This window comes from Psychrobacter sp. W2-37-MNA-CIBAN-0211 (assembly GCF_040309405.1).
Classification (GTDB): Bacteria; Pseudomonadota; Gammaproteobacteria; order Pseudomonadales; family Moraxellaceae; genus Psychrobacter; species Psychrobacter glaciei.
In genome coordinates, this window is the sequence record NZ_JBEOOU010000001.1 from 403,700 (window position 1) to 461,370 (window position 57,671).

Here is a 57,671-nt window from a genome sequence, read left to right on the forward strand (position 1 = left end):
AAAATAATAATCATAAACAGTTGAGGCATACCGCCCCACACTTCCATGAAGCGCTGCCCTGCTAGATCCACCCAGCCACCATAATAGCCTTGTATTGCACCGACGATAATACCAATTAATGCGCCCGCGAGCGTCAGTGCCAGACCGAACAATAACGATACCCGCATACCATAAAGTATCCGCGCCAGCACATCACGCCCCATGTCATCAGTGCCAAGCCAATTCTGAGCGTTTGGTGCTGCTGGATAAGGCAGACCCAACTCAACATTCGGCGTCTGATCGGCAAACGGAATAGGCGGCATCACATAAAACCCTTGCTCATCAATCAGCGTTTGCACCGCAGGATCTTTGTAATTGGTTTCGGTCTCGAACACACCGCCAAACGTCGTTTCAGGATAGGCCTTTAATACAGGAAAGTAATAGTCGCCTTCATATTGCACCAGCAGCGGCTTGTCATTAGCGATGACATTAGCCGCCATACAAATGACAAATATCACCGCAAAAACAAACAGTGATACCACCCCAAGCCTATTTTGGCGAAAGCGGTTTAGGCGTGCTTGCCAGATAGGGTTCAGCCGACGTTTTTTTGGCATAGAGACAGGAGATGCAGACGAAGGCGTTGAAGGTAATGGATGACTTGACATTAGCGCCCCTCAAAATCAATACGAGGATCGATTAAGTGATAACTCAAATCACTGATCAACTGTAATAGCAGTCCCACTAACGTGAAGATAAATAGCGTGCCGAATATCACTGGATAATCGCGCTGTTGAATGGCTTCGAAACCTAACAAGCCCAAGCCATCAAGCTTAAAGATAATCTCAATCAAAAAGTTACCCGCAAAGAAAATCCCAACGATAGCAGCTGGAATACCGGCGATAATAATCAGCATGGCATTACGAAACACATGTCCGTATAGCACTTGACGCTCACCCAAGCCTTTGGCACGTGCAGTAAGTACGTATTGCTTGCCCAACTCTTCCAAAAAACTGAATTTGGTTAGATAGGTCAAGCCAGCAAACCCACCAACCGTACTTGCCAACAGCGGTAAGGCCAAATGCCAAAAATAATCTTTCACTTTACCAAGGGTGCTTAATTGGTCAAAGTTTTCCGACGTTAGCCCCTGTAGCGGAAAAAGATTCCAGTAGCTCCCACCAGCAAAAAACACTAGTAAAATTACTGCAAATACAAACACGGGTATCGCATGTCCGATAGCAAGCAGCATGGCAGTGACTTTATCAATCCCTGAGCCATGATGCATGGCTTTATAGACTCCAAGCGGAATGGCTATCATATAAATCAGCAGCGTGCTCCAAAGCCCAAGCGAGATTGAGACTGGTAGCTTTTCTATGATGAGATCAGTCACCGATTGGCCTTTAAAAAACGACTCACCAAAATCCAGTTGGGCGTAGTTTTTTAGCATAAGCCAAAATCGCTCGGGGGCAGACTTGTCAAAGCCATATTGGGCATTGATCGCAGCAACCATTTCCTCAGAGAGACCACGCGTCCCTTGATAAGTGCTGTCATTACCACCTGCACTGCCCGCGCCAATATTACCACCGAGCGCATTGTCTTTTGCACCTTGCTCGATAAGCGCCAGTTGCTGCTCAACAGGCCCTCCAGGTGCCGCTTGCACAATCACAAAATTCGCCAGCAATATCAAAAATAGCGTCGGTAATATCAACAGTAATCTTTTTAAGATATAACGACCCATAATGGCAGCTTCCTAAAATAAACAAATATCGGAACAGAAAAATGAGCAGCTAACACTTATTTAAAAAGCAATGATCTAAAAAACAGCTATCAAAGATGCATGAGGCTTTAAAAGTTGTTTTTCAGCTCACGTAGCGCTGCAAATACCGTTAAAGACTTGTCATCATCGATCGTCACTTTGGATTTAACCCCTGCTATCACGCTCGGTTCTTGTGTGCGTAAAAATACATTTATTGCACGCTCATGCTCTAGGGTCACAGGTAATGTCGGCACACCTTGTGCAGTTTGCGCCTCTGCTTGCGCCAATGCTTGCTGCATCGTTTCGTTGTCAGGCTCAATAGATAGCCCAAAACGTAGATTGCTGGCTGTGTACTCGTGCGCAGGATATAGCAATGTCTCGGCAGGCAGTTCATTTAAACGTTTAAAGCTGTCATGCAACTGCTCAATCGTACCAGTAAAAACACGCCCACAACCGCCACTGAATAAAGTATCCCCACAGAAGCAATGTTTTTGTCCATCAATATCCAAGATATAAGCCATATGGCTGGCGGTATGCCCTGATATATCCCAAACTTGTGCAGAGCAGCCCCACGCACTGACTGTACTACCGTCTTTTATCGTTTGATCCTCATCAACTGTATGTTCACTATGTGCGACTAAATGCGTCATCGGGTAGGATTCTTGCAACTCTGCGACGCCCCCAGTATGGTCGTGGTGATGATGAGTCGTCCAAATCGAGGTAAGTTCTAGCTGGTTATCTTCTAGATAGCCAACGACAGGTTCAGCTTGACCGGGATCAATGACAATCGCTTGCTTATTGTTTTCATTGATTAATGTCCAAATATAGTTGTCGCTAAATGCTTTAATTGGGTGAATACGGATACTCATATTAAGTCCTTACAGATGATTGTCTTTATTGCAAATACCTTTTATCAATCTTTTTAAAATAAAATTTTAAGATTATGGTCTGTTGAACATTCAAATGTGGTACTGGCAGTGGCTATTTTTTAGACAATACGCAGTGAAATTTTTGACGCCTAGTCATTCTAGGGTAGACAATTTCGCCATGTATTGGCAAAAAATAGCCCTGCCCTGAAAGGCTGATGCTAAAATCACCCCAAACGTTGTTGTAAACCTAGCTAAGGTCTCGACATTATCGTCGGTTTACGCCTAGTTTGATGCGATTTTAGCGATCAGCAGTCCTAATATTTGAATGTTCAACAGACCCTAAGCGTCATATCATTTATTGTTTTAAATACTGATTGACGCGTGCTTCTGCTTCTTTATCAACCCACCAGTAATCAATACCGACGGCATTGGTTGGCAGTTTTTTAGTATGACGATATTGATCCCAATAGGCGACATTGGTGCCAGATTTCCCATATAGCGGCACTAAATAATGCCCTGCGCGTAGCAAGCGATCAAGTACCTGAGTATACAACACAATCTCTTCACGATTTTCAGCGCCGCCCAACGCTGCTACCACTTCGTCGATAGCGGCATTTTTCATACCAACCGTATTATGATTGCCAGGCTCATCGGCAGCAGCGCTGCCCCAAAATGCTGCTTGCTCAGCACCAGGAGACAGACTTTGGGCAAATACATCGACAACCATATCATAATCGAAACGTCGCATACGCTCATAATATTGTGGCCCATCGACTTGGCGCAAAGTCGCATCAAATCCTAAGCGTTTTAGGTTACGAATATAAGGTAACAACACCCGACCCATGGTCTCGCCTGTCATCAAAATCTCAATCTGAGCAAGCGATCCATTAGGCTGATATAACTTCATATCGTTATAATAAAACCCAGCATCTAACAAAAGCTGCCGCGCTTTTAGTAACCCTTCACGGTTAAAGCCGTTACCATCACTGGTGGGCAGCTGCCATTCTGCTAATACGGCTTTACGTTGAATCGGCTCAAGCTTAGACAATAAAGGCGTTAATACCTGCATTTCTTGGCTAGACGGCGTACCCGTTGCCGCCAGCTCTGAGCCATGAAAAAAGCTCTGCAAGCGCTCATACTGCCCATGAAATAAGGTCTTATTCATCCATTCAAAGTCATAAGCGGCGGTCAGTGCTTGACGAACTCTAATGTCCTGAAAGATTGGGCGGCGCATATTCATGACCAAGGCTTGCATCGGTACTGGGTTTTGACTGGTGATCGTTTCTTTATTAATGAGACCCGCTTTTACTGCTGGAAAATTATAACCCGTTGCCCAATTAGAGGCTTTGTTCTCAGGGCGGAAGCGATATTGACCAGACTTGAAACCTTCAAAAGCAATCTCATCGCTTTGATAGTAGACAAACTTAATCATATCAAAGTTATAACGACCACGGTTGACCATCAGATCACGTCCCCAATAATTGGGATCACGTACATAGCTCACCGAACGCCCTGCATCGACCCGACCTAGCTTATAAGGCCCACTACCCATCAATGGCGTTAAGCTTATCTTTTCAAAATCAGCATCGATAGAGGATTTGGCAAAGATAGGAAACTGTCCAACCGTCAGTAAGATTTCCTTGTTCTCAGTAGAAGCAAAGACAAATTTGACTTGCTGATCATCAATGACTTGAATGTCTTTGATATCACTTAGATAACTGCGAATGTACATCGGGCCTTTATTTAATATCGCCTCATAAGTCGCTTTGACATCGCGACTGGTTACCGGTGATCCATCCCAAAAGCGGGCGGCAGGATTGAGGTGATATACAATCCAACTGGTGTCATCAGGATCATACGTTACCTTGCTTGCCAGCTGCGGATACATCGTAAAAGCTTCATTTAGTGAGCCTGTCATCAAAGTATCATATAGGTAATCGGTACCAATCATCGCCACGCCCGTGGTCATCCATTTATTGGCAGCATTAAAGGTGCCACGTGCATCGAGCGAGAGCGTACCCCCTGTCGGCGCGTTTGGATTGGCATAGGGCATATAAGGCGAATTAACATATTCAGCAGTGCTGTTATGTGCAAGCGCAGTAATGGTAATTGGTGTCGCCATACTGGCTGGTATCCAACTCGCCATTGCCACTAACAAGACGGTTTTTAGCATGGTATTTTTTATCATAATAAAGTTATAACAAACCCCTCTGCTAAACCAAATGGATGTATAGAGAATTTACCTAATGACTGAAAACTCATCGCAGCTTAAATGAGAAGCAAACAAAAACATAAGTTATCACAACAGCTGAAAATTTTATCATAACAAACTTAGGTTTTTTAACCTAATAGTTTGCAGTGTTAGGTATAGCGCATCATTTGCCCTAAAACAATAATAATTCTCATAAAAAAAGACGCAGCTCATAAAGTTGCGTCTTTTTCCTCAAACCCATGCTGACTTAAGCGTGTTTTTTTTCAAATGCAATCATAAAGTCGACCAGTTTTTGTACCCACTCAAGCGGTACAGCATTGTAGATACTGGCACGCATACCGCCGACATCACGATGACCTTTTAGATGCAGTAAGCCTGCTTTTTCTGACTCTTCTAAGAATACTTTATCAAGGCTACTGTCTGCTAAAGTAAAAGGCACATTCATGATAGAGCGATACTTAGACGCAACTGGATTGTTATAAAAACTGCTGTCATCAATCGTTTTGTAGAGCAGGTCTGCTTTTTGCTGATTGATTTTGCCGATAGCAGCAACGCCACCCTGCTCTTCTAACCACTCAAATACCAATCCCGCCAAGTACCAAGAATACGTCGCTGGCGTGTTTGACATAGACTCTTTGTCAGCTTGATGCTCATAATTCATTAGCAGCGGACACCACTCACTTGCCTGCCCTAACAAGTCGTCACGGATAATCACAATGACAAGTCCTGCTGGACCGATATTTTTTTGCGCACCCGCGTAAATCATCCCAAATTTTGAGACGTCAATTGGCTGTGACAAAATGCAAGAAGACATATCAACGATAATTGGTGCATCAACGGTTGGTGGCTCAAATATCTGCAAGCCATGAATCGTTTCATTGGCGCAGTAATGGAAGTAAGCTGCATCTTCACTCAGATTCCAATCGCTTTGATCAGGTACATCGGTAAAGTTGCTTTCTTTGCCTGTTGCAACCACATTAGTCTCGCCAAGACCTAGTTTGGCATAGCGCGCTGCTTCTTTGACTGCTTTACCTGACCAAGCACCTGTCGTTAAATAATCTGCGCGCCCACCGTTTAATAGGTTTAGTGGAATCGCTGAAAACTGTAAGCTAGCGCCGCCTTGTAGAAACAGCACCTTATAATTATCTGGAATGTCCATCAACGAACGCAATTTAGACTCAGCTTTTTCAGTAATCGCCAGATACTCTTTACTGCGATGACTTACTTCCATGACCGACAGTCCGCGTCCTTGCCAATCGAGCAACTCTTCTTGAGCGCGTGATAATACGGCAGTTGGTATCGTAGCAGGTCCCGCTGAAAAATTAGGTACACGGTTAGGAGCAGCTTGGGTAGTCATAATCATTATCCTAAATATGATGAAATCATCGTTGTTTGTCGGAGCGTAAAAGTTGCCTATCAAAATTATTTTAAAAGTGATTTTAGTTGTCTTTATTTGCTCATGTTTTTATTTATACAAATAACTTGCCAAAATACCAATGGGTAATTGGGCAGATGGCTTAAGCAGACAATTTCTCCCAAAGCTGCCGCTTTAAGCTGCTATCAGCAAGCATTTCCTCTAACGTGGGCACAGTCGTAAAGTGAGGATGCTCAAGCCCTTCAGGCAATGCGGTTAATGCTGCTACTTTTATCTCCTCGCTACGACCAATCTTAAAGACATATCCAGCAAGACTGGCATTGGCAAGCTCAGCAGTATCCATACCTTCACAGATAGGAAAGGACGTTGTCTCACAAGTGATTGATAGCGATTCAGTGATATTTTTCCATAGCTTTTGACTGTCATTATTAAGTGCTTGAATATCAACCAAAATCACCCAATAGCCATAGCGACCACCTTGCAAATCAAATGGTGTGACTTTTTTAAAGTTATCATCACTATTTATATGAGCAATAGGACTTTGCCCGATAGCGGCTGTGGTTTGGTGAGTTATTTCGTCTACGAGGGATTTGACAGGTACGTCACCTACAGCTTTGACACTAGTATCAAAACTATAGGTGACGGGGCTTTGTGCGTCGGGTTGTGCTAATCCTATATCATTAGTATCATGATAATAGTTACGCGTGGCGTCATCATCGATGGCCGCTGATACAGAATCAGCAAATGCTATATTCGACATATCAACGTTCGCAGCAGCATTACCTTGCTGTTCTATACTTGGTTGTTCGATGTTTATATCAGATGGCACAGCCTGAGTGCTAGTATCATCTGTAGGATCAGGAATAATAGGCGCAGAGATATCTGCCATATTTATAGTGGCTGAGCTTGGCTGTACCCATTGATTGATACCCATCATTGCTAAAATTTGACGCTGCTGCATACGATGTTGCAATACAATTAGCGGGTCTTGGATATCACTCATTCGACTCTACTATCCTACTTATCTTAAATGGGTTTACAGATTTTTAATGCTAAAAATAACGTTGAAAAAGCGTTTCAAACATCTCGCTCTTTGTCAGCCGAATAGGCATAGCACTTCAATCAATTCAATTTATTAGAAAAGCTGCCGAACGCCTAGCCAATGCTCTGCTAGTAGTATCAAGCAATCGTGCTCATCTTGACTGACTATCGTATCGTGTAACATCACCGTATGCAATGTACTCAGCCATTGCCGATATTCATTATAATCTATTTGACTGCTATCCTGTTGCTTCTCTCGATAATTATCCTCAATCTGAGTATCTATGATGGACACCCTAGAGGTGGATTTTTGAAAGCTAGGTACAGCGTCAATGATGGCCAGTAGCTGGACGCTATTCAAACCTTGTGCCGTCAATAATAGCCATTGCAAATTTGCATCACTGACTTCGGTCAAAGTAATGTCAATCAAGCGCGCATGTCGTCTCAAATCCACAATATAGTGGGCAACACTGTTATTATTATAACCAAATAGCGAGCTATCTAGCATCGATATCATTTGACCTTTGACATCTTTCGATAAGCGATAAGCCAACAAAGTAAGCATCGTTGTATCAGAAGCCCTAAGACCATCAAACACCTGACCTGACGGATCAAGCTGAGCAACGATACTGTCCGTGCCAGCCTGCAATGCTTGCTGCCATGTAGTCTGTCTATCTGTACTTTTATCATTTAAAACTTTAGACAATATCGGCAACAGTTTCTGTAAATGCAGCGCCTGCCATAGCGATAAAATCGATGGTACTTGAGACACTGCATTCTCTGAGTGAGTGAATCCTGACTTAGCTGTATCAGCAGAATCATTGATGATATTATCAGAAAAATTTTGGCTTAAATCAGCCGTCAAGCAGCCTTGAAGTAACTCAAATATGCCCTGCTGATAGCGCAACAACATCGTACGGCACTTTTTTTTCTGGACATAATGCTGGTAACTTTGATTGCTATGACTGCTCTCATGCTTCAGACGTAGCTCTGCAATCACGCTTTCTGATAGGTCGTGCTGACTCAAGTTCTTTATGGCAGTCGTGATTAGAACACTGTCCAATCGTCGATCAACACTCGCCACGGTTTCTATTAATTTATGGTCGATGGCATGCGGTAAAATTTGCGATTGGGAATTATTATCGGTTTTGTTAGCAGAAATCTCGTACCAAATGTCAGCCAAGTCATAAGTACTTATCGTTGCTAGAGCTTGACCCTGATGACAAAGCATCACAGCTTCGATCAATGCTTGTGCGCCCAAAGGATGATGACTGTGATCAAGAATGTACTGTGGCAATGAGACTTTTTTAATATCATCAATGCTAATGAGCGCTGCCGATGGCAAATCGCTATCAGGTTTTGCCTGCCAAGGTTTTAATAGTTGATAAGTGCCAGCATCTTGCGACTTTACCTGCAACCGTCCATCAATGATTAGATCTTCTGCTACAACAAAATCTAGCCCTTTTTCTTCTTTTACTACTCCACTATCCAACGCTTGAGTAGAGAGTAGTTCTACGTGGGATGATTGTTTATTAGCATTGTCTTTTTTATTAATGCTTAGGCTATTTGTTTTTACTTTCCTCACATCACCCAAACGACGCTGCTCATATATTTCTTTTATTTTTTGCTGATTTATCCGTTTGTCTTTAGCGACTTGTACCGAAAATTGATGATACGCATCAGCATTAACAGCACCCATACGCTCAGTCAAGCTTGGATGGGTAGCAAACCATGACACATCGCCCAAATCCGCCCCACTACTGGCAAAGAAAAAATGACTGAGTCCATTGATATCAGCGATTCCAGATAGACGCGAGCCAAGTGAGTCTTGATGGATGGCTTTTAAGGTTTCTACAATCGCCGGCGAACGTGTCAATTGCACGCTAGTGGCATCAGCAAGCAGCTCACGCTGGCGGTTGAAGCTGTGCTTAATCAACTGAGCGCTTGCCATACTAGAGAAGCTCAAGCCATGTAATAGCAATGTCCAAACACTACGCGGTGCTTGACGATCTATCACAGGTCTATTTTGCACCCATTTCGACTGACGCTTGGCTGAGAGCTGCTTTTGTTGTGGTTGCTGCTGCCAGTAAACGACCCACTCACTATGAGTGGTAAAACTGGCGGTTTGCGCCTCGGTACTGCGTGCAAAATTATCAACCTGTCTCTGTGATAGAGACTTTTGGGAGGTGCTATCACTATCGAAGTAACGGTGATTGGAAATTGGATCACTCCAGTCATATAGTATTTGCAAACCTGCCAATATCACCATCAGCTGTAGATTAAAGCGGGCATCACCATGCAGTATATGACCATATTCATGACCAATGAGACCATACAACGCCTCATCAGACAATTTATCTAGCGCGCCTTGGGTAACGACCAGCACCATATCTTGGCTATGACGACCAGCGACGAAACCATTAATACCCTGCTCATCAGGTAATACATATAAGATCGGTGTACTCAAGCCCGAGGCAATCGCTAACTGCTGAGCAATCTCACAATAACGACGATAGACTGGTGGAAAGTCACGCTCATCACGCACTGCTATATGGCGTGAGCTATAGCGAACTTTCTCCTTAGTTTCGTGTTGATGCGCGACCCCGTGGCTGTGCTCCCATGCTTCTTGACTGTTATCGATAAACAGCCTAACCGCTCCTATTCGCTGAGCAATAGCGCGGCCACCTGCTCTCAGGCGTCGATACTCTAAGAAACTACCACCAATGAAACTACCTAATATCAAGATAATGACCAGAACCAATATCCAGTGAGATATACCGCCCGTAAATACAGTTAATAGTAGCCCCATGACAACGAGACCTACCGCCATATGAGCAAGTACAATCAGCAAAAAAAGCCCATAAAGGAATAGACTGCGCCGCGTACGTATCCGCTGTTCACCGAAAAAATCCATCAGTTTAAGCTGCCTAGAGTTCGCCAAATTTATCTAAACCTCAGCCCATATTGACAATAGGTGCCTGAGCAATCGCTTCTCTATCTTCGAACACTAAAGGACTGAGTGGACGAAAGCCAAAAGTCGTACTGACGAGGTTATTGGGGAATATTTCGCGGTCGTTATTATAAAACATCACGCTATCATTATAATGCTGACGAGCAAAACCAATACGATTTTCCGTATTGGTTAACTCGTCCATTAATTCCTTGATCATACTATCGGCTTTTAGCTCAGGGTATGCTTCAACGACAGCAGAAAACTGACTCAACGCTTTAGACAACATACCTTCTGCTTTTGCAAATAGCGCCATATGATCAAGCGATTCTGGCTGATGCTTATTAGAGTCTTGTAGCTCTTGAGCATGATTACGCGCACTGATGACGCGAGTAAGTGTTTCTTGTTCATGGCTCAAATAACGCTTGGCTGTTTCGACCAAATTAGGAATCAAATCATGACGACGTTTAAGCTGTACATCTATCTGTGCAAAACCATTCTTTGCTTGGTTACGTGCGCGTACCAGCTTATTAAATATCGTGATGCCAAAGACTACTGCCAACACTACAATAATAATGAATAGCCAAACAAACATCTTCATAATCGAACCCCAGAGTGTCTAGAATGTTAATAAAAGTTAATACATTGTATTTTAACCTATATTAATCAATGAAGCTTTGAAATTAAAGAAATTAAAGAAATTAAAGAAATTAAAGAAATTAAAGAAATTAAAAAGTAAATCGAATGAAATTTTGGACAAAAAAAAGCCCTTTACAATGAAGGGCTTAATACATCATAAAAGCGTCTTTGATACTTCGTCAAAACTAATATCAAATTTTAGGCAAAAAAAAGCGACTCCATCAGCACATCCTCGGCACACATCATAACTATTACCGTTGCTACCTTCCGGTCCTGGCGGGATTCATAGAACAATGTTGCGAGGCTACCAATGGAGCCACCAGATGCAAATTATACAAGGATTTTTTAATTTTACAACCCCTATCTTAAAACTGTTTGTTTTAGACGGGAAAATGACCCTGTAACTTAAGTCAGCAACTTAGCCCAGTAACTTAGGTCACAAAATTCTCACAGCAACTCACAGAAATTTTGCTATTTTAGTGAATGAAGTTGCACACATATCAATATTTAGAAAATAAGAGGTACAGCTTCTCATATAAAGACCATTAAAATAAACTTAGGAGATAATAATGAAAAATACTTTACTTAATAAAGCAGCACTGGCTTCTGGTACGGTTTGTCTCATGACCGCAATGATGGGTAGTGCCCATGCAGAGCCAACAGGCTATGACCAGCTAACGTTTCAAACAGAAGTAAAAGAAGAGATCCAAAACGATGAAGTAAGAGCCAGCTTGTACAAAAAAGCACAGGCAGCAGATTCTAAAACTCTAGCCACAACGCTCAATACATCCATTAATAATGCTATGAAAATTGCCAAGCGCTACCCTAGCGTCACTGTCAGCACCGGACAGCAGCGCACTTATCCACGCTATGACAAAAACGACAAAATCATTGGCTGGACAGGTCAGGCAAATATAGATTTGAAGAGTACAGATTTCTCAGCGACCAGCCAGCTCATTGCTGATTTACAAGAAACATTGGTTATGGACAATCTGAACTTTGGTGTCTCAGATACCAAAAAAGATGCTTTAGAGCAAAAGCTAATGACTGAAGCCTCTCGCGCTTTTCAACAGCAAGCCAAGAGCCTCACCCGTGCTTGGGACGCTCGTGGCTACCGCGTTGTTAATGTTAACCTGAATACAGGTAGCAACTATCCACGTCCAATGTATAGCGCCATGAGCATGAAATCAGGAATGGCAGACGAGGCAGTGCCAAGCCAAAGCTTTGAATCTGGTAATAGTACTGTATCAGTCACTGCTAACGGTACCATTGAGCTGACTAAATAATTGAGCAAAGTTCGTCCAATGTAAGATAATTAAGCAAAAAGAAAGGAGCACTCACTTACCATAGTGGCTGCTCCTTTTTTAAATTCTCAACAACAAAATAGCTTAAATAGTTTTATTAATATAATCAGCACCTATACAGCTTATTTAGTAAAAGCATTATTGGTAATAGATTGATTGCTCTGTACTTTTTGTAAACTACCGTCCTGTTGGCGCAGTTTTAACATCACTTTTTGATGCCAAGGTAAATTCTGATAAGCCAAAAGCTGTTTTGCAATCTTCTTATTATTTTGCAAAGTTGTATTGTTTTGAATCACATAAACCGTGCGCGCGGCTTGTTGCAGCGTTTGACCTTTCACGCTTTGAATGACCGCCGTTATCGTATGAGCGCCTGGCAACGCATCTATCGTAGCAATCGTCGCATTTAGACCTTGAGCGACTTCGTTGCCGTCAAAATAAATACGGACACTATCACCTGCTTGCAGCGCAGGCTTAATTTGTAGTGCTACATTAATACTTTGCGCTGGACGCCGATAAGCACGTTCTTCGCTGGGCTCAGTGATAGCCAGTTGATAGTTGATTGGTGCTTTGACCGTTGCATCGTTGGTAGCAGGTATAGAGGCGGTTTGCGTGGCATTCGTAGCAGTCTGATTATCTCTAGTGCTATTATTTGAGCCACTCGTTCCATTACCTGTCGTCACTGTCGTCTGACTGACTTGTTTACCCACCTGCTGCTCATAGCTTTGCGGGCGATCAGTAAAGGTCACCTGACCTGTTTGCTCGTCGACCACTTTATAAATGGGTGCAGCATTTGCTAAAGGCGCACAGAGACTGGCTATGGCAGTGATCGTCAATAGCCCTACCTTCGCATGGCCTTTCGAAACATTCAGTTTTGATAATGAAATCATAGTCAGTCAACCTAATTAGTGTCTACTATTAATATACTTTTACAGTAACCATTATGCGATACTTTCAATTTAAAATCAGTAGTGATTTTGGAGAAATGTTATTCATTTATCTTGTGCACTTTATCCGCAGACATAAAAAAACCAGCTAAGAGTTACTTAACTGGTTTTTATTCATTAAGACAATATTGAGTCTACGCTATAAATTAGCAGCTGTAATACATGTCAAATTCAACAGGATGTACAGTCACATTCAGACGTTGTACTTCTTCTTCTTTCAAAGCAATAAACGCTTCTAGCATGTCTTCAGTGAATACATCACCTTTTAATAAGAAGTCATGATCGTCACGCAACGCTTGTAACGCTACATCTAAGCTTTCTGCAACCGTTGGGATTTGTGCTTCTTCTTCTGGTGGCAAGTCATATAAGTTTTTGTCAGCGGCTTCACCTGGATGCATCTTGTTCTGGATACCGTCAAGGCCAGCCATCAACAATGCAGCAAACGCTAGATATGGGTTAGCCGTTGGATCAGGGAAACGGGCTTCAACACGTACCGCTTTAGGGCTGCTCACGTGTGGAATACGAATAGACGCTGAACGGTTAGACGCTGAATAAGCAAGTTTAATAGGTGCTTCATAATGCGGCACTAGGCGCTTATAGCTGTTGGTTGATGGGTTGGTAATGGCGTTCAATGCACGAGCATGCTTGATAATACCACCGATGAAATACAATGCTGTTTCAGACAGACCCGCATACTCATCACCTGAGAATGTGTTTACGCCGTCTTTTGAGATAGACATATGTACGTGCATACCTGAACCGTTATCACCAACGATTGGCTTAGGCATAAAGGTAGCTGTTTTGCCAAACTGATGCGCAACGTTATGAACAACATATTTCAATTGCTGAACTTCATCTGCTTTACGAACCATGGTGTTGAATGCCACACCAATCTCAGACTGGCAAGAAGCAACTTCATGATGATGCACTTCAACTGTGCCTTCGCCAACGATTTCTTCGATGCGTTCACACATGACAGCACGCATATCGTGTGAGCTATCGATTGGTGGTACTGGGAAATAGCCGCCTTTAACACGCGGACGATGCGCCATGTTGCCCCACTCGTAAGTCTCGCCAGTCGACCATGCTGCTTCTTCAGCAGTGATTTTATGACTAACGCCAGACATATCGATTGACCATTTAACGTCATCAAATACAAAGAATTCAGGCTCAGGACCGAAGTAGGCAGTATCACCAATACCAGTAGATTTCAAATACTCTTCAGCGCGGCGAGCGATAGAACGTGGGTCACGATCGTAGCCCTGTAGCGTTGATGGCTCGATGATGTCACAAGTGACCACAACAGTGACCGCATCAAAGAACGGGTCTAGAAAAGCCGTTTCTGGATCAGGACGCAAGATCATATCTGACGCTTCAATACCTTTCCAGCCAGCGATAGATGAGCCATCGAACATTTTGCCATCTTCCATCACATCTTCGTCAACGCTATGCGCTGGGAAGCTGATGTGCTGCTCTTTACCGCGTGTATCGGTGAAGCGAAAGTCAACCCATTTAGCATTAGAGGATTGGATAAGATCTAATAGTTTATTCGACATGAATAGTCTCCGTTGTGTTGATCACGTTATTGCGATTTAAAATTATGAGTGCAGTATTCTTGTTCAAGAATGTTAGATGTGCTTTTGAGACTGAAATAATGCATACGATATTCTGCTTATTATCAGCACTATTCAGCGTATTAGTCAAGATACTCATCTAAAGCGTTTTTTCAATCAGACCAACAGTCATCTCAATGGTCTAAAAATACGCCAAGTCAATTCTAACGTTATTCTAGCAATATATAACTCATAATGCTGAACTCTTCAGGCACTTGTTAATAATTATTTTTAGACCTGTCTCTTTGTGGTCACAAATAATCATAACAGCATAACTGCAAGGGCTATGCCAACTCTCTAAGAACCGAATGGTATTAATGGCTAAGGCAACAGCATTACTGATAGCAAATACAATAACTTATCATAAAAAATACACACATATGAAGACTGTTATTCCGATGATTATCTTTTTAACACTCCTTATATAGAGCAATGAACCGCACTACCATTGCACCAAATTAGTGTGATTATTAATGTAATGGTAATAACTCGCTCTATTTTGGTGCGATTTAATATCTAGAGTTATTTAGTAATCTCATCATCATGCGCCATATTTGATAGAGGACGAAATAATGGTAAGATAACGGCATCCCACAGCAGCAGCTGTCACTCTTATAGCGGTATGGCATCATGCATGGACAGTAACCCATAGCAGTGCAGGCAATAGTAGCGCAGACAAATTCAACTATAGAAACACCTAAAAATCAATAAGTTGAACACAATGATTCTAATGATCGATAATTACGACAGCTTTACGTACAATATTGTACAGTACTTCGGTGAGTTGCAGCAGGACATCACTGTGTGGCGTAACGATCAGATCACCATCGATCAAATTAAGGTCTTAGCTCCCGATGCCATTGTCATTGGCCCAGGACCGTGTGACCCATCCCGCGCTGGTATTTCGTTAGCCGTCATTGAGACTTTTAAAGGCATTATCCCTATACTGGGCATTTGCTTGGGACATCAAGCCATTGGGCAGGCATTTGGCGGACAGGTTGTCAAAGCAGGTGAAGTGATGCACGGACGTTTATCCGCCGTTTACCACAATGGCACAGGCGTATTTTCAGGCCTACCTAATCCCTCACAAGTCACGCGTTATCATTCACTCGTCATTGATAAGATCAGTTTACCCGAGTGTCTTGAGCTGACCGCATGGACACAAAATATTGATGGCAGCATTGAGGAAATCATGGGTATCCGTCATAAAAAACTTGCTATAGAAGGTGTACAGTTCCATCCTGAGTCTATTTTGAGCGAGGCTGGTTATCAGCTACTCAACAACTTTTTGCAGACTCACAATCTGGCTGTACTAGCCTCAGACAAGCTACCGCAAGTTGGTTAGTTTTGACTAAAGTACTTGCTTTGATTACTCTATTCCAAATCCCTTATAGATCCATATAAAAAATAAAATTAAGCGAGACCATAATGAGTACGACGAAAATAGAAGAAACGCACACGCCAGATAGTATTGAGAGACTGTCCGATACAGAAACACATCAACTACTGACGACCGCTTTAGGTAGAATTTTTCAGCACATTGATTTGACCTTTGATGAGATGTATCAAGTGATGCTGATTATCATGCAAGGCAGATGTAGCGACGCTATGATGGGCGCTATTTTGACTGGTCTACGCATGAAAGGTGAATCCATCGATGAGATTACGGCATCAGCCAGCGCCATGCGTGCATTGGCGGCGAATATCGAACCAAAAAACTGTGAACATCTAGTCGATATCGTTGGCACTGGCGGTGATGGCGCTAATTTATTCAACGTCTCGACGGCATCGGCCTTTGTTGTGGCGGCTGCGGGAGCACAAGTCGCTAAACACGGCAATCGCGGGGTCTCTACTAGGTCTGGTAGCTCAGACTTACTTGAGCAGGCTGGTATCAGTCTGTCGCTCACCCCAGAGCAAGCAAAAGACTGTATCGAAAACCAAGGCATCGGCTTTTTGTTTGCGCCCAATCACCATAGCGCCATGCGTTATGCCAATCCTATACGCCGTGAGCTAAAATCGCGTACTATCTTTAATATTTTAGGGCCATTAACCAACCCTGCTGGCACACCCAATTTGGTCATTGGTGTCTTTACCGCTCAACTGTGTGAACCTATCGCCAAAGTCATGAAAAACCTAGGCGCACGTCATGTCATGGTGGTTGGCGCAAAAGATGGCTTAGATGAAATCAGCCTTGCCACCTCTACCACTGTCGCTGAGTTAAAAAACGGTGAGATATCCGTTTATGAGATGATGCCAGAAGATGCTGGCATCGAATCACAAACGCTGATTGGGCTCGATGTAGACTCACCAGAGCAAAGCCTTGAGCTGATACGCGCCGCTCTATCAGGCGCAGAAACCAACGACCGCTCAGTACTCAAAGCCCGCGATATGATTGCTCTAAATGCAGGCGCAGCGATATACACCGCAGGGCTTGCCAGCAACTATCCTAATGGGGTTAGCCGTGCTCAGCAGATACTACAAAATGGCGATGCGTTAATCAAGCTTGAGTCTTTAGCCAAATACACACAGCAGCTGGCGGCTCAGGATTAGCTTGCAAGCACTAATGTAGTGCATTCATTACCATTACTGTCTATTTTCATCTAACGATATTCGGATACCAGCATGACCACAACCCATTCAGACATACCTTCAGTGCTACAGCGCATTGTCGCCACTAAAATAGAAGAAGTAAAAAAGGCTCAAGAGGTACTATCTCTTGAAAATTTACAAGCCAAGGTCGCAGCTGATAATAAACCGCGTCGAGGTTTTGCTCAGGCATTGCGAGCTATCAGTACTGAAGAGAGCGGTATCGGTATCATTGCTGAAATTAAAAAAGCCTCTCCCTCTAAAGGCATTATCAACCATAACTTCGCACCCGCGCTATTTGCTCAGCAGTACGAGCAAGCTGGTGCCAGTTGCCTGTCAGTACTAACTGATCGCGATTATTTTCAGGGCGATGATAGCTACCTTATTCAAGCAGCTAATACCTCAAGCCTGCCGATACTGCGCAAAGATTTTATGATTGATGAGTATCAAATATATCAATCCTATCTAATGGGTGCAGATTGCATATTATTAATCATGGCTTGCCTCGACGATGAGCAAGTACAAGAGCTCCATGCCTTGAGTATCAAACTGGGCATGGACGTATTGATTGAAGTACATACCAAGGCCGAGCTTGAGCGCGCCTTACAATTGCCACGCTCTGATCATAATATCTATGGTATTAATAATCGTGATTTGAATACTTTTGACGTTGATCTACAAACCACGCTTGACCTAAAAAATATTTTGCTCGAAGCATTGGCTACCGATGCTGATGGCACAGCACAGAAACCCCTTATCGTTACCGAGAGCGGCATTCATAGCAGCGGTGACATCCGTTTGATGCTGGAGCAAGGCATTCAACACTTCTTGATCGGTGAACAATTTATGAAAACGGATCACCCTGGACAAGCGTTACAATCCTTACTTGCGGGCAGCGCAGCAGACGGGTAAAGTAACTCAATCATTCAAGCTTCAATAGACGCTAGATCGCTTGAACAATGCGTGTGCTATACGGATTGTTCAATCCTTTATTCATCAATCAACGATACGTTAACTTTTATGTCAAATTCTCTATTTTCAAAAGAAATGCAAGACCAACTCAAAGAATTAAAAGGACAGCTGAGCAAAGGCCGTGATACCGATTCACCTGAAGGTGAAGATCAAAAGCCTACAGAACCTGTCTCGTTACTCACCCAAAAGCAAGTCAAAAAGACTGTCAAACAGTTGGACAGTGAGCATATCGACGACGATAAAGTTCTATTTATGCAAGCGATGCATGGCGTCAATCAGCTCGATGACAAAAACGTCCGCTCCCCTGCCAACGCCGCAAAAGCGCGTAAACCTGATGCCGCCACACTTTCGAAACGTGCTGCCGCGCAAGGTAGTGAGGCTAGTGATTTAGGCGCTGGCTTATCAGATATGCAGGCGCTACTCAATCCTGTGGCTGGCGAAGCTTATCTGTCTTACAAGCAGCCGACCCTACAAAATAAAATTTTTACCCAGCTCAAACAGGGCAAGCTGCGTTGGTATGATGCGGTAGATATCCATGGTTGCACCATTGATGAAGCACGCGCTGCCATGACTCAACTATTGAGCCAAGCAAAGCAAAATAATGAAACTATGGTAAAAATAGTCCATGGTAAAGGTAGCGAAGCTATTTTAAAAACTTGCGTCAACGGTTGGCTACGTCAATTGCCAGAAGTACTGGCATTTTGCTCTGCCCCGCCAAAAGATGGTGGAAACGGCGCGGTATTAGTACTGCTTAAAAAACCTAAAACTGATGGCGAATAAGCTGCATCGTTAAACATAAAAAGGACTGCTTATTGGCAGTCCTTTTTGTTATGCTCATTATCAAAAAAAACTATCTACATCATTGTTGGCGTCTATAGTCAAAACATCCTAAAAATGCGACGGTATGGCTGATGTATCGATATTACTTTTCTATAGCTTTAGCAGTATCTAAATCAATGAGGATAAGATGTTTATGAGTCTACAAACTATTGAAAACACTGAAGAGTTAGAAGAGCATATCATTGCTTTGATTGCCATCGAACCAAGATTCGCTCCTGTTTATGAGCAAGTTGGGATGCCCAGTCTTAGGCACAATGCAGGTGGGTTTGAGCAACTAATGAGAGCGATGGTGGGTCAACAGCTATCAGTAGCAGCCGCGGCCAGTATTTGGAAAAAGCTGGTTGCGGCAGGTTTGACAACCCCTCAGGCTATTGCTGAAGCACAGGACGAAACGTTACGAGCACAAGGCTTATCTAGGCAAAAGATGCGCTATGTCCGATCTTTAGTAGCGCATGATATAGACTTTACTACCTTAACAACCATGCCAAATGAAGCGGCTATAAAGACACTCACAGCAGTCACTGGCATTGGACGTTGGACGGCTGAGATGTATTTATTGTTTTCTCTAAAACGCGATGACATACTGGCGGTCGATGATTTAGCGATTAAAGTCGCAGCGATGACAGTATTAGGTCTAGCAGAACGCCCGACACCGAAACAGCTAAAGGGATTGACCGAAATCTGGTCACCACATCGTAGCGCTGCCAGCCTGCTTCTATGGTCATATTACGGCTTACTACGTGATAAAACTGCCGTACCTTTATAGTTCCCTATAATAGCTCTCCATACAGAATATCTGCCCATATAAAGAAAACTCATTTTTAAGGCTGGTTCCATATAGAAAAACCAAATTTTCTTTTGGTGTGCTTAAACTTACTTTTTCTTAGCATACGACTTTTGTGTTTCAGTGCTTTGAGTGCACCTTCCCTGCTTACTGTTGCCATCGATGATTTCTGATTATCACCTCTCGCTTTGTTGCTGATTTTATTAATATCAACACTGCCGTTGTTACTAGAGTGATCATGATTGTCTAAGCTTACATTCGTTTCACCATCATCCGTATTGCTACTGCTGTGTGAGGTATCTTCTTCTACCGATTCAACTGTATTACTTTCCATATGATGTTCAAGTTCAGCTTGATTGACAATCAACTGCTGTGTTGGCAAAGCATGCTCAACCTTATATTTTGCGACTTGGTTTAGTACATCAACGAATACCACGTTTTGCTTGTCATAGAACTCCATGACGTCGTTGGCATTAATATAAGCTTGTAATTGAATCACATAGCAGTCTTGGCGCAGCTCTAAAATGTTCACTTGGTTCCATTCATTATTGGTTAAATAATGCTCATTCAAAAACTCATCCAAATCCTTGACCATCTTAAAAACCACGTCGATATCAGCGGTACGCTTAAGATACAATTGATGAAAGAAGCGGAACATATCGCGTGAGGTAAAGTTCTCAATTTGCATGGACGAGAAGTCGCCATTGGGTACGGTGACAATGGTGCGGGTCAATGTGCGGACGCGTGATGAGCGAATACCAATATCGATAACGGTGCCTTCATAAGTACCGAATTTACAATAATCACCGATACGTACTGGCGAATCCGCCACAACTACAACGCTACCAACAAGGTTCTCAATGGTTTTTTGTGCACCAAGAGCGAAAGCCAGTCCACCCACACCCAATGCAGCAATACCGGTCGTTAAATCAAAACCCAAATTACCAAAGAAGACAATGACCGCAAATATAAGCAGCAATGCTTTGACGACTTTGCGTAGCAGTCCTAAGATTGAGACACGTTCAGTATGGTTTTTCTTATAGCTTAAGTTGACGGCACGCGTGAATATCGCATCGATGACACGCAGTAATAACCACGTTGTCGCTAGCCATGATGCAACCTCGGTAAACCGATTGATAGGCTCACGTAATGTGACTGACACGCCTGCATAGACCATGACTTCGGATAATATCAACGCCATAATGACGACAGCAAGTGGCAATATCACCTTATCAGGTAATGGTAACGGTACACCGCGTATGTGAGGATAAGTGATTCTCAATAGATGGTACAACAGCCAAACCATAATATAAGTGAGTACAAAGCTGCTCACAATCATGGTTAGCGCTGCAACCAAGTCAGCCAATTGATAACCAAAAACCTTCTTGCCGTCCAGTGAATCAACCGTATAGCGAGATACCAAGGTCGGTTCAGTATTTTCTATCACTTCTGGTACTGAGCTGAGCGTATCACTTGAAAATTGCCAGTACTGATCATTGTTATTAGACACCACTCTTTCTAATAACAACGGCACGCTTTTTTCACCGATATTGATGACACCGACGTTTTCTTGGCTGGGTGGCAATTGATCGGTTAAATTGCCTTCAAGCGTATTATTGAGCTGCAAGTCAGGTAAAAAACGCCCACCAGCATCGAGTGCTTGCTTAAATTGACGCACCACGGTAGTTGGATTGTCAGACTTTGATAAGTTAAGATAATTGCTCGCCAATAAATAATCGTTTTCGCTTAAAGCACTAATGAATCCCTGCACCGTATGTCGCGGCGTATCTCGCCCAAAGGAATCAGGTATCGGCTCACTGCTCGCCTCACTAGTCCCGCCAAGTCCCAACACGCCAGCTTCAGCCGCGAAGGCAGCATTCGGCAGTATCAGGCTACACAATAAAGTCAGCAACAAGGTGGCCACTACCATGACTCTTGATAATGATACTTTTAAGGGTAAAGGTAAGCTAGTAGGACTCATACGACGCTCAATAGACAAAACAAACCTCTTAATTTATAGATAGACGTAGGTATAAAGAGAAAATTGCCTAAATAGCCAATGATCAACACAACCTGCCGCCATGATAGCAATTATAACTAACTGTCGTGTTTTTGATTACAAATTTTTCTACCGAACAATGTTTCTAATGATAAGCAATTATTGGTACTGAGCACAGTTGCTAAGCAATAAATACCCTGTGCATCGCTTTAGAATGGTTCAATGATCAGCCATCATGAAAATTACTCAGCTTATCATGAATAAATATTGGCTAAAACTGGTTTATAAAGCGAGCATATTTATAGATAATGAACCCTGTGTAACTTGTCTACTGTTTTTTGTAAATTTTACCTTCTTAACTTTTGCTTTTGTAACCTTGGGAATCATTATGTTGTTAACACGCTCTTCTTCGTCTACTTATTTGCGGTGCTGTATTTTAAGCGCACTTGGCGTATTTGCCGTAAATACAGCCATGGCTGTCACGCCATCTGACCCTGACTTAGAGACAGTCAATGATAGTGAGCTGCCACAAGTCGAGCTTGATAAAATTGTTGTAACAGCCACCCGCACTCCTACCAAAATTAGCAATACCATTGCCCAAACTCGTGTGGTTGATAAGGAAGAGTTGCAACGTTATCAAGGTCAAAGTGCTCTTGAAGTACTTAAGCAGCAGCCCGGTATCAGTCATTACACGAATGGTGGCATGGGTACCACCTCAAACTTCTATATGCGCGGTTACGATAGCAAGCAAATCTTAGTATTGATTGATGGCGTACGCTATAGCTCTGTTAGTAATGGTGGCGCAGCACTTAACTTATTGCCTGCCGATCAGATTGACCGTATCGAGATTTTATATGGTGCCTCAGGATCTAGTATCTACGGTGCTGATGCGATGGGTGGTGTTATTCAAGTATTCACCAAAGGCAGCAATGTAGATCGAAGCAGCATGTCGGTTACCGCTGGCATTGGTTCAAATGATCAATATTTATATGGTGTTAGTGCACAGCTTGCCAATACTACTGGCACCACGCTAAGCTTGTCGGCCAGCCGCAACGAGTCAGATGGTATCAATGCCACCGTACCTTCAAACGTTGGAACTTATAATAAAGATAAAGATAGCTTTGAAAGCAATAATTTCAGCATTGCTTTGAATCAACGCATTAACGATCAATGGCTAGCAGGCGTAAGTGCGTTATACAGCAAGTCAACAACCGATTTTGATGATGGTGATTATAAGAATGCACATGCTGACCAAGAAAACGGTAGCGCTCAAGCTTATGTAGACTGGCGCTATATGCCAAGCTCTTCATTAAAATTGCAATATGGTCATTCGATTGATAAGAGTGACTCTTCCAGTAAGTATGGTGGGGTATTTGATACTAAACAAGACCAAATCAGCTTAGTAGGTCAACATCAACTTGCAGTCGGCCAAGGTGTTTATGGCGTTGAGTACCTAAATCAAAGCCTAGACAGTAGTGCCTATGAAATCGATGATCGCGATGTGACCAGTGCCTTTTTAGGTTATGTCTTAGCTAATGATAAGTTCGATACCCAAGCAAACCTACGCTATGATGACAACTCACAATATGGTGATGAAACTACTTATAATCTAGGTGCCGCTTACCATATTAACCCTGACTGGCGTATTGGTACTAGCTATGCAAAAGGATTTCGCGCACCTACTTTCAATGATATATATCCTGGATACGGCGGTAATCCTGATCTAAAACCTGAAACTAGCGACAACTATGAAGCCTTTGTTGAGTACAGTACGCCATTACAGTCTACACGCCTAACTGGCTACTATAATGATGTAGAAGACTTGATCTCTTTTCCTGAAGGCACAGCTGTCAATGTAGATAAAGCCAAAGTTAAAGGTATCTCCTTAACTTCTGACTGGGTTGTTGATAGCTATTTGTTCGGTGGTAGCTATGATTATCAAGATGCTAAAGATAAGAGCGATTATACTGGCAGAGTAGATTTTAATCAGAATGCCTTTGATTATAATGACAACCACCTACCCTACCGTCCTGAACACAAAGGTTTAGTATATGTAGGTTACCGTCTGCCAAGTTTAGATGTACGCGCTGAGTATCAGTATGTGGGTGATTATTACAGTAGAGTTGCCAATACTGACGCTCAATCTATAGACAGTTATGGATTACTGAATATCAGTGGTAACTACAAACTGACTGATAACCTATCTATGACTGCACGTTTGAATAATATCACTAATGAAGACTATACAACCGATGTTGGCTATAACACTGACGGCACTAACTTCTTTACCTCACTAACGTACAACTGGTTCTAACGTTGCTGGCTTGCACTTAGTTATTCGTGATGCACTTACAAGAGACCATCGATTGATGGTCTTTTTTGTGGGTGACATTTCACCCGTCATCTATTACAATAACGACCTCCGAGAGGTGTTGCGCCATGACCATAGATATTGCATTGAGAGACTAAAATCATGCAAATTATAGGTTATGTTAGGCTCGGTTAACTGTCGAGCGCCCTATTTTGGTCGCTCACAGCGCAAACAACGGCACCTGCGTTTTTATTCTTTTTATCATACGTTAACCACTGATAGGAGCATATTATGGACGCAGTGTCTACTACACCATCTGCCCATACGATCGATCCCTCTTTCACTGACTATAAAGTCGCTGACATCAGCCTTGCTGATTACGGCCGCCGTGAAATCACCCTTGCTGAAGCCGAAATGCCTGCCCTAATGGGCTTGCGTCGTCGCTACGAAGCAGACCAGCCGCTTAAAGGCGCGAAAATCGCTGGTTGTATCCACATGACCATCCAAACTGCCGTACTTATCGAGACACTAGTCGCGCTAGGTGCTGAAGTACGTTGGACCTCATGTAACATCTTCTCAACTCAAGATCATGCTGCTGCTGCGATTGCTGCTGCTGGTATCTCTGTTTATGCTTGGAAAGGCGAAACAGAAGAAGAGTATGAATGGTGCTTACGTCAACAAGTTCACGTTGGCGGCGAAGCATCAGGCCAACTTTGGGATGCCAACCTAATTTTGGATGACGGCGGTGACTTAACTGCTTTGATTCATAATGATTATGCTGAGCTTCTTGATAGCATTCATGGTATCTCAGAAGAAACCACTACTGGTGTTCATCGCTTAGTTGAGATGTTAAACAAAGGTACGCTTAAAGTACCTGCCATCAATGTCAACGATGCCGTTACTAAGTCTAAAAATGACAACAAATACGGCTGCCGTCATAGCTTAAACGATGCGATTAAACGCGCTACCGACATGTTCCTTGCTGGTCGCCGCGCTCTAGTCATCGGTTATGGCGATGTGGGTAAAGGCTCTACGCAAAGCTTACGTCAAGAAGGCATGATCGTACGTGTATCAGAAGTCGATCCTATCTGTGCCATGCAGGCATGTATGGACGGTTTTGAAGTATTGTCACCTTACATTAACGGTGATAACACTGGCGGCGCAGAAAATATCAACACGCGTCTGCTAGAAGACACTGACATGATCGTTACCACCACTGGTAACTACCATGTTTGTGATCGTCATATGCTTGCAGCACTGAAACCTGGTGCAGTCGTTTGTAACATCGGTCATTTTGACACCGAAATCGATACCCAATTCATGCGTGACAACTGGCGCTGGGTTGAGATTAAACCACAAGTGCATCAAATTTTCCGCTCAGACGATGAGAATGATTATTTGATCTTGCTTGCTGAAGGTCGCTTAGTGAACCTTGGTAACGCCACGGGTCACCCATCACGCGTGATGGACGGCTCATTTGCCAACCAAGTATTGGCGCAAATGTATTTGTTCGAAGAAAAATTCGCTGACTTGCCAGCTGATGAGCGCACTGACAACTTATACGTCAGAGTATTGCCGAAGAAACTGGACGAAGAAGTCGCTGCTGCCATGGTTGCCGGTTTTAACGGTACATTGACGAAGCTGACGGATAAACAAGCGGAATATTTGGGTGTACCTGTCGAAGGTCCATTTAAGCCTGACGCTTATAAATACTAAAAGGAGCCAGACTGTGACTAAGCCTGCTTTCTCCTTTGAGTTTTTTCCGGCCAAAACCGAACTGGGTCATGAAAAGCTACTCAGCACTTATGATGAGCTGAATAAGCTATCACCTGCGTACTTTTCGGTGACCTACGGTGCTGGCGGTTCAACCCGTAACCGCACTTTAGATATCGTTCAAGCACTATGTGCACGCGGCGATACTGACATTGCGCCGCATATGTCTTGTATTGGTGATGATAAAGCAGAAATCGCTGAATTGCTTGAGCACTACAAAAGCTTAGGTATCAAGCGCCTAGTCGCGCTACGTGGTGACTTGCCTTCAGGTCAGGTGGGTATGGGTGAACTACCATTTGCTGTCGATTTGGTAAAATTCATTCGTGAACACTCAGGCGATCACTTCCATATTGAAGTGGCCGCGTATCCTGAGATGCACCCACAAGCGCGTAGCTTTGCGTTTGATGTTGACAATTTGGTCAATAAATACCAAGCGGGCGCCAATGCGTCGATTACCCAGTTTTTCTATAACGCCGATAGCTACTTATATTTGCGTGATACCTTAGAAAAGCGTGGGATTGATACCGTAGCACAGCCATTGGTGGCTGGCATTATGCCCATTACCAACTCAAGTAACTTGGTACGCTTTGCCGATAGCTGTGGCGCTGATATTCCGCGTTATGTGCGTAAGCAGTTGGCTGACTTTGGTGATGACCGCAAGGCCATCCGTGAATTTGGTTTTGATGTGGTATATCGTCTATGTGAGCGTTTAATCAATGAGGGTGTACCTGCCATGCATTTTTATAGCATGAATAAGGTTGAGCCGAATAAGCGTTTGGTTGAAGCGTTGGGACTTACCGCTTAGACCTTTGTTGAACTTCTTGTTAAATGACTGGCATTCTTCGGAGTGCCAGTTTTTTCGTTTTACTTATGATCTATCTTGTCTTAACAACTGCTCTATATGACCTGTTTTATTTCCCAAATACCTGTGACAATACCTTTCCCTCCGCCACTCATATTCTGCTAACATGTTGAGAGGGATTATTGTTCAATTAAAGGACTAAACGACTGTGCGACGTTTTTTTTATGCTATCAGTAACGATTTGAACACCACCTTTCCTACCCTTAGCGCATTATCTATTGGTGCTAGTGTCGAATTAACAGACAGCATCGTTCATCATTGGTGCCGAGTATTACGCGCAAATATCGGTGATCAAGGTATTTTGTTTGATGGCTTTGGCGGCGAATATCAGGTAGAGCTACAAGCGATTAGTAAAAAAAATGCAACGGTTACCTTACTCAGTCATTCAACAGATGACCGCAGCGCCCCTGTATTGACTAAAATCGCCCTAGTGATGAGTCGCGGTGAACGGATGGATTATGCCATTCAAAAGTCCACTGAGCTTGGTGTCACTGCTATTCAGCTCCTTAGCAGCCATCACGGCGAAGTCAATCTCAAACCCGCCCAAGTCGAAAAAAAGCTGGCGCATTGGCAACAAATCGCTATCGCCGCCTGTGAACAATGCGGCCTCAATCGCCCTCCTCTTATCCTTGCACCACTGTCTATCAATGACTGGTTACGTGATTCAGCGACCGACGCTACAGACACAGCAATATCTGTCAGCGCTGCGGTTAGCCCTATTGTCGCGGCCCTCAGTGAAGCCCCTTATTATCAAGTATTAAACCAGCCAGCAGATAGCCGCTTAATGATGAGCGTGCCAGCAGCGGGACAACCTCTGCAACCAGAGACACTCTCAACCGCACTAACACAAGACAGACCCTACATTGAGCTGCTAATCGGTCCTGAGGGTGGTCTCAGTAATGACGAGTCAGTGCAAGCACAAACAGTAGGCTTTGCGCCTTGGCAGATCGGTAATCGCGTGCTACGAACAGAGACCGCGCCTGTCGTCGCATTGGCAACGTTGCACGCGCTTAGCCATTAATCACCACACACCATTCTGTATATATGCTGATTACTAGGACATGTCCTCATTTTAAAAATGGTGATAAAAATGAGACAAATTGCAGCTAAACAAAGAAAGCAGCGCAGAGAATATCAGGATATTGACTAACTGTTTGACGCAGTTTGGCAAGATTTAGCCGTTTTTAACCAATTTATTCGCTTTCGTTCAGATTAAGGACACGCCCTAGGTTAAATGAAGTGCTCTGATACAACGCTTCTTATTGCTTTGCAAACTGGGAGATAGCTTGAGCCGCTGAGCTTAGGTAATCCATATGACTGACGGTGGTTATTGCTAGCAATGACTGACCAATTTTTTAGACTTGACGTTGACTTAGTGAGTCCAATTATGACTACTTTTACCACCCTACCGCTCTCAGATAAGCAGCAACTGCTGACACAGTTATGTGAGCAATATGAAGACGCTATCTTTATCTTAGACGCAAACTTTCGTTATCTGTCGGTCAATGCTATTTACGAGATTATGATTGGTTACAGTGAATCTTTTTTGCTGGGGCGACCACTTGGTATATATGCGGCTGAGTTTTTATCAAAAGAAGAGCAAGCTATTTTAAATGATCTTACCAGTCATTTAGACAGTAAGGGATTTTATGAAATTGACTTTTCGATAGCGACTCGCTATGGACAAGTTCTGAATTGCCATATCACTTACCGAAGCATCTACGTGGGAGAAACGGGTTATTATATCGGTGTGGTGCGCGATATGTCGTCGGTCGTAAAAGACAGAAAACAAATGACTCATCTACTCAATTACGATCAACTGACAGGGTTGCCCAACCGCAAGGTTTTTTTGAGTCAGACCAGTGAGCTATTGTTAGAAAGTTATCAAGAAGTCGTGATTGTACGCCTAAACATTGATCGTTATCGTAACCTCGCAAGCCTACTCGGCCCTGACGGTATTAATACTCTCATAAAAAGCTTCGTACTACGGGTTACAACCCTAAATCTCGAGGGTTTGCATTGTTTTTCACACTTTGGTGGTGATGACTTTGCCCTATTATTCGAATGCACTGATGCCAATTCCGTACGCAATCAATTAGACCTCTTAATGCAAATGTGTGAGCACCCTTTTTTCGTCAGTAATGAGCCAGCAGAAGATACAGCCATTTATTGTCATATCTCAGTTGGGGTCAGTTTTTTCCCTGAAAATGATTACGAAATGATAGGGTTATTGACCAAAGCTGAGAAAGCCCTACAGTATGTTAAACAGCAAGGTGGTGACGACATCTGTTGGTACAACAAAACCATCGATGAAGCGACTGCCAATAGCTTACAGTTGGAAGCGGAGCTTAGAGCTGCCACCAATGATGTTCAGTTTGTACCCTATTATCAACCGAAATTTTCCTTAGATACTGGGGCTATTACTGGCTTTGAAGCGCTGGTACGCTGGCAGCATCCCACTCGTGGGCTGCTAAAACCTGTCCACTTTATGAATGCCATCATCACGCACAAACTGTCGTTTGAGCTGTTCTCACAAATGGCGATTCAAATTGCGGAACAGTTGTCTATTTGGCAAAAACTTGGCTTCGATCAACATATTTGTATCAATGCCGATGCTGCTGAATTTAGCCATCCTGATTTCTTTGAGATGGTGAGCAATTTATTTGTACAGCACGATATCCATACCCATCAATTACATATAGAGGTAACAGAATCCTCATTAATACAGCGCCATGCTAATGTAAATAAACAGCTCAATTTACTAAAAGAGTTGGGGATTTGTTTAGCGCTGGATGATTTTGGTACAGGTTATGCCTCTTTAAGCTATCTACAAGAGTATCCTTTTGACTTTATCAAAATCGATAAAAGTTTTATCTCTAAGATTGAAACTGACCGTACCCAATATGCGATCGTCAAGGCTATTTTAGAGTTAGCGGTGGCGCTTGATATGCAGGTCATCGCTGAGGGTATCGAAACCAAGCAACAACGCGATTTACTGTTAGACATGGGTTGTAAATATGGACAAGGCTATTGGTTTAGTAAACCCGTGACTGCTGATATCGCAACTGAAATGTTAACGCAGCAATATTTGTCTAAATGAGACACGCCCTAGTCAGTATTTTAATCGAGAATGAGCCAACCATTTTTTAGTCGATTATTATTATTATTTTTTTCGCCTAACGTTGATTGCATAACGGATGCAAGGTAGGTTCATGACTTATCAGTGCTGTTACCAAACTTGTATAATCGCCTATGAAAGCCTATCTTTTATAGTGAATTTGTTAGAGCTTACTAAATATCAAACTGACTCTAACAATCACCATTCTTTTCAATACTATTTTATGCAATCGATACCTTAGATAGGTCTGCGACTTCAACAGACCATCTGGATATAGTCAATCCTGCATCATGCGCTAAACCCTAGCGCTGTCATAGGACGACCAGCTATTATTGATTGCATTACAAAAGGACAGGAAGTTATGCAATACAAAGCACCTTTACGTGATATTCAATTCGTTATGCATGAACTACTCGATAGCGAAAGCCATTACAAAACGCTACCTGCATTTCAAGAAGCAGACCGCGAGCTAATGGATAGCCTGTTTGAAATGGCTGCAAGTTTTGCTGAAAATGAGCTGTCACCATTGAACCAAAGCGGCGATGCGGAAGGCTGCAAATTTGATAACGGCAAAGTAACGACACCAAAGGGCTTTAAAGAAGCCTATAAAGCGTATTGTGAGCTTGGCTTCCCTGCTTTATCTGCTGAAGAAGAATTCGGTGGTCAAAACATGCCGTTTTCATTATCAACAGTCATCAATGAGATGGTTGGTACGGCTAACTGGTCATTCTCTATGTACCCAGGCCTATCACATGGTGCGATCCAAACTATCGAACACCATGGTACTGATGAGCAGAAAAACATCTATTTAGAAAAAATGATCAGCGGTGAATGGTCAGGTACGATGTGTTTGACCGAAGCACACGCTGGTTCTGACTTGGGTATTATCCGTACCAAAGCTGAACCAAAAGAAGATGGTAGCTATAGCATTACTGGTCAAAAGATTTTTATCTCAGCTGGTGAGCATGATTTAACCGACAATATTATTCACATTGTATTGGCGCGTTTACCAGGCGCACCTGCTGGCACAAAAGGCATCTCATTGTTTATCGTTCCTAAGATGACGGTTCAAGAAGATGGCAGCGTTGGCGATAGTAACAATGTCGTTTGTGGCTCTATCGAGCATAAAATGGGCATTAAAGCCTCTGCCACTTGTGTCATCAACTTCGATGGCGCAACAGGTTACCTAATTGGCCCAGAAAACCGCGGCCTACAGTGCATGTTCACCTTTATGAATGTTGCCCGTATCGGTACTGCTGTTCAGGGCTTGACTGCAGCAGAGTACGCATTCCAAGGCTCATTGACTTATGCCAAAGATCGTTTGGCCATGCGCTCTTTGTCAGGTACCAAAGCACCAGAAAAAGTAGCTGACCCGATCATTGTACATCCAGCGGTTCGCAACATGCTATTGACCGAAAAAGCCTTTGCTGAAGGTGGCCGTGCATTGGTCTATTATCTCTCACATTTTGCGGATACTGTCGCAAAAGGTGAAGGCGAAGCGCTTAAATTTGCTGATCAAATGCTGTCATTGTTGACGCCTATTGCCAAAGCCTTCTTGACCGAGACTGGTCTAGAAGCGGCAAACCATGGTATACAGGTTTATGGTGGTCACGGTTTTGTCAGCGAATGGGGTATGGAGCAAAACGTCCGTGATACCCGTATCGCTTGTCTATACGAAGGTACCACTGAAATCCAAGCACTTGATCTATTGGGCCGTAAAGTATTGGGTTCACAAGGCAAGCTGCTTGCAAACTTTGTCAAAGTCATCCAAGACTTCTGTGATGAAAACAAAGAAAATGATGAGATGGGTCAATTTATCCGTCCACTGGTTAAGCATCTAAAAGAATGGGGCGACTTAACAGCGCGCATTGGCATGCAAGCCACTGAAAGCCCTGAAGCAGTAGGCGGTGCGGCAGTTGATTACATGTACTTCAGTGGTTACGTGACTCTGGCTTATTTATGGGCACGTATGGCACTTGTGGCACAAACTGCTATTGCTGATGGCAGCAGCGAACCTGCGTTCTATGATGCTAAAATCAAGACGGCTCAGTTCTATTTTGCTAAATTGCTTCCACGTACCACCACACATGTAGAGCGCATCAGCACTGGTGTTGAGCCGTACATGAGCATGGATGTTGATCAATTTGCCTTTTAAGTAAGCCATCAATTTATCAAAGATTTATTGAATTAGCACCACTATCGTAATTTCGATCGGCAACATACCAAAGTATGTTGCCGATTTGCGTATTATCAATTCCTTTTAAGCCTATTAAAGCCTATTAAAGCCTATTAAAGCCATTATTTCGCATGATAAATGTTTTTGGTGTACGCACAATTCACGAAGAAATACACAAGCTGAGCCTCTAATTTGCTAAACTTTAGCTATTAGCCATTAAGGTTAACTCAAAAAGAACAACCGATAATCTTAGGGTCTGTTGAACATTCAAATATTCGGACTGCTGATCGCTAAAATCGCACCAAACTAGGCGTAAACTGATGATAATGTCGAGACCTTAGCTAGGTTTATAACAACGTTTGGTGCGATTTTAGCATCAGCCCTTCGGGGCGGGACTATTTTTTGCCAATACATGGCGAAATTGTCTAACCTAGAATGACTAGGCGTCAAAAATTTCACTGCGTATTGTCTAAAAAATAGCCACCGCCAGTGCCACATTTGAATGTTCAACAGACCCTAATGTATTTAATTTTTATTCATTTGAACCAAAGGACTGCTGATGGCTGTTTATAATGCCCCTCTTAATGACATGCGCTTCATCTTAAATGATGTTTTTAATGCGAATGCATTTTGGCAAAACAACGACAATTTGGCTCATGTTGACATGGACACTGTCGATATGATTTTAGAAGAAATGGCAAAACTGACCAAAAACGTTCTGCTACCCATCAACCGTAGTGGCGATGAAGAAGGCGCTACTTTTCAGGGTGATGGCGTTGTCACTACCCCAACAGGCTTTAAAGAAGCATATAAGCAATATGCTGAGTCAGGCTGGGTTGGCTTAAGTGGTAACTCTGAATACGGTGGTCAAGGCTTTCCAAAAATGGTAACCATGCTCACCGAAGAGATGGTTTTTACCGCTAACCAATCGTTTGCCCTTTACCCTAACCTAACTGTAGGCGCAACGCTTTGCCTAAATGCAGCGGCCTCTGAAGAGCAAAAGCAAACCTATCTAGAAAAAATGTACAACGGCGAATGGGCTGGCACTATGTGCTTAACAGAGCCACATGCGGGTACTGACTTAGGCATCATCAAGACCAAAGCCGTACCTAACGATGATGGCAGCTATGACATCTCTGGTACTAAGATTTTTATCACGGGCGGTGAGCACGATCTAACTGAAAACATTATTCATTTAGTATTGGCAAAAACACCCAATGCACCAGAAGGCTCAAAAGGCATTTCGCTATTTGTTGTACCAAAATTCTTGGTCAATGAAGATGGCAGCTTGGGTGAACGCAATACATTGGCAGTCGGTTCTATCGAACACAAAATGGGTATCAAAGCATCTGCTACTTGTGTGATGAACTTTGATAGTGCCAAAGGCTGGATGGTTGGTGCCGAAAACACAGGCCTGTCTTCTATGTTCATTATGATGAACTATGAGCGTGTCACTATGGGTTTGCAAGGCCTTGGTGGTGCTGAGCTTGCCTATCAAAATGCGGCACTTTATGCCAATGACCGTGGTCAAGGTCGTAGTGATACCCAGTTGCAAAGCCCAGAAAAACCTGCGGATGCAATTATCCATCATGCCGATGTACGCCGCATGTTGTTAAATGCTAAGACCAATACTGAAGCGTCACGTTGCTTTGCAATGTATGTTGCCAAGAACCTTGATGAAGAAAAGTTTAGTACCGATCCAGAAGCAGCCAAAGCGGCTTCCGCTCGTGTTGCTCTACTCACGCCAGTTGCCAAAGCATTTTTGACTGACAAAGCATTAGAAGCCACTATTGATTGTCAGCAAGTATTTGGTGGTCACGGCTATATCCGCGAATGGGGTATGGAACAAATCGTTCGTGATACACGTATTGCCCAGATTTATGAAGGCACCAATGGCATTCAAGCCCTTGACCTACTAGGTCGTAAGGTTGCGCGCAATAACGGCAAGTACGTCACTCATTTCTTAGGTGAAATTCGTGATTTTGTCAATAATATGCAAGCCAACCATGGCATCAAACAAGCCACACTGGATGCTGCTGATACGATTGAAGCATTGACTAAAACTGTGCTGAGCAACATTGGCGAACGTAAAAATGAAATCAATGGCTGTGCCGTTGACTACATGCATGCCTTTGGCTACCTGTGCTACTCGTATATGTTTGCGTTGATGGTTGAAGCTGCTGACGGTCAAGAAGGCGAGTTCTACGCGAACAAAGCCAAGCTTGCTGACTACTTCGTTGGTCGTGTATTGCCACGTATCGATGCGCATGCGCAAATGGTGCAAGCAGGTAGCGATCCTATGATGAACTTTGATCTTGACTACTTTGATGTACCTGCTAACTAATCAGCGATGTTTAATTTTTAATAATTAAAGTATCATGACAAAAGGGACAGTATCGCTACTGTCCCTTTTTTTGCCAAAAATATTTTTTAAATAACTGCTAACAAAATAATTAACTATCGATGCATCGTTCCGATTAGAATAACGCAAAGCAAACTATCGCTTAAGTTACTTCATAGTATTACCAAGCTTGTAGTCATAACCTATGTTGTACGCCAGATAACAATGTTCAAAATCTAACAATAAAAACGGTTGAAACCACCATGATAAAGGATGCGACGTGCCAGAACTAAAACGCATTTTACAGCAAATTACGGCGCTAAGTGATGTACCCGATCCTGCGGTACTAAAACGCTTAATAGATGAGCTACGGGTCACTGAAAAAGAGCCTGTCTTGGCCAATGATAATATTCAGAACCTCATTGATGTCATTCGTCAGCATCCAGAATATGGCGACGGCCTTGCCAGCTTTGTATTAAAGCTCATTATCCAGTACCGGCAAATTGCACTTTATACCGATACTGGCATTATGTCGGATCAGGGATTTTTTAATAGTTTGCGCCGTTTAGTTGGCCATCGACTTTTGCCAATACTACCGCAAGAGGACTCCGTGGTTGAGTTGGTTGGTTACCTATTTAATAAGCGTTCTGATGAGCGTTGGTTGGCCAATATCGATAAAGAAAAATGGGATGAGCTGGTTGAATTACTGAGAGTCAAAGAAGAACACTTAGATCTAGTCGCCACGGCGAAAAACAGTATTTTAAACGCGATTATCATTTTATCTTATCGCATCAGCGGTCTTGGTTTGCATCCTGACTTGATGGATTCTTACCCGCAAATGCTGAACTACTCAGCCTCTTTTGTGGCCCAAAATCAAGAAGCAGTCTTATTTGTCAATCAATATAGGCAGGCGCATGAGCTTGATACCTTGACTGATATCACCCCCGAAAAAGCCGTCGATCCAGCGCCGTTGCTTGTCATGATTGAGCAATGCGAAGATATCGTTGCCACGGTTCGCAAACGTATTTATAAGACGGGTATTTCTATTCGACTGACCAATATGATGCTGCGCCTCGACCAAAGCTTGCAGCGTATGCGTATCTTGACTGAACTGGTGACTGATGATTATAACAAGCGTGATCTGGCCGTCATTGAACTGATACAAACGCTGATTACCACTGCCAATCGTCGCTATAGTATCGGCTATTTGATTGATAATAATACCAAGCTGCTCTCGCGTAAAGTGACTGAAAACGCGAGCCGTGTCGGTGAGCATTACATTAGCACCGATAAATCTGGTTATCAGAAGATGTTTAAAAAGGCCTCTATCGGTGGCTTTATCATTGCTTTTATGGCGACCACCAAGATATTGGCTTATCATTTAGCCCTCGCACCAATGGGTCGGGCATTTATCAACAGTATGATTTATGGCTTGGGTTTTGTCTTTATTCATGTCATTCGCGGTACCGTTGCTACCAAGCAGCCTGCCATGACGGCGGCGGCTATTGCCTCCACTATATCGGATGGCTCTGGCAAGAAGTCTCATCAGCTAACCAAGCTGTCAGAATTGGTGGTCGATATTTTACGTACCCAGTTTGTCGCTATCATGGGTAATGTAATGCTAGCGGTACCGGTCGCTCTTATTATCTCTTTTGCTTGGCTGCAATATACAGGTACGCCGATGATTGATACTGAGAAGGCTGGGCATCTCCTACATGATCTTGATCCTTTTCGCTCGCTCGCCCTTCCCCACGCTGCCATTGCTGGTGTCTATTTATTTTTATCGGGTCTGATCGCTGGTTATTATGACAACTTAGCGGTTTATAACCATGTGGGCGCACGTATACAGCGGCATAAGTTGCTCAAAATACTTTTGCCTAAATCATGGCTACAGCGCTTTGGCGGCTTTGTAGAAGCGAATTTGGGTGCCATCATGGGCAACTTCTTATTCGGGGTATTTTTAGGCAGCACTGCCACTATCGGCTTTATTTTCGGCTTACCAATTGATATTCGCCACATTGCTTTTGCCTCAGCCAACTTGGCACATGGACTGTTTAACATGTCCGCTGATGATATAAGCTGGAACGTCATCTTACTGTCCATTCTTGGTGTTGCTCTTATCGGTATCGTCAACTTGATTGTCAGCTTTTCCCTCGCCTTGTTCGTCGCGCTACGCTCAAAAGAAGTACGCTTCTTTGAATGGGGACGTCTCACCAAATTGGTTTTTGGTCATATTATCAGTCACCCATCTGACTTTTTTTGGCCACGCGACAAACCGATGAAATATGCTCGTATCGATAGCCAAGGTCGTATGATATTTGATGATACTTCAGGGCAAAAAGGCGGCAAGCCTATACCTGCTAATTATGTTGTGCGCCGCTTATCGGACGTAAAAATATTGCCCAAATCCATGCAAGGCAGTATGAAAAATGATCCAGCAGTGACCGACATACAATATGACAATCAAACATCAGACAGTAATTCTGATCCTGAGATGACTAGTCGTGAAGCGTATAGCACCGTCCATTCAACTATGGCCAAACAAGTAATCGATCTCGATGATGGTCTGATGGATGACAACCTCAATAGTGTGCCGTACACCGATGACATTCAATATGATAGAAGCACTAAGACGCTTGATAGCTTTGCGACTAGTAGTAATGAAATAAGCCGCGATGAGGCAGACAATACTGACTCTGATAGCAAAGGTGCTGGCGATGCCAAAACCCCACTGCCAAAACCGAAAAAACCACCCAATCTGCCCAGTTAAATGGGTGGTTCTGGTGGTTTCGATGACACGCTCCAGTTAATGAGCTGCCATAATTATGGCGGATGACAATGAGCACTTGACGTTATTACTTCTTCGTCGCCCAATCGATAGGCTAATAAATGATTTCCCCAGACACAGCCGCCATCCAAAGCGCGCGCATGTGGCAGATCAATCTCACCTTTTAACGCGGCCCAATGACCAAACAATATCTTGCGCGTGCGCGGTACTTGCCACTCAAACCACGGCAAAAAGTCCTTTGGCATCGAATCATCTAAGCTTGCTGTGAAGCTAAATTCGAGCGTGCCATCCTGCTTGCATAAGCGCATACGGGTAAAATAATTGGTAATCGCGCGCATTTTGGTAAAGCCGTTGATACCTGTATGCCAATCATCGGCCGTCTTGCTATATAAGTGTGGCAACAACCGATCAAGCTGCTTTAAGCTGCCTTGTAATTGCGCCTCTAACTGCTGGGCATAGTCCGCTGCTGCTTCAATAGTCCAATGCGGTGGGATGCCCGCATGTACCAGTACGGTATTGGCATCAGGATAAGCCAGTATCGGCTGCTGACGTAACCAATGTAATAGCTCATCACAATCATCGGCAGCAAAAATTGGTGCAGTCTTGTCTTTTTTCTTAATTTTAGCGGCACCGCGCCAAACAGCGATCAGGTTAATATCATGATTACCCAATACGGTAGCCGCAGCGCCTTGCTCACAAAGCGCCTTGACATCGCGCAACGTATTCAGTGAGTCTTCGCCGCGTGCCACCAAATCACCTGCAAACCACAACTTATCTTGAGTAGGGTCGAAATCCAATGTTTCGAGTAGATGAAGATACGCCGCATAACAACCTTGCAGATCACCGATGACATACTGGTGGCGAAAACTCATAAATCCTCTATCTTTTATGTGATGACTTTTATACGATGATTTTTATTCATATCTAAATAACTATTTTTGGATGATGAATTAATCTGCTACTTTGCCTGCCTGATTGCTCAAATTGACAAAATCTTTCACACTCAAGACTTCAGGGCGTGCTTGTGGATCAATACCACAAGCGGCAAAGTCATCCTCGCTCAACGTCGGCAACAAGGTTGATTTTTTAAAAATAGCACGTAGGGTCTTGCGACGATGGTTGAAGGTTTCGCGTACCACAATCGCAAAATACGCTTCGTCTTCTGCGACGATAGGTTTGTTGATATGCGGCGTCAGGCGAAATACAGCGCTGGTGACTTTTGGTGGCGGATTGAATGCGCCACGTGGCACAGTTAATAAATAATCCGTATCACAGTGGTATTGCATAATGACCGACAAGCGACCATACGTCTTGCTGCCAACGTCAGCAGTGATGCGCTCAACGACTTCTTTTTGCAACATAAAGTGCATGTCTTGAATCACATCGGCATAACTGAGCAAATGAAAAAGTATCGGCGTAGAAATATTATATGGCAAGTTACCCACCACGCGTAGCTTACCGCGCTCCTCGCTATACAACTCACGATAATCGACATGCATAGCATTGTCTTTGATAATTTCAAAATTCGGATGGCTATTGGCACCGATACGAATACGCAGGCTATCCGCCAAATCACGATCCAACTCTACGACCGTCATCGCATCCACTTCTGCCAATAACGGCTCAGTCAGCGCACCCATACCTGGGCCAATCTCGATTAAATTGTCATCGCGCTCTAAGCGAATGCTCTCAACAATCTCACGGATAACACTACGGTCATGTAAGAAGTTTTGACCAAAGCGTTTACGCGGTTGGTGTTTGGCAGCCCGTAGGCTACTGGAAATGGTTTGGGCATCAAACGAGGTTTTGGACATAAAAGAGTCTTAATGTATAAAAGAGAAATGGGCTATGGCAGCAATATGCTGGTATTATAATGACAAATTATACCACAGCTCATAATTAGGCTGTGTTTTTGAGACATTTTATCAATAAGTTACTCATACCTTAGCGCAACCGACCCGAGACTTTTTATCCTCATAATCATTTGCCATAACGTCCGATTATGGGAATAAGATAAAAGTTATTAATGTGAAAGGTCAGCTTAATCTTTAGATTAAGCTGGGATGGTCTCGCGGTTTTTATTGAAAAACATTCTTAGTAATTATTGTGGGTAATTATGAGTCCAACCCTCTGCTACAATTTCCTTAACCGCTTGATCATAATGCTCTGGTAATAAATTATTTCTGTAGTAAATACTGTCTATGAGCTCTTCTGTAGTTAACCCACCTTTCAAACTATTAATCATTCTCTGATACGGCTCGCGAACTTCAGGCCATGACAACTCATCGCCCAGTACTCTACCAACATAAGTCATCATATAACTTTGAAAGGAAAAAGGTTTCTCTATTTTACCCTGTATAGCTAGACGGTATACAGGCTCGAAGGCTTCTAATACTGGTTTAATAACTTGTGTTTCCTTACTTACAGCTTTACTCACATCTTCGTCTGTCCATTGATCACGATATGTAGAGAAAGCCCCTATAATACCTTCTCTTGATTTCCAATTTATCAGCGCCGTTTTAAACTCAATAGCAGCTTGCTCTATTTCTGGTTTATTCATATTAAATGTTGTCATGTTATTTCACCTCTATGACGATATAGAAATAAGCATGGTTCCCTAGTGAGGACTTGAACACTAGGCTGTAGGCTATTTATATCAGTAGTCAAAGTCATTTATAGTAGCTCAGTGTACATAGCAGTGTACTTTTTATTATAAAATAGCGAACCCCCATGTACAGGATCTATATCAAGAACCAGAGCTTGGCCAACGCGGATGATAGTCATCAACTATGAAAGGATGGGTATGGCGTAAGCCGTTAGGTGTAGGAGATCCTGTAGCATGAACATGACCTTCTGGTAGATTGGCATGTTCGTGCTCAATCTCTTTTAAATCAATAGACGGCCATACTCTAAAAGCCGCCCATACCGCTAGTGCAGCAGCACCGCCTAATACCGCAAAAGCTACGGTCATACTGTAGCGCGCACCTAACCAACCCGCTAATGGATAGAACACTAACCAACTGACGTGAGACAAAGCAAACTGAGCAGCAAACAATGCAGGACGATCTTCCTGATGTGAGGATCGCCATAGCAAGCGTCCAGCAGGTGTCAGAGCAGCAGAATAACCCAAACCTAGCACGAACCATAAGGCCATAAGCGAGTTTTGTCCCATCATCAAGGTACCAGCGAACATACCCACCACAAGCAACCCTACACCGCTTAACATGACGCTGCGATCTGTCAGCTTACCCAATAAACTTGGCAAAGCCAGTGCCGCAATCATAGAACCTGCGCCAAAGCTCGCCAATGCTAATGCGACTGCACTCTGAGTGAGTCCCATACCACCTTGGATAATCACCACGGTATTTACAAAGACCATAGACGCAGCGGCAGAAACGGCAACATTAACAGCGAGTAATCCGCGCAGTCGAGGGGTCGCTAAATAGATACGAATGCCGCGCGTGGTTCTATCATAAATGCTACGGCGCGCGGGCATTGCATGCGCTGGTAGCGTGACCGATACGACCAATATGGCAGACGCTAAAAATCCCAGTACTGTTCCCGTAAATAGATTGTGAAAGCTCATTACTGTCAGCAATGCTGCCGCTAACATGGGACTGACTAGACTTTCCATATCGTAAGCAAGGCGTGAGAGCGACAAAGCTTTGGTGTAATCCGCTTCATTAGGCAGAACATCAGGAATAGTGGCCTGAAAAGTAGGCGTGAAAGCTGCTGAGGCGGCTTGCAATACAAAGATCAACACATAAACCTCCCAGATTTGGGAAACAAATGGTAAAAGCAGGGCGACACCGGCTCGTATCACATCTAGTGTCACTAGCAGCGTGCGTTTAGGCAACCGTTCGGCAAAGGCCGCTGCAATGGGTGCCACGCCAACATAGGCAATCATTTTGATGGCCAATGCCGTTCCCATGACGACCCCAGCATTATTGCCTGCCAAATCAAATGCCAAAAGGCCTAGCGCCACCGTAGCTAGACCAGTACCAATCAGGGCAATCACTTGCGCGGCAAATAAATGGCGATAAGTTCGGTTTGCAAAGATACTAAGCATGGAGTGTCTCTTTAGATCAGTCGGTTGATCTTATAAGTAACGAGTTATTTCCTTGAACTCCTCTATAGAGTCCTGCTGATCTTTGTCAACAGCCCCTAATAAGTCTTCAAGGCAATGATCTAAATGGTCTTGAATTAACACTTTTTTAGCTTGATGAATGGCATTTTCTACCGCTTGCAGTTGCTGCGCTATATCAAGACAGGTTCGACCCTCAACCAACATCTCTATCGTGCTGCTTAAATGACCATTCGCTTTTTTGAGGCGTGTGATTACGGCTGGATGAGATGCGTGTACGTGTGGTTTTTTCATAATGACAGTGTCCTTTCTCTAGAGAGCGCCATTATACCTCACAAGACTTGAGATTTTATGGTTGACATTATCCCCCCCTAGGGGATAGTATCTTACTCCTTAAGTATTCGATTTGCATTTAAAATTTTCATAATTTTAGAGTTTTTTCTAAAAAGCACATATTTCTAAAAAGCACATACACGTATTCATCACTCTTACACTATAGGATTCTTAATGTATAGCCATGTCTACAATAGGCTTCCAAGATCGCCATGGGCGACTTGGCAGACCCGTCTGTTAGTACTCTCAATACTGCTTATTTGTCTTGTTACTGGTAGCAATGAAGCACTTGCTCATGCGGTAACCGCAGGGGATAAAGGGTATATTCAGGAGATTTCAGGAGTCAATATTCTGCCCTTCATGTACTTAGGCGCTAAGCACATGATTACGGGATATGACCATATCCTGTTTCTCTTCGGGGTCATCTTCTTTCTTTACCGTATGAAGCATATTGGTATCTATGTGAGCCTATTTGCATTAGGTCACTCCGCCACGATGATTTTAGGCGTGTACTTCAACATCGGTATGAATAGTTACCTGATCGATGCGATTATTGGTCTCTCTGTCGTTTACAAAGCGTTAGACAATATTGGTGCCTTCCAGAGATGGTTTGGGTTTCAGCCAAATACTAAAATAGCGGTGCTTGTCTTTGGTCTTTTCCACGGCTTTGGGTTATCTACTAAGCTCCTTGAATATGAGATGTCGCCTGACGGTCTACTCCCTAACTTACTCGCCTTTAACGTCGGTGTGGAAATTGGGCAGCTACTGGCTCTAGCCATCATATTAATTGGCATGAGCTATTGGCGTCGTACGCTAAGTTTCATCCGTAACGCCTATACCGCCAACGTGGCTATGATGAGCGCAGGATTTATTTTAGTGGGCATGCAGCTCACTGGCTATTTAATGTCTTCTTAATTCAAGGGTTTTTAATATGTATAACAGTGATACTCCTTTACAAGCTGAACTTCCCACTTCAAAGCAGCTCGTCAAATCTACTATTTTAGCTGGCATCGCAGCAGTCGTTCTCTTATTTACGGTGGTTCTTCCCGCTGAGTATGGTATTGATCCAACTGGGATTGGTAGTGTTCTTCAATTGACAGAAATGGGACAAGTTAAGCAACAATTGGCAGATGAAGCTGCCGCCGATGCAGCGGGTTTACTAGTGGCTGAAACACCGAATATAGATAATGTGACTGAGCAAGCAGTGAGTGCCACACTTTCTGATACTGCCATCGCAAGTGGTGAATGGCGCGATGAAACTCCCTTTACCTTGACGCCAGGGGAAGGATTGGAGATTAAGATGAAAATGGCTTCAGGTGGCAAGGCTGAATACTCTTGGGTCGTGACAGGCGGTGAGGTCAACTTTGATACTCATGGCGATGCATTAGGCAAGGCTATTAGTTATGAGAAAGGTCGCGAAGTTGCCGCTGATGAAGGGGTTTTAGAAGCCGCTTTTACAGGTAATCATGGCTGGTTCTGGCGCAATCGTGGTGATTCAGATGTTGAAGTTATTCTGCGTACCCGTGGCGATTACAGCAGTATTAAAACGATGTGAAAACAGTAGTGGTTAATGCGATCTTACTGCTGCCTGCTTAGAAACTGAATTGTTTTATCAAACGTGTAGTAACACTCTAAATAAATTCTAGTGGTAGAACACATTAGGTCTGCTGCTAGGTTTATTTAAAATTGGATAGCAAGGGCATAGATGCTGCTACTACTAGAAGTTATGAGAGAGTTGATTGGTAGGATAAATACTAGACGATATTCTTATAGCTGCATCAAGCGCTTGTAGCTCTGACTAACCATTCCACCAGCTCACGAGCAGGAGCGTCGCTCAAACACTGCGGACAGTTCAGATAGGTCATTACGCAGTCGTTTAAATCAGTCAGCGTATGTAGTAATAATCCCAAACCAATTATTTTATACGGCTTAGGTAAAAACAACATAGCTGCATATACTGCCATCGCATAATAAGTATGGAGTGGATGAAAGTTAATACTGCATCGATTGGGCGAGAAAATAGGCGTAGCTAGTAGGTGATCTAGATCCACTAGCATAGTTGCTAACAAGATCAAATATACGCGTTTATAGTCATTACGAAAAAATGTATAGGCGATAATCAACGGCATACCGAAATGTAGAAAATAATGGATAACGGTTTGAATCATCGTTTTTTCCAGCTCAAGATAGTTTGCAGTGGCACATCAATCTCAGATAAAACATAAGGCATTTTTCGCCTTCCGAATGCGTATGAAATATATTCATCATACACTCACTTCCTCTTTATCGTACCTGTCCAGAAAACAGCTAGTCCTGTTAGAGTATACCCCAGCGGAACCAGCTATTTCACCCCTCAGACGTATTAACAGACCACTTAAAACAGACTGGTATAATGGAACCACTTATATCAGAGTGTTTTTGATGATGCGATGATTCATAAATAAATAGGCATTGCTGACACTAAAGTGACCCAATACTGCGTGACAACTCTCGCTCAGGCACCAGTTTTATACAAGAGGTCTATTAATAAGCGATTTATCGGCCATCTCCTTTGCCATCAATAATGCTTGGTATAAGCTGGTAGCACTTGCACCACCACGTCCTGCTAAATCAAGCGCCGTACCATGATCGACCGAGGTACGAATATAAGGCAATCCTAAGGTAAGATTAACCGTATCACCAAAACCATGCGATTTTAGCACCGGCAACCCTTGGTCATGATACATAGCAATCACTGCATCACAGTTTGCTAAATGTCTAGGGGTAAATAACGTATCCGCTGGCATCGCCTCTGATATATCTACTCCTGCACCGATAAACTCATTTAACACTGGATTGATAATCTCGATCTCTTCGACACCCAAATGTCCGCCCTCGCCTGCATGTGGATTAAGACCACAAACCAAAATGCGTGGCTGCATTAAGCCAAACTTCTCTCGCATATCATCGATAACGATTTGTACCGTTTGGCGGACATTATCAGCAGTGATGGCGGCAGGAATATCTTTTAGTGCCAGATGCGTGGTGACGAGCGCCACTTTCATGGCTTGATTAGCAAGCATCATGACGACTTTCTCACAGCCACTTTGCTGCATAAAAAACTCAGTATGACCGCTAAACATCGTGCCATCGAGCAATTTTATACCAGCATCTATTAAGGCAGATTTTTGCAATGGTCCTGTGACGATAGCAGCAACTGCTTTGTTGGTTGCCAACTGGTGGGCAACCGCTAATTGCGTGGCGACCATCGCTGAATTACTGATATTAATTTGTCCATGAACGACTGGCGCAGCACAAGGCGTATTCAGCAGAATAAAAGCACTATCGCTGTTCACAGTTTGCTGTGGTAGTTGACTTAAAAAATCATCAGCTTCTATATTTGCATCCATCGTTTGCCAAGCTGGATAGCTTTCGAGTACGCCTGCCATTACAAGTGTATCTGCGCGCTTTTGCATAGCGGTGCTATCTGCCGTAACCCAAATGGGACGTTCAAAATCTTGCAACTTACCTTCAGCCGCTAATAGCAGTACGACGTCCATACCAATACCAGCAGGCTCACCTGTTGTAATAAGCAGCGGCAGTCTTTTATTCGTCATAACAATGACCTTATTTCAAATTAAGTAATTGATTTTATTCTATTTATAATTGAACTTATCATATTCTGTATCTGGGCGTTATATTCTATTTCACAGTCTAGGAATTTCTATAGCTACGGATTTAGTTATTTATCTCGTCTAAAAAAAGCACATAATGTGTTAAACTTTCGCCTCTGATTGTAGCATTTACAAGCAAGCGCAAGACCGCCTTTTATTACTTTTTGCGTTTTAGAACTTCTTATATTCTGGTATTTTTACCATAGAGTATGCCTGACTTGTTTTGCTACATGACCAACCCACATTCTTATACCGATTTTTAACTCATTAGGCACTCATGGCAGATACTGAAAAAACCGACGACTTACTCAATCAAACTCCGCCGCACAATATCGATATTGAAAAGGCTTTGCTTGCGTCTTTGATGAGTATCGAAGAGGCGTACGATAAAATTGCGGATATCGTCACAAAAGATGACTTCTACGCTGGACGACATCAATATATTTTTGATGCCATTGCCCATTTGGCAGCCGTCAATGAACCTTATGATACGGTCATGGTACACGACTGGCTAGAAGCGCAGAAATTACTCAAAGGTGCAGGTGGTGACAGTTACTTAGCAGATATTTTGAGCCAAAGTCCCGCCACTTTATTTAACCTCACCGCTTACGCTCAGCGTGTACGTGAGCTATCTACTCTACGCCAACTGATCACTACTGGCAATGAGATGCTAGCGCTTGCCTATAATCCTAAAAGCCAAAGTGTTAGTGATATTTTGGACAGTGTCGAGGGCAAAATATTTAGTATCAATGAGCAGCACAATAAACGTGCCGAACAACGTGGCCCTGTGGGCATCACCTCCGTGCTGACCAATGTCATCGACAAAATTCAAGAGCTTAAATCCAATCCCGACGGCATGATTGGGTTGCAGACGCCATTCGCTGAGTTGAACAATAAAACGCAGGGGCTGCAAGCAGGCGATTTGATCATTGTCGCCGCTCGTCCTTCTATGGGTAAAACCACCTTTGCCATGAACTTGGCAGAGGGGATTTTATTTAACGAAGATTTACCGGTTGTAGTGTTTTCGATGGAGATGCCCGCAGAGTCTATCGTCATGCGCTTGCTGTCGTCGTGGGGTGCGATTAATCAGACACACTTGCGTTCGGGACAAATGAATGAAGACGAATGGGCAAAAATGATGAACGCCATTCAACATCTCCAATCAAAGCACCTTTATATTGATGATAGTACCGCTCTGCCACCGTCTGAGATGCGCTCACGCTGTCGCCGTATCGCCAAAAACCACGATGGCAAGCTTGGTGCTATCGTGGTCGATTACCTACAGTTAATGAAAGTACCCAATCTTGATGGCAACCGTGTAGGAGAAATCTCAGAAATTTCTCGTAGTTTAAAAGCATTGGCACGTGAGCTTGAATGTCCCGTCATTGCGTTATCGCAGCTTAACCGCAGTCTAGAAAACCGCCCTAACAAACGTCCTATCATGTCGGATTTGCGTGAATCGGGTGCGATTGAGCAGGATGCCGATTTGATTATGTTTATCTATCGTGATGAGGTCTATAATGAAAACTCAGACCACAAAGGTGTGGCTGAAATTATCATCGGTAAACAACGTAACGGCCCTATCGGTACGCTACGGTTAGGCTTTGAGGGTCAATTTACCCGCTTTATTAACTTAACGCCCGAGTACTATCAAAACGCCAGCTTTGAGAATGATGAATAACCAATCTTATAAAGTTTAAGTTTGATAAAGACGTAGAGGCTCGATCATCAATTAACAAATAATTTTTCAGAAAATAGCCAGTGCTGCATTAGCCAATTGATGCCGTACTGGCTTTATAACTTCATAATTCTACTCATAAAGAAGGCGATTATGCGCACCATTACTATAAAACCAAAAGCCATTACCCATAACCTCAATCAAGTAAAACAACGAGCACCGCAGTCTAAAGTTCTGGCGATGGTCAAATCCAACGCTTACGGGCACGGCGTGGCAGCAGTCCTGCCAGCATTACAGCAAGCAGATGGCATCGGTGTCGCCACCTTAACTGAAGCGCTAGAAGCCAGAAAATTGGGGTGGGATAAAACCATAGGATTGGTAGAAGGTGCGTTTACCGCCGATGAATGGCAACAAGCGATTGATCATGAGATTAGCTGCGTGATTCACCACAGACCACAGCTAGAATGGGCCCTGCAAAACATTCCGCCAACTGGCAGTGCAACTAGAGTGGCTTGGCTTAAATACAATACGGGTATGAACCGTTTGGGTTTCAATGCTGAAGGCGTATTATCAGCAGCCCAGCGTTTACATGAAGCAGGCTATCAGCTGATACTAGCCACGCATTTTGCCAATGCTGATGACCACGACCACCCATTAAATGCGATGCAAATTCAGCGTTTCTCAGACGTATTATCGACTTTACAAAGTACTATTAGCTCAGATATCAAAGGCTCATTATGCAATTCTGCTGGTATCGTTAATTTTCCAGAGCACCATTATGATTGGGTACGTCCAGGCATCATCTTATATGGTAGCTCACCTGTTACTGACCAAAGCGCACAGGAATTAAACTTGCAAGCAGCGATGGATTTTAGTGCTCAAATCATTGCGCTACAGACTGTCAGTGCCAATGATGCTATCGGCTACGGTAGTCGCTGGCAAGCTCAGCAAGATACCAGAACGGCCTTAGTGAGTGTAGGCTATGGAGATGGCTATCCGCGTGTGGTCACAGGCGACGCTTATGTCACCGTCATCGATGCTAGCAGCAATCAAAGCCACCGTTGTCCTGTGATTGGGCGTGTGGCAATGGATATGATAGTCGTTGATATCAGTAGCGCACCCGAGAGTCTTGGTATAGATAGTAAAGTGGTTCTTTGGGGCGATGCGCCGCGCGTCGATGAAGTCGCAGGACATGCGGGCACGATTAGCTACGAGCTACTGTGCCGCCTCAGCATACGTCCAAACCGTGTACTGGCGTAGTCATCGAAACCTATCAGGATTTAACGGCTAACCACTCTGTTTAACGCATTTGGTGAGCCATTGAATCTTGATAAAATTGCCCGTTTACATTGAAAGTAAATACGCTATACTAAAAGTTTGTTGTCAACCCAGTATACGCACTTAACACGCACTGACGCGATGCTATTGAACACTGATGACGTTTCACTGACTGCGATCGACTGCTAGGATTACTATGAGTTTGCGCCATTTTTTGACCTTATCTGATTTAACCAAACAAGAACTAGAAAACCTAATCAAACGCGCAAGCGAGCTGCGTAAGATGCAACACGCAGGCGAGATATATCAGCCTTTTGTGGGTCGTACGCTTGGCATGATATTTGAAAAGTCATCGACTCGTACCCGCATCTCGTTTGAGACTGGCATGGGTCAATTTGGTGGCAATGCTATATTTTTATCACCGAACGACACACAGCTCGGTCGCGGTGAGCCATTAGAAGATTCAGCACGTGTGATCTCTAGCATGGTTGATATCATCATGATTCGTACCTTTGGGCACGAAAAAGTTGAGACTTTTGCTGAATACTCAAGTGTACCTATTATCAATGCGTTGACCGATGATTATCATCCCTGCCAATTACTGGCAGATATGCAGACCTACTATGAGCATCGCGGCAGTATCGAAAACAAAATCGTGACATGGGTCGGTGATGGCAACAATATGTGCTCATCATTTATGCAAGCTGCCAATCAGTTTGGCTTTGAATTACGTGTGGCTGCGCCTTATGGATTTGAGCCTGATCCAAAGCTCATGGAGCGCTTCTCGCATTGCGTCAGTCTAGTAGAAAACGTGCAAGATGCGGCAAAAGACGCCAATTTAATCGTCACCGACGTGTGGGCAAGTATGGGGCAAGAGTCAGAGCAAAACACGCGCGCGCGTCGTTTCGCGCCTTATCAAGTAACACCTTCTCTATTAGACAAAGCTGATCCTGAAGTGGTGTTTATGCACTGCTTGCCAGCCCATCGTGGCGAAGAGATTTCCCATGATATGCTAAATGATCCCCGCTCTGTCGTTTGGGACGAAGCCGAAAACCGCTTACATGCCCAAAAGGCATTGATGGAGTTTTTGCTAAAAGATAAGATCAAAATTTAAGAAATATAGCGATAAGCTATTTATCAACGAGCAAAAAACAAAAAGGCAAATCACTGTAGATGTGATTTGCCTTTTTGTTTTTTGCTATCAATTCGGTACATTATGATCAAGAAATTTTAACGAGTAAGTGTGATTACCCCATCACTACCTGCTTTTAACAACACATCGGCTTGGTTGGCGGCAAAGATACCATTACAGACCACACCAACGATATTATTCAACTCTTTCTCAAGCGCTATTGGATTGCTCACATCTAAGTCATACGTATCTAAAATCACATTGCCATAATCGGTGACAAAATCATCACGGTAAACAGGATCACCGCCCAGACGAGCTAGCTGCCGCGCCACATACGAGCGTGCTTGTGGTAATACTTCGATCGGTACTGGGAACGCGCGGCCTAGTATTTCGACACTCTTACTCTCATCGACCATACATATAAATTTATTAGAGGCAGCTGCCACGATTTTTTCACGCGTGAGTGCCCCGCCGCCACCTTTGATCAATTGCAAGTGTTCATTGACTTCATCAGCACCATCAATATAAACATCTAGCGTACCAGCAAAGTTCAAATCGACTATTTCAATGCCAAGCGCACGAAGCTTATCTTCAGTCACTTGTGAGCTGGCAACCGCGCCAGCAAGCTTTAACTGCGGCAAGAGCTCAATCAAACAGTTGACCGTACTGCCTGTGCCTACCCCAAGTATCATACCGTCTTCGATATAGCTTAGCGCTGCTTTGGCGGCGGCTTGCTTCTGTGCTTGCTGATCACTCATCATAAATCCTTGGTAAAATAAACGTATCGTTTCAAAAAAGTAAATGGCAAAAGAGGTAAAATGCGCGGCTATTATAACCGATGACTTTAATGGATGTCAGCGTATAGCCGGTTCTGATAGCAAGATATCACGTCAATCTTTTACAATCGAGATAAATGTGGCAACCAAAATACCAAGGCTAGCAGCGTGGCTAATAATACTGGCGGTGTAATAATTAGCCCGATTTTCATATACTGCCCCCAGCTTATTTTATAATCTTTTTCTGCCAATACATGCAGCCACAATAAGGTTGCCAGACTTCCAATAGGCGTAAATTTTGGACCCAAATCATTGCCAATCACATTGGCATAAATCATCAGCTCACGAGTAGCGGCAGGTACTTGCGCGCTATCAATCGCTAATGCGCCTACGAGAGTAGATGGCATATTGTTCATGACTGAAGCCACAATGGCGGAAAGAAACCCAGTCCCTAATGTTGCTATGAGATTGCCTTGCTGCCCTAACCAAGTTAAAACGTGAGCACCATAAGCGGTTAACCCTGCATTACCCAAACCATAAACCACCAAATACATACCGATTGAAAACAACACGATCTGCCAAGGCGCTTTACGTACAATGTCAGACACAGAAATGACAGCACCTTGACCACCTTGCCACCAGCGACCTGCGATAGCCATTAGCAGTAGCGCGGCGACTCCGGTGACGAGTGAAATAGGCAATCCCAAGGATTCCGTTGCAAAATAAGCAACCAGTAACAATGCCAATAGCGGAAAAGCCGCTCTAAAAACTAACGGATCTTCGATAGCAGACATTGGCGCACTAAGATTGGCAATGGCATAGTGTTTTGGGATTTGACGAGCATATACAACCCATAGCACTGCTAATGTCGCGATGACAGAGACGATGTTTACCGGCACCATGACCGCCGCATAACGTCCAAAGCCAATATCAAAATAGTTGGCGCTGACGATATTGACCAAATTAGACGTAATTAAAGGCAGGCTGGCGGTATCAGCAATGAAGCCTGTCGCAATGATAAAAGCCAAAGCGGATGGCGGTGAGAACTTAAGACGTAGCAAGATAGCAATGACAATCGGTGTCAATAATAATGCCGCACCATCATTGGCAAAAAAAGCTGAAATGAACGCACCCAATATTACAATCATGGGAAACAACAAGCGTCCTTGCCCATTACCAAGTCTGGCCACATGTAGAGCCGCCCAACCAAAAAATCCTGCTTTATCTAAGATAAGCGAGATAATAATAAGCGCCACAAAGGTAAAAGTCGCATCCCAAACGATGTCCCATACCACCCCGACATCGGATAACTGCACCACGCCGAAAGCCAAGGCGATCAATGCACCGCCCATTGCGCTCCAACCAATGCCCAATCCTTTGGGCTGCCATATCACCAAAACCAAAGTCACGATAAAAATAATGAGTGCGAGCATGGAGCAACCTTATTTACAGCGTATTTATTGTATAGTCAGTGAAAAGTAATATCGATACATCATGCACTACTGATATCAATTTTTTGTAGCCTCTGTCTGCGCAGGCACAGCAAGCAAGAAAAATTGATATCAGCAGTGCCGTAGCGTTTTTAGGGTGTTTTGACTATATAAGAGATTAGATCGATTTTTGATTGACACGTTGCGACACTGCTTCAGCGTTTTCAACCCGTTCTGAATAGCGATCAGTCAGATAGGCTGAACGCCCACGAGTGAGCCAAGTGAACTTCACCAACTCTTCGCAGACATCCACAAGACGCAGATATAAGGGCGACTTATCCATACGATTATCATCATTAAATTCTAAAAAGGCCTTAGGGATAGACGATTGATTCGGGATAGTAATCATCCGCATCCAACGCCCAAGGATACGCAATTGATTGACCGTATTAAAGCTTTGGCTGCCACCGCTGACTTGCATTACGGCTAAGGTCTTACCTTGGGTCGGACGTACGCCACCCAATGACAATGGAATCCAATCGATTTGCGCTTTCATAATACTAGTAATGCTGCCATGACGTTCTGGACTGACCCACAGCATGCCTTCTGACCACTGCGCCAGCTCGCGTAACTCTTGTACTTTTGAATGGTCGCTATCAGCATCGTCAGGCAATGGCAAACCCGATGGATTAAAAATCCGCACCTCACAGCCATACCAACGCAGTAAACGGCTAGCCTCTTCAGCCGCCAGTCTAGAAAAAGAGCGCTCACGTAGCGAACCGTATAGCACCAATATCTTGGGTGGGTGTCGTGGGTCGTTTGTACTAACTAATGACTCAATATCAATAGGTTGTATATTGAGTGAATCAATATTGGGCAAGTCACTTAGATTAGACAAGTCATCTACGTCAGGTTGCCCTATATTAACCTTAACCATGATGTAGAAACTCTCCATCTTCTTTAGTAAAGCTACTGACTGGATTGTCTAATAATTCAAACACTCGCTCGGATGGTCGGCATAGCGCTGCGCCCTTATTGGTGAGCACAATAGGACGGTTGATTAAAATAGGATGCGCAATCATGGCATCGATAATCTGATCATCAGATAGCTCAGGATTATCTAATCCCAACTCATCATTAATGGCTTCCTTACTTCGTAATAACTTTCTTGGGGAGATATTCATCTTTGCCAACAGCTCTACTAAGTATTCACGGGCTGGTGGGGTTTTTAAGTATTCCACGACTTCTGGATGCTCACCAGATGCCTTCATAATGGCTAACGTATTACGAGAAGTACCGCATTTTGGATTGTGAAAAATTAAGGATGTCATAGCAATTTCACCTATTTTATCAATGTAATTTATTAAGTGGGTTTGGCTTGGTATTAGTTTAAATGACTGTCTTTATTGTCAGATATATCACTTTCACATCCGTTTAAACTGCTCATAAGCGATGCGCATAATTCTGGATGTCCTGCACAACAATCTTGCAATAAAAACTGCACAACAGCTTCCATATGCGACAATGAGGCGCGATAGATTATCTGTCGGCTGTGACGTTGAGAGACCACCCACCCCGCTCGTGCCAGCACCGATAGATGCGCTGACATGGTGTTATGGGGCACTGACAATTGACGGGCTATTTCACCCGCAGGCAGACCTTCAGGCTCTTGACTAACAAGCAACCTAAAAGCCTTAAGACGAGTATCTTGAGAGAGCGCAGCAAAGCTTGCGATAGCATTGGTTATTTCCATATGTCCAATAATATAGACATATGGAAATAATTCAATGTTTTTTAATAAAATATTTATAGACAACCAACTTCATCTTTCATCAAAATTTTAAATCATGCAAAAACTGCAATTGTGTCTTGCAAGATAGTTAAAATCAGCATAGGCTAATCTATTTCGTTTTTATATTCACTTTTTTAGGAATCATTATGCTGTCACACTGGGTACGAGCCATCTTGCAAGCCACCGTTTATGACGTTGCTATTCAAACGCCACTAGAAGCGGCACCCAAGCTGACCCAACGTTTTGCTAATGATATTCGTTTTAAACGCGAAGATTTACAACCGGTCAAATCCTTTAAATTGCGCGGTGCTTATAACCGCATCAGCCAATTGAGCGATGAGCAAAAAGCACGCGGTGTCATTTGTGCTTCAGCGGGCAACCATGCACAAGGGGTTGCCTACTCTGCGCGCAAATTATCGCTTAACAACATCATTGTCATGCCGACCACCACACCCGATATCAAAGTGGATGCGGTGAGAGCGCTTGGCGGGAATGTCGACTTACATGGTGATAGCTTTGACCAAGCCAACCGCTATGCGATTGATCGTGCTGAGCGTGAAGGCTTAACCTTCATTCCACCTTACGATGATGAGCTGGTTATCGCCGGACAAGGTACCATTGGACTTGAGCTGACCCAACAGTGGCGTAATATGGATTACGTCTTCGTCGCGGTTGGCGGTGGTGGTCTCATCTCAGGTGTCGCAGCCTTCCTAGGTGAAGTGGCGCCGCACGTTAAAGTCATCGCTGTAGAAGCAGAACAATCGGCCTGCCTAAAAGCGGCGTTAGAGACTGGCGAACGCGTAAAACTTGAGCAAGTAGGACTGTTCGTCGATGGTGTGGCGGTCGCGCAAATTGGTGAATTGCCTTTTAATATCGTCCGTATGCAAAAAAGTGATAACTCAGGGCCTTTGGTCGAGCCTGAGGTCGTTACTTGTACCAATGATGAAGTCTGTGCGGCGGTCAAAGACATCTTTGAAGAAAACCGTAGCATCGTTGAGCCTGCTGGCGCGTTACCCGTTGCGGGCATGAAAAAATATATCGAAGCTCATAATCTACAAGGCAAAAACTGCGTAAGCATCATCTGCGGTGCCAATATGAACTTTGACCGTCTGCGCTACATCGCTGAGCGTACTGAGATAGGTGAGAAAAAAGAAGCCATCTTTGGCGTGACAATTCCTGAGCAGACTGGGGCATTCTTAAACTTCTGCCGTAGCCTACATGGTCGTAATATCACCGAGTTTAACTACCGTGCCGATAGCAAAAAATCACCAGACTCGATGGAGCCTGCAGCCATATTCGTCGGAATCGCCCTAAAAGAAGGGGATAAAGAACGCAAAACCATCAGCAATCAGTTGGCAGACGATGGTTATACCGCGCATGACCTAACCGATGATGATATCGCCAAATCACATATCCGTCATTTGATTGGTGGTCACGCACATGTCGAAAATGAGCAACTGTTAAAGATTGCTTTTCCTGAACGTCCTGGGGCGTTGCTTACTTTCTTAGAAAAGCTGGGCGATGATTTTAATATTACCTTGTTCCATTACCGCAATCATGGTGCTGCTGAAGGCCGTGTATTGGTTGGTCTACAAGCCTCTGAAAGTAATTCACGTTTATTACAAGACGCCCTACTTGATATCGGCTATGACTGTACGACTATTACCGACAATATCGGCTATCAACTGTTTTTGAAATAAACAGAATAGCGATAAGCCATTCTCTAGCATGGCCGTTTTTTAATGCATCAAAAAATGGCCATTAATGCATTCGTAGAGGTTGTTCGTTTGTAGAAATCATTAACTTGTAGTGATTGTAATGTAGTGGTTATCAAACAATGTAGCGGTTATAAACAGGTACTGAGCGATGATTAAGAAAATATTAATAACCGTTATATTGCTCGTTTTAGCACTTGTGGGTTATAAGTTGCTTCAACCTAAAGACGCCACGAACACTCCTACCACTGAAGTTATGGCTGACCGTCCTGCTAATGGTGCTTTCACATCTACTGACTTCGATGATATACCACCAACCTATGTCGATTTAGAGGCAACTTCACCATCAGTCTCAGTGGTAAATCCAGTATTAGCGTCACAAACAACCGTGGCAAGCTTTTCGTGTGACGGTAGAAAACATTGTTCCCAAATGACATCCTGTGCAGAAGCAACTTACTTCTCCAACCACTGCCCCAACACAAAAATGGATGGTAACCATGATGGCATACCCTGTGAGAAACAATGGTGTAAATGATTTTATATAAAGCATAAATTGAGAGACTGCTATGCATGTTCCATCAATGGCTAAGTCGAAGCTTCCATGCTCAGCACTATTGGCGATGAAAATCTACTTTTACATATTTTAATAGCTTTCTGCTCTTTCAATTGGCAAAAAAAGCACCATTATTATCTTACTTTATTGATATCTATGAGGTTTTGATGAGTAAACGCAATAAAAACCACAATCAACCCAGCCATAGCCAACCTGATGCTGTGCGTATGCGTCTTGATAAATGGTTATGGTCAGCGCGTTTTTATCGCACCCGTACCCTTGCCAAAGAAGCCATCGAGAGCGGACGGGTACATTATGCAGGTAGTCGTGTAAAGACCAGCAAAGAGATTGCCGTTGGAGATGAATTGAGTATTCGCCAAGGCTCAGCCACTGCCATGACTGAAAAAACCGTCATTGTCGAATCGCTAACAGCGCAACGTGGTAATGCAGTTGCCGCGCAAGTATTGTATTCAGAGACTGAGGAGAGCGAAGAGCGCCGTGCTTATCATGCTGAGCAGCGCAAACTTGCCAACCTTGCCCGCCCTGATAACAAACCCAATAAGAAAGAGCGACGCGACATACAACGCTTTAAGAACAAACAAGACTGACAGCTATAGTCAAATCCACTATAAAAGTGTGACAGCGTTGACCTCGCTTGAAGTATAACCTATACCTTTGCATTCGGTTGCCTTGTACCACTTTCAAATTGAACCGACTATACTAACGTTAATAAATCATTCTATCTCTAAAAGCTGAGCAGCTTTTAGAGATAATCACTTGCGTGACCCTATTGTTTAGCTTCTACCCTTGCCATTCAAGGTATTAAGCGTTACGCTGATTACTTATTTATCTACTAGATAGCATGCTCATAAACCGCATCATCAATGCCGGTTTTTTATGGCATGTTTTTTTTGTTGTAAGAAAAGGTCATATTATGCTGATGAAAACTTGTACCCCATCGTCCGTATTATTGGTTTGTTTAGGGAATATTTGCCGGTCACCAACTGCTGAGGAAGTTTTTCGTCAGCAAGCGGCGATTGCAGGCTTATCGATCAAGGTAGATTCAGCAGGCACTGGCGACTGGCATATTGGTCATGCGCCAGATGAGCGTGCACAGCGCCATGCAAAAGCATACGGTTACAAAATCAACAAACTGGTTGCCCGCCAAGTAAGTGCTGATGACTTTCGTAACTTTGAGTTAATACTGGCAATGGACACGCAAAATTTAGCCGACCTACAAGCCATTAAAGACAGTCTCTCGGATCCAGATGACAATTTAGCAAAGTTGGCGTTATTCAGTGAAGAAGACCCTACTTATGGCGGCGATGACGTGCCAGACCCTTATAAAGGCGATAGCGATGCCTTTGAAGAAGTGATTGAACGGATTGAGTCAAGCGCACAGGCTTGGATCGAAAGTTGGAAGACTTGCTAGCAATACCGTCCATATTTATGCTACTTTTATAGACTGTATCCTTTATAATAAACACCGCATCATTTTTTGTTTATTTGCCCCATAGGCTATGTTATGACCTCAGCTGTGCATCTTGAATCCCGCGACCAACACCTTGTATCAACTGAGTTACCGATTGACTTATTCAGTGCGCAGTCGGTCGATTTGTCGCATGGCAATACCATGGCGTTGGCCTGTGTCGCTGACGCTGTCGTGACCTTGACAGATGAGGCGCAGCTAGACAGTTTTATGACAAGCTATATCAATAATTCTGAGCATAAGCCATCGTTATTCGTCTTATCTGGCGGTAGCAACGTGTTATTGCCCGCGCAGTTAACGGCGACGGTATTACAGCCACAGATGCGCGGTATCAGCCTAGTGGCAGAGACAGATAGCTACGTCGATATTGAAGTGATGGCGGGTGAGAACTGGCATGATTTAGTGATTCATACTGTTGAGCAAGGCTGGTATGGATTAGAAAATCTGGCACTGATACCTGGTCTAACGGGTGCAGCACCAGTACAAAACATCGGCGCTTACGGTGTCCAACTAGAGGACTGTTTACAAT

46 protein-coding genes, 1 other RNA gene and 1 pseudogene (2 of these 48 running past the window's edge) are annotated in these 57,671 nt (G+C 43.6%); 24 read left to right on the plus strand and 24 right to left on the minus strand.

Features of this window, described 5'->3' with window-relative positions; genetic code table 11:
- The 9 genes from AAEY72_RS01705 to ffs form a co-directional block, all read right to left on the minus strand.
- Positions 1-593 carry the 5' portion of an ABC transporter permease gene (locus AAEY72_RS01705; protein ID WP_502945341.1) on the minus strand. It extends 439 nt beyond the left edge of the window, so the window shows 593 of its 1,032 coding nt (coding positions 1-593); its start codon is at positions 591-593; the stop codon falls past the left edge of the window.
- A gap of 50 nt (positions 594-643) precedes the next feature.
- Positions 644-1,714, minus strand: a complete 1,071-nt coding sequence (gene yejB, locus AAEY72_RS01710; RefSeq protein ID WP_352309217.1) for a microcin C ABC transporter permease YejB — start codon at positions 1,712-1,714, stop codon at positions 644-646.
- A gap of 107 nt (positions 1,715-1,821) precedes the next feature.
- Positions 1,822-2,601, minus strand: coding sequence for a hydroxyacylglutathione hydrolase (gene gloB, locus AAEY72_RS01715; RefSeq protein WP_352309218.1), 780 nt, complete (start codon positions 2,599-2,601; stop codon positions 1,822-1,824).
- A gap of 355 nt (positions 2,602-2,956) precedes the next feature.
- Positions 2,957-4,789 carry an extracellular solute-binding protein gene (locus tag AAEY72_RS01720; protein ID WP_352309219.1) on the minus strand — a complete coding sequence of 611 codons (1,833 nt, stop codon included), beginning with the start codon at positions 4,787-4,789 and terminating at the stop codon, positions 2,957-2,959.
- Between the two features lie 271 nt (positions 4,790-5,060).
- Positions 5,061-6,170 (minus strand): 3-phosphoserine/phosphohydroxythreonine transaminase, encoded by a 1,110-nt coding sequence (gene serC, locus AAEY72_RS01725; protein ID WP_352309220.1) that lies wholly within the window; start codon positions 6,168-6,170, stop codon positions 5,061-5,063.
- Positions 6,171-6,330: 160 nt separating this feature from the next.
- A complete protein-coding gene (locus AAEY72_RS01730) occupies positions 6,331-7,191 on the minus strand; it encodes a hypothetical protein (protein WP_352309221.1) in 861 nt (286 codons plus the stop codon).
- Between the two features lie 132 nt (positions 7,192-7,323).
- Complete coding sequence (locus tag AAEY72_RS01735) at positions 7,324-10,143, minus strand: M48 family metalloprotease (protein ID WP_352309223.1); 2,820 nt, start codon at positions 10,141-10,143, stop codon at positions 7,324-7,326.
- Between the two features lie 40 nt (positions 10,144-10,183).
- A complete protein-coding gene (locus AAEY72_RS01740) occupies positions 10,184-10,780 on the minus strand; it encodes a LemA family protein (protein ID WP_010201928.1) in 597 nt (198 codons plus the stop codon).
- Between the two features lie 254 nt (positions 10,781-11,034).
- An RNA gene (ffs, locus tag AAEY72_RS01745) (signal recognition particle sRNA small type) lies at positions 11,035-11,131 on the minus strand.
- 256 nt (positions 11,132-11,387) lie between these two features.
- Here ffs and AAEY72_RS01750 point away from each other — a divergent pair.
- Positions 11,388-12,104, plus strand: coding sequence for an SIMPL domain-containing protein (locus AAEY72_RS01750; RefSeq protein ID WP_189581806.1), 717 nt, complete (start codon positions 11,388-11,390; stop codon positions 12,102-12,104).
- A 140-nt stretch (positions 12,105-12,244) separates the two neighbouring features.
- Here the strand turns inward: AAEY72_RS01750 and AAEY72_RS01755 are convergent, their stop codons facing one another.
- Complete coding sequence (locus AAEY72_RS01755) at positions 12,245-13,009, minus strand: DUF4124 domain-containing protein (RefSeq protein WP_352309224.1); 765 nt, start codon at positions 13,007-13,009, stop codon at positions 12,245-12,247.
- Between the two features lie 203 nt (positions 13,010-13,212).
- Entirely contained in the window at positions 13,213-14,622 is a 1,410-nt protein-coding gene (glnA, locus tag AAEY72_RS01760) for a type I glutamate--ammonia ligase (RefSeq protein WP_010201934.1), read from the minus strand.
- A gap of 778 nt (positions 14,623-15,400) precedes the next feature.
- Here glnA and AAEY72_RS01765 point away from each other — a divergent pair.
- The 5 genes from AAEY72_RS01765 to AAEY72_RS01785 all read left to right on the plus strand — a co-directional run bounded on the left by AAEY72_RS01765 (position 15,401) and on the right by AAEY72_RS01785 (position 19,843).
- On the plus strand, positions 15,401-16,024 hold the full coding sequence (locus AAEY72_RS01765; protein WP_201593622.1) for an anthranilate synthase component II: 624 nt from the start codon (positions 15,401-15,403) through the stop codon (positions 16,022-16,024).
- A gap of 83 nt (positions 16,025-16,107) precedes the next feature.
- On the plus strand, positions 16,108-17,229 hold the full coding sequence (trpD, locus tag AAEY72_RS01770) for an anthranilate phosphoribosyltransferase (protein ID WP_189581797.1): 1,122 nt from the start codon (positions 16,108-16,110) through the stop codon (positions 17,227-17,229).
- A 72-nt stretch (positions 17,230-17,301) separates the two neighbouring features.
- The gene (gene trpC, locus AAEY72_RS01775) at positions 17,302-18,177 is read left to right on the plus strand and encodes an indole-3-glycerol phosphate synthase TrpC (protein WP_352309225.1); all 876 of its coding nucleotides are present in this window, start codon (positions 17,302-17,304) and stop codon (positions 18,175-18,177) included.
- 108 nt (positions 18,178-18,285) lie between these two features.
- Positions 18,286-19,017, plus strand: coding sequence for a Smr/MutS family protein (locus AAEY72_RS01780; protein WP_010201940.1), 732 nt, complete (start codon positions 18,286-18,288; stop codon positions 19,015-19,017).
- Between the two features lie 193 nt (positions 19,018-19,210).
- Positions 19,211-19,843 (plus strand): DNA-3-methyladenine glycosylase family protein, encoded by a 633-nt coding sequence (locus AAEY72_RS01785; RefSeq protein ID WP_352309226.1) that lies wholly within the window; start codon positions 19,211-19,213, stop codon positions 19,841-19,843.
- Positions 19,844-19,898: 55 nt separating this feature from the next.
- Here the strand turns inward: AAEY72_RS01785 and AAEY72_RS01790 are convergent, their stop codons facing one another.
- Positions 19,899-21,842 carry a mechanosensitive ion channel family protein gene (locus tag AAEY72_RS01790; RefSeq protein WP_502945342.1) on the minus strand — a complete coding sequence of 648 codons (1,944 nt, stop codon included), beginning with the start codon at positions 21,840-21,842 and terminating at the stop codon, positions 19,899-19,901.
- Positions 21,843-22,248: 406 nt separating this feature from the next.
- Between AAEY72_RS01790 and AAEY72_RS01795 the strand changes: the two genes are divergently transcribed.
- From AAEY72_RS01795 to AAEY72_RS01830, 8 genes are all read left to right on the plus strand, one after another.
- Positions 22,249-24,174, plus strand: coding sequence for a TonB-dependent receptor plug domain-containing protein (locus tag AAEY72_RS01795; RefSeq protein WP_352309228.1), 1,926 nt, complete (start codon positions 22,249-22,251; stop codon positions 24,172-24,174).
- A 288-nt stretch (positions 24,175-24,462) separates the two neighbouring features.
- Entirely contained in the window at positions 24,463-25,887 is a 1,425-nt protein-coding gene (ahcY, locus tag AAEY72_RS01800; protein WP_201593560.1) for an adenosylhomocysteinase, read from the plus strand.
- Between the two features lie 13 nt (positions 25,888-25,900).
- A complete protein-coding gene (locus tag AAEY72_RS01805; RefSeq protein WP_194618616.1) occupies positions 25,901-26,749 on the plus strand; it encodes a methylenetetrahydrofolate reductase in 849 nt (282 codons plus the stop codon).
- A 205-nt stretch (positions 26,750-26,954) separates the two neighbouring features.
- Complete coding sequence (locus AAEY72_RS01810) at positions 26,955-27,827, plus strand: 16S rRNA (uracil(1498)-N(3))-methyltransferase (protein WP_352309229.1); 873 nt, start codon at positions 26,955-26,957, stop codon at positions 27,825-27,827.
- A 366-nt stretch (positions 27,828-28,193) separates the two neighbouring features.
- Positions 28,194-29,906: a putative bifunctional diguanylate cyclase/phosphodiesterase gene (locus AAEY72_RS01815; RefSeq protein WP_352309230.1), complete on the plus strand. Its 1,713-nt coding sequence runs from the start codon at positions 28,194-28,196 to the stop codon at positions 29,904-29,906.
- A 379-nt stretch (positions 29,907-30,285) separates the two neighbouring features.
- Positions 30,286-32,079, plus strand: coding sequence for an acyl-CoA dehydrogenase C-terminal domain-containing protein (locus AAEY72_RS01820; RefSeq protein WP_352309231.1), 1,794 nt, complete (start codon positions 30,286-30,288; stop codon positions 32,077-32,079).
- 580 nt (positions 32,080-32,659) lie between these two features.
- Positions 32,660-34,444: an acyl-CoA dehydrogenase C-terminal domain-containing protein gene (locus tag AAEY72_RS01825; protein ID WP_352309232.1), complete on the plus strand. Its 1,785-nt coding sequence runs from the start codon at positions 32,660-32,662 to the stop codon at positions 34,442-34,444.
- A 277-nt stretch (positions 34,445-34,721) separates the two neighbouring features.
- On the plus strand, positions 34,722-37,211 hold the full coding sequence (locus AAEY72_RS01830) for a site-specific recombinase (RefSeq protein WP_352309233.1): 2,490 nt from the start codon (positions 34,722-34,724) through the stop codon (positions 37,209-37,211).
- A gap of 53 nt (positions 37,212-37,264) precedes the next feature.
- On the opposite strand, the gene AAEY72_RS01835 is transcribed toward AAEY72_RS01830, so the two are convergent.
- The 5 genes from AAEY72_RS01835 to AAEY72_RS01855 form a co-directional block, all read right to left on the minus strand.
- Positions 37,265-38,101, minus strand: a complete 837-nt coding sequence (locus AAEY72_RS01835) for a symmetrical bis(5'-nucleosyl)-tetraphosphatase (protein WP_352309234.1) — start codon at positions 38,099-38,101, stop codon at positions 37,265-37,267.
- 78 nt (positions 38,102-38,179) lie between these two features.
- Complete coding sequence (gene rsmA / locus AAEY72_RS01840; RefSeq protein WP_352309235.1) at positions 38,180-39,043, minus strand: 16S rRNA (adenine(1518)-N(6)/adenine(1519)-N(6))-dimethyltransferase RsmA; 864 nt, start codon at positions 39,041-39,043, stop codon at positions 38,180-38,182.
- Between the two features lie 287 nt (positions 39,044-39,330).
- Entirely contained in the window at positions 39,331-39,804 is a 474-nt protein-coding gene (locus AAEY72_RS01845) for a hypothetical protein (RefSeq protein WP_352309236.1), read from the minus strand.
- Positions 39,805-39,975: 171 nt separating this feature from the next.
- Complete coding sequence (locus AAEY72_RS01850) at positions 39,976-41,298, minus strand: MFS transporter (protein ID WP_189581759.1); 1,323 nt, start codon at positions 41,296-41,298, stop codon at positions 39,976-39,978.
- Between the two features lie 30 nt (positions 41,299-41,328).
- Complete coding sequence (locus tag AAEY72_RS01855; RefSeq protein WP_189581756.1) at positions 41,329-41,607, minus strand: metal-sensing transcriptional repressor; 279 nt, start codon at positions 41,605-41,607, stop codon at positions 41,329-41,331.
- Between the two features lie 213 nt (positions 41,608-41,820).
- On the opposite strand from AAEY72_RS01855, the gene AAEY72_RS01860 reads away from it, so the two are divergent.
- Positions 41,821-42,561, plus strand: coding sequence for a HupE/UreJ family protein (locus AAEY72_RS01860; protein ID WP_352309237.1), 741 nt, complete (start codon positions 41,821-41,823; stop codon positions 42,559-42,561).
- Between the two features lie 16 nt (positions 42,562-42,577).
- Complete coding sequence (locus tag AAEY72_RS01865) at positions 42,578-43,201, plus strand: transmembrane anchor protein (protein ID WP_352309238.1); 624 nt, start codon at positions 42,578-42,580, stop codon at positions 43,199-43,201.
- Positions 43,202-43,424: 223 nt separating this feature from the next.
- Here the strand turns inward: AAEY72_RS01865 and AAEY72_RS01870 are convergent, their stop codons facing one another.
- Both AAEY72_RS01870 and pdxA read right to left on the minus strand, forming a co-directional pair.
- The gene (locus tag AAEY72_RS01870) at positions 43,425-43,814 is read right to left on the minus strand and encodes a DUF6122 family protein (protein ID WP_352309239.1); all 390 of its coding nucleotides are present in this window, start codon (positions 43,812-43,814) and stop codon (positions 43,425-43,427) included.
- Positions 43,815-44,153: 339 nt separating this feature from the next.
- The gene (gene pdxA, locus AAEY72_RS01875) at positions 44,154-45,242 is read right to left on the minus strand and encodes a 4-hydroxythreonine-4-phosphate dehydrogenase PdxA (protein WP_352309240.1); all 1,089 of its coding nucleotides are present in this window, start codon (positions 45,240-45,242) and stop codon (positions 44,154-44,156) included.
- Positions 45,243-45,576: 334 nt separating this feature from the next.
- Here pdxA and dnaB point away from each other — a divergent pair, with 334 nt between their 5' ends.
- The 3 genes from dnaB to argF all read left to right on the plus strand — a co-directional run bounded on the left by dnaB (position 45,577) and on the right by argF (position 49,369).
- A complete protein-coding gene (dnaB, locus tag AAEY72_RS01880) occupies positions 45,577-46,980 on the plus strand; it encodes a replicative DNA helicase (protein WP_010198448.1) in 1,404 nt (467 codons plus the stop codon).
- 150 nt (positions 46,981-47,130) lie between these two features.
- On the plus strand, positions 47,131-48,237 hold the full coding sequence (alr, locus tag AAEY72_RS01885) for an alanine racemase (protein ID WP_352309241.1): 1,107 nt from the start codon (positions 47,131-47,133) through the stop codon (positions 48,235-48,237).
- Between the two features lie 214 nt (positions 48,238-48,451).
- Positions 48,452-49,369, plus strand: coding sequence for an ornithine carbamoyltransferase (gene argF, locus AAEY72_RS01890; protein ID WP_010198425.1), 918 nt, complete (start codon positions 48,452-48,454; stop codon positions 49,367-49,369).
- 116 nt (positions 49,370-49,485) lie between these two features.
- Here the strand turns inward: argF and rpiA are convergent, their stop codons facing one another.
- From rpiA to AAEY72_RS01915, 5 genes are all read right to left on the minus strand, one after another.
- The gene (rpiA, locus tag AAEY72_RS01895; RefSeq protein WP_352309243.1) at positions 49,486-50,145 is read right to left on the minus strand and encodes a ribose-5-phosphate isomerase RpiA; all 660 of its coding nucleotides are present in this window, start codon (positions 50,143-50,145) and stop codon (positions 49,486-49,488) included.
- A 140-nt stretch (positions 50,146-50,285) separates the two neighbouring features.
- Complete coding sequence (locus AAEY72_RS01900) at positions 50,286-51,596, minus strand: arsenic transporter (protein WP_352309244.1); 1,311 nt, start codon at positions 51,594-51,596, stop codon at positions 50,286-50,288.
- Between the two features lie 175 nt (positions 51,597-51,771).
- On the minus strand, positions 51,772-52,530 hold the full coding sequence (gene arsH, locus AAEY72_RS01905; protein ID WP_352309245.1) for an arsenical resistance protein ArsH: 759 nt from the start codon (positions 52,528-52,530) through the stop codon (positions 51,772-51,774).
- On the minus strand, positions 52,523-52,924 hold the full coding sequence (gene arsC / locus AAEY72_RS01910; RefSeq protein ID WP_352309246.1) for an arsenate reductase (glutaredoxin): 402 nt from the start codon (positions 52,922-52,924) through the stop codon (positions 52,523-52,525). The genes arsH and arsC overlap by 8 nt, the downstream gene beginning before the upstream one ends.
- Before the next feature lie 53 nt (positions 52,925-52,977).
- Positions 52,978-53,409 carry an ArsR/SmtB family transcription factor gene (locus AAEY72_RS01915; protein ID WP_439293279.1) on the minus strand — a complete coding sequence of 144 codons (432 nt, stop codon included), beginning with the start codon at positions 53,407-53,409 and terminating at the stop codon, positions 52,978-52,980.
- 122 nt (positions 53,410-53,531) lie between these two features.
- On the opposite strand from AAEY72_RS01915, the gene ilvA reads away from it, so the two are divergent.
- From ilvA to murB, 5 genes and pseudogenes are all read left to right on the plus strand, one after another.
- A complete protein-coding gene (gene ilvA / locus AAEY72_RS01920; protein ID WP_352309247.1) occupies positions 53,532-55,085 on the plus strand; it encodes a threonine ammonia-lyase, biosynthetic in 1,554 nt (517 codons plus the stop codon).
- Positions 55,086-55,494: 409 nt separating this feature from the next.
- Positions 55,495-55,635, plus strand: a pseudogene (locus AAEY72_RS01925) (excalibur calcium-binding domain-containing protein); the annotation flags it as partial.
- A gap of 185 nt (positions 55,636-55,820) precedes the next feature.
- The gene (locus tag AAEY72_RS01930) at positions 55,821-56,261 is read left to right on the plus strand and encodes an RNA-binding S4 domain-containing protein (RefSeq protein WP_352309248.1); all 441 of its coding nucleotides are present in this window, start codon (positions 55,821-55,823) and stop codon (positions 56,259-56,261) included.
- 326 nt (positions 56,262-56,587) lie between these two features.
- Positions 56,588-57,085 (plus strand): low molecular weight protein-tyrosine-phosphatase, encoded by a 498-nt coding sequence (locus AAEY72_RS01935; RefSeq protein WP_352309249.1) that lies wholly within the window; start codon positions 56,588-56,590, stop codon positions 57,083-57,085.
- Positions 57,086-57,178: 93 nt separating this feature from the next.
- On the plus strand, positions 57,179-57,671 hold the start of the coding sequence (gene murB / locus AAEY72_RS01940) for a UDP-N-acetylmuramate dehydrogenase (protein WP_352309250.1). 656 nt of this gene lie beyond the right edge of the window; 493 of the gene's 1,149 nt are visible here — the first part of the coding sequence; the start codon lies at positions 57,179-57,181; the stop codon falls past the right edge of the window.

Bases quoted from the DNA above. Each gene is read 5' to 3' on its own strand.
- yejB (WP_352309217.1), bottom strand. From the start codon at position 1,714: ATGGGTCGTTATATCTTAAAAAGATTACTGTTGATATTACCGACGCTA.
- gloB (WP_352309218.1), bottom strand. From the start codon at position 2,601: ATGAGTATCCGTATTCACCCAATTAAAGCATTTAGCGACAACTATATT.
- AAEY72_RS01720 (WP_352309219.1), bottom strand. From the start codon at position 4,789: ATGATAAAAAATACCATGCTAAAAACCGTCTTGTTAGTGGCAATGGCG.
- serC (WP_352309220.1), bottom strand. From the start codon at position 6,170: ATGACTACCCAAGCTGCTCCTAACCGTGTACCTAATTTTTCAGCGGGA.
- AAEY72_RS01730 (WP_352309221.1), bottom strand. From the start codon at position 7,191: ATGAGTGATATCCAAGACCCGCTAATTGTATTGCAACATCGTATGCAG.
- AAEY72_RS01735 (WP_352309223.1), bottom strand. From the start codon at position 10,143: ATGGATTTTTTCGGTGAACAGCGGATACGTACGCGGCGCAGTCTATTC.
- AAEY72_RS01740 (WP_010201928.1), bottom strand. From the start codon at position 10,780: ATGAAGATGTTTGTTTGGCTATTCATTATTATTGTAGTGTTGGCAGTA.
- AAEY72_RS01750 (WP_189581806.1), top strand. From the start codon at position 11,388: ATGAAAAATACTTTACTTAATAAAGCAGCACTGGCTTCTGGTACGGTT.
- AAEY72_RS01755 (WP_352309224.1), bottom strand. From the start codon at position 13,009: ATGATTTCATTATCAAAACTGAATGTTTCGAAAGGCCATGCGAAGGTA.
- glnA (WP_010201934.1), bottom strand. From the start codon at position 14,622: ATGTCGAATAAACTATTAGATCTTATCCAATCCTCTAATGCTAAATGG.
- AAEY72_RS01765 (WP_201593622.1), top strand. From the start codon at position 15,401: ATGATTCTAATGATCGATAATTACGACAGCTTTACGTACAATATTGTA.
- trpD (WP_189581797.1), top strand. From the start codon at position 16,108: ATGAGTACGACGAAAATAGAAGAAACGCACACGCCAGATAGTATTGAG.
- trpC (WP_352309225.1), top strand. From the start codon at position 17,302: ATGACCACAACCCATTCAGACATACCTTCAGTGCTACAGCGCATTGTC.
- AAEY72_RS01780 (WP_010201940.1), top strand. From the start codon at position 18,286: ATGTCAAATTCTCTATTTTCAAAAGAAATGCAAGACCAACTCAAAGAA.
- AAEY72_RS01785 (WP_352309226.1), top strand. From the start codon at position 19,211: ATGAGTCTACAAACTATTGAAAACACTGAAGAGTTAGAAGAGCATATC.
- AAEY72_RS01790 (WP_502945342.1), bottom strand. From the start codon at position 21,842: ATGAGTCCTACTAGCTTACCTTTACCCTTAAAAGTATCATTATCAAGA.
- AAEY72_RS01795 (WP_352309228.1), top strand. From the start codon at position 22,249: ATGTTGTTAACACGCTCTTCTTCGTCTACTTATTTGCGGTGCTGTATT.
- ahcY (WP_201593560.1), top strand. From the start codon at position 24,463: ATGGACGCAGTGTCTACTACACCATCTGCCCATACGATCGATCCCTCT.
- AAEY72_RS01815 (WP_352309230.1), top strand. From the start codon at position 28,194: ATGACTACTTTTACCACCCTACCGCTCTCAGATAAGCAGCAACTGCTG.
- AAEY72_RS01820 (WP_352309231.1), top strand. From the start codon at position 30,286: ATGCAATACAAAGCACCTTTACGTGATATTCAATTCGTTATGCATGAA.
- AAEY72_RS01825 (WP_352309232.1), top strand. From the start codon at position 32,660: ATGGCTGTTTATAATGCCCCTCTTAATGACATGCGCTTCATCTTAAAT.
- AAEY72_RS01835 (WP_352309234.1), bottom strand. From the start codon at position 38,101: ATGAGTTTTCGCCACCAGTATGTCATCGGTGATCTGCAAGGTTGTTAT.
- rsmA (WP_352309235.1), bottom strand. From the start codon at position 39,043: ATGTCCAAAACCTCGTTTGATGCCCAAACCATTTCCAGTAGCCTACGG.
- AAEY72_RS01845 (WP_352309236.1), bottom strand. From the start codon at position 39,804: ATGACAACATTTAATATGAATAAACCAGAAATAGAGCAAGCTGCTATT.
- AAEY72_RS01850 (WP_189581759.1), bottom strand. From the start codon at position 41,298: ATGCTTAGTATCTTTGCAAACCGAACTTATCGCCATTTATTTGCCGCG.
- AAEY72_RS01855 (WP_189581756.1), bottom strand. From the start codon at position 41,607: ATGAAAAAACCACACGTACACGCATCTCATCCAGCCGTAATCACACGC.
- AAEY72_RS01860 (WP_352309237.1), top strand. From the start codon at position 41,821: ATGTATAGCCATGTCTACAATAGGCTTCCAAGATCGCCATGGGCGACT.
- AAEY72_RS01865 (WP_352309238.1), top strand. From the start codon at position 42,578: ATGTATAACAGTGATACTCCTTTACAAGCTGAACTTCCCACTTCAAAG.
- AAEY72_RS01870 (WP_352309239.1), bottom strand. From the start codon at position 43,814: ATGATTCAAACCGTTATCCATTATTTTCTACATTTCGGTATGCCGTTG.
- pdxA (WP_352309240.1), bottom strand. From the start codon at position 45,242: ATGACGAATAAAAGACTGCCGCTGCTTATTACAACAGGTGAGCCTGCT.
- dnaB (WP_010198448.1), top strand. From the start codon at position 45,577: ATGGCAGATACTGAAAAAACCGACGACTTACTCAATCAAACTCCGCCG.
- alr (WP_352309241.1), top strand. From the start codon at position 47,131: ATGCGCACCATTACTATAAAACCAAAAGCCATTACCCATAACCTCAAT.
- argF (WP_010198425.1), top strand. From the start codon at position 48,452: ATGAGTTTGCGCCATTTTTTGACCTTATCTGATTTAACCAAACAAGAA.
- rpiA (WP_352309243.1), bottom strand. From the start codon at position 50,145: ATGAGTGATCAGCAAGCACAGAAGCAAGCCGCCGCCAAAGCAGCGCTA.
- AAEY72_RS01900 (WP_352309244.1), bottom strand. From the start codon at position 51,596: ATGCTCGCACTCATTATTTTTATCGTGACTTTGGTTTTGGTGATATGG.
- arsH (WP_352309245.1), bottom strand. From the start codon at position 52,530: ATGGTTAAGGTTAATATAGGGCAACCTGACGTAGATGACTTGTCTAAT.
- arsC (WP_352309246.1), bottom strand. From the start codon at position 52,924: ATGACATCCTTAATTTTTCACAATCCAAAATGCGGTACTTCTCGTAAT.
- ilvA (WP_352309247.1), top strand. From the start codon at position 53,532: ATGCTGTCACACTGGGTACGAGCCATCTTGCAAGCCACCGTTTATGAC.
- AAEY72_RS01930 (WP_352309248.1), top strand. From the start codon at position 55,821: ATGAGTAAACGCAATAAAAACCACAATCAACCCAGCCATAGCCAACCT.
- AAEY72_RS01935 (WP_352309249.1), top strand. From the start codon at position 56,588: ATGCTGATGAAAACTTGTACCCCATCGTCCGTATTATTGGTTTGTTTA.